General features: G+C 69.4%; 44 protein-coding genes and 1 pseudogene (1 of these 45 running past the window's edge). 24 read left to right on the top strand and 21 right to left on the bottom strand.

The features are described 5' to 3' along the window. Together C5B96_RS09165 and C5B96_RS09160 are read right to left on the bottom strand one after the other, a co-directional pair. Positions 1-644: the start of a hypothetical protein gene (locus C5B96_RS09165; RefSeq protein WP_146078135.1), read on the bottom strand. The gene continues 1,624 nt to the left of window position 1, outside the view; the window shows 644 of its 2,268 coding nt (coding positions 1-644); the start codon lies at positions 642-644; its stop codon lies beyond the left edge, outside the window. Continuing rightward, positions 637-1,479: a glycosyltransferase gene (locus C5B96_RS09160; RefSeq protein WP_104245062.1), complete on the bottom strand. Its 843-nt coding sequence runs from the start codon at positions 1,477-1,479 to the stop codon at positions 637-639. Before C5B96_RS09160 ends, C5B96_RS09165 begins: the two co-directional genes overlap by 8 nt. Before the next feature lie 128 nt (positions 1,480-1,607). On the opposite strand from C5B96_RS09160, the gene C5B96_RS17590 reads away from it, so the two are divergent. The 3 genes from C5B96_RS17590 to C5B96_RS09145 are packed head-to-tail and all read left to right on the top strand — an operon-like array spanning position 1,608 to position 6,320. Next, a complete protein-coding gene (locus C5B96_RS17590) occupies positions 1,608-2,234 on the top strand; it encodes a hypothetical protein (RefSeq protein WP_104245061.1) in 627 nt (208 codons plus the stop codon). Then, positions 2,231-4,417, top strand: a complete 2,187-nt coding sequence (locus C5B96_RS09150; RefSeq protein WP_104245060.1) for a carbohydrate binding domain-containing protein — start codon at positions 2,231-2,233, stop codon at positions 4,415-4,417. Before C5B96_RS17590 ends, C5B96_RS09150 begins: the two co-directional genes overlap by 4 nt. 1 nt (position 4,418) lies before the next feature. Beyond that, positions 4,419-6,320: a DUF3488 domain-containing protein gene (locus C5B96_RS09145; protein WP_104245059.1), complete on the top strand. Its 1,902-nt coding sequence runs from the start codon at positions 4,419-4,421 to the stop codon at positions 6,318-6,320. Here C5B96_RS09145 and C5B96_RS09140 read toward each other — a convergent pair. The 7 genes from C5B96_RS09140 to C5B96_RS09110 are packed head-to-tail and all read right to left on the bottom strand — an operon-like array spanning position 6,310 to position 15,084. Continuing rightward, entirely contained in the window at positions 6,310-7,770 is a 1,461-nt protein-coding gene (locus C5B96_RS09140) for a glycosyltransferase family 1 protein (protein WP_158507152.1), read from the bottom strand. The two genes, C5B96_RS09145 and C5B96_RS09140, sit on opposite strands and share 11 nt — an antisense overlap. Then, a complete protein-coding gene (locus C5B96_RS09135; RefSeq protein WP_104245057.1) occupies positions 7,767-9,524 on the bottom strand; it encodes a glycosyltransferase in 1,758 nt (585 codons plus the stop codon). Before C5B96_RS09135 ends, C5B96_RS09140 begins: the two co-directional genes overlap by 4 nt. 60 nt (positions 9,525-9,584) lie before the next feature. Then, on the bottom strand, positions 9,585-11,048 hold the full coding sequence (locus tag C5B96_RS09130; RefSeq protein WP_158507151.1) for a glycosyltransferase family 39 protein: 1,464 nt from the start codon (positions 11,046-11,048) through the stop codon (positions 9,585-9,587). Between the two features lie 41 nt (positions 11,049-11,089). Beyond that, positions 11,090-11,950, bottom strand: a complete 861-nt coding sequence (locus C5B96_RS09125; protein WP_199176606.1) for a glycosyltransferase family 2 protein — start codon at positions 11,948-11,950, stop codon at positions 11,090-11,092. Beyond that, complete coding sequence (locus C5B96_RS18020; RefSeq protein ID WP_104245055.1) at positions 11,947-13,116, bottom strand: glycosyltransferase family 1 protein; 1,170 nt, start codon at positions 13,114-13,116, stop codon at positions 11,947-11,949. The genes C5B96_RS09125 and C5B96_RS18020 overlap by 4 nt, the downstream gene beginning before the upstream one ends. Continuing rightward, positions 13,113-14,093 carry a GDP-mannose 4,6-dehydratase gene (locus C5B96_RS09115; protein ID WP_104245054.1) on the bottom strand — a complete coding sequence of 327 codons (981 nt, stop codon included), beginning with the start codon at positions 14,091-14,093 and terminating at the stop codon, positions 13,113-13,115. Before C5B96_RS09115 ends, C5B96_RS18020 begins: the two co-directional genes overlap by 4 nt. A gap of 4 nt (positions 14,094-14,097) precedes the next feature. Beyond that, on the bottom strand, positions 14,098-15,084 hold the full coding sequence (locus C5B96_RS09110) for a GDP-mannose 4,6-dehydratase (RefSeq protein ID WP_104245053.1): 987 nt from the start codon (positions 15,082-15,084) through the stop codon (positions 14,098-14,100). 75 nt (positions 15,085-15,159) lie between these two features. On the opposite strand from C5B96_RS09110, the gene C5B96_RS09105 reads away from it, so the two are divergent. From C5B96_RS09105 to C5B96_RS09080, 6 genes and pseudogenes are all read left to right on the top strand, one after another. Further along, positions 15,160-17,172: a glycosyltransferase gene (locus C5B96_RS09105; protein ID WP_104245052.1), complete on the top strand. Its 2,013-nt coding sequence runs from the start codon at positions 15,160-15,162 to the stop codon at positions 17,170-17,172. A 224-nt stretch (positions 17,173-17,396) separates the two neighbouring features. Beyond that, positions 17,397-19,139, top strand: a complete 1,743-nt coding sequence (locus tag C5B96_RS09100; RefSeq protein ID WP_104245051.1) for a DUF4012 domain-containing protein — start codon at positions 17,397-17,399, stop codon at positions 19,137-19,139. A gap of 51 nt (positions 19,140-19,190) precedes the next feature. After that, positions 19,191-19,808 carry a GtrA family protein gene (locus C5B96_RS09095; RefSeq protein WP_104245050.1) on the top strand — a complete coding sequence of 206 codons (618 nt, stop codon included), beginning with the start codon at positions 19,191-19,193 and terminating at the stop codon, positions 19,806-19,808. 19 nt (positions 19,809-19,827) lie between these two features. Then, positions 19,828-21,300, top strand: a complete 1,473-nt coding sequence (locus C5B96_RS09090) for a glycosyltransferase family 1 protein (RefSeq protein WP_104245049.1) — start codon at positions 19,828-19,830, stop codon at positions 21,298-21,300. Between the two features lie 55 nt (positions 21,301-21,355). Further along, positions 21,356-22,315: an ABC transporter permease gene (locus C5B96_RS09085; RefSeq protein ID WP_104245048.1), complete on the top strand. Its 960-nt coding sequence runs from the start codon at positions 21,356-21,358 to the stop codon at positions 22,313-22,315. Further along, positions 22,315-23,076 (top strand): annotated as a pseudogene (locus C5B96_RS09080) (ABC transporter ATP-binding protein); the annotation flags it as partial. The gene C5B96_RS09085 and the pseudogene C5B96_RS09080, both read left to right, overlap by 1 nt. 19 nt (positions 23,077-23,095) lie before the next feature. On the opposite strand, the gene C5B96_RS09075 reads toward C5B96_RS09080, so the two are convergent. From C5B96_RS09075 to C5B96_RS09065, 3 genes are all read right to left on the bottom strand, one after another. Beyond that, entirely contained in the window at positions 23,096-24,046 is a 951-nt protein-coding gene (locus C5B96_RS09075) for an FkbM family methyltransferase (RefSeq protein WP_158507150.1), read from the bottom strand. A gap of 37 nt (positions 24,047-24,083) precedes the next feature. After that, complete coding sequence (locus tag C5B96_RS09070) at positions 24,084-25,556, bottom strand: O-antigen ligase (RefSeq protein WP_104245045.1); 1,473 nt, start codon at positions 25,554-25,556, stop codon at positions 24,084-24,086. A gap of 88 nt (positions 25,557-25,644) precedes the next feature. After that, positions 25,645-26,823 (bottom strand): acyl-CoA dehydrogenase family protein, encoded by a 1,179-nt coding sequence (locus C5B96_RS09065; protein ID WP_104245074.1) that lies wholly within the window; start codon positions 26,821-26,823, stop codon positions 25,645-25,647. A 193-nt stretch (positions 26,824-27,016) separates the two neighbouring features. Between C5B96_RS09065 and manA the strand changes: the two genes are divergently transcribed. After that, on the top strand, positions 27,017-28,246 hold the full coding sequence (manA, locus tag C5B96_RS09060; protein WP_104245044.1) for a mannose-6-phosphate isomerase, class I: 1,230 nt from the start codon (positions 27,017-27,019) through the stop codon (positions 28,244-28,246). Here the strand turns inward: manA and C5B96_RS09055 are convergent. Continuing rightward, a complete protein-coding gene (locus C5B96_RS09055; RefSeq protein WP_104245043.1) occupies positions 28,243-29,229 on the bottom strand; it encodes a GlxA family transcriptional regulator in 987 nt (328 codons plus the stop codon). The two genes, manA and C5B96_RS09055, sit on opposite strands and share 4 nt — an antisense overlap. A 235-nt stretch (positions 29,230-29,464) precedes the next feature. On the opposite strand from C5B96_RS09055, the gene C5B96_RS09050 reads away from it, so the two are divergent. The 3 genes from C5B96_RS09050 to C5B96_RS09040 all read left to right on the top strand — a co-directional run bounded on the left by C5B96_RS09050 (position 29,465) and on the right by C5B96_RS09040 (position 34,540). Continuing rightward, the gene (locus tag C5B96_RS09050) at positions 29,465-29,848 is read left to right on the top strand and encodes a WhiB family transcriptional regulator (protein ID WP_104245042.1); all 384 of its coding nucleotides are present in this window, start codon (positions 29,465-29,467) and stop codon (positions 29,846-29,848) included. Positions 29,849-30,015: 167 nt separating this feature from the next. Continuing rightward, complete coding sequence (locus tag C5B96_RS09045; protein ID WP_104245041.1) at positions 30,016-33,123, top strand: glycosyltransferase family 2 protein; 3,108 nt, start codon at positions 30,016-30,018, stop codon at positions 33,121-33,123. Next, positions 33,113-34,540: a DUF5719 family protein gene (locus C5B96_RS09040; RefSeq protein ID WP_104245040.1), complete on the top strand. Its 1,428-nt coding sequence runs from the start codon at positions 33,113-33,115 to the stop codon at positions 34,538-34,540. The genes C5B96_RS09045 and C5B96_RS09040 overlap by 11 nt, the downstream gene beginning before the upstream one ends. A gap of 87 nt (positions 34,541-34,627) precedes the next feature. On the opposite strand, the gene C5B96_RS09035 is transcribed toward C5B96_RS09040, so the two are convergent. Continuing rightward, positions 34,628-35,068 carry a metallopeptidase family protein gene (locus C5B96_RS09035; protein ID WP_104245039.1) on the bottom strand — a complete coding sequence of 147 codons (441 nt, stop codon included), beginning with the start codon at positions 35,066-35,068 and terminating at the stop codon, positions 34,628-34,630. Between the two features lie 59 nt (positions 35,069-35,127). On the opposite strand from C5B96_RS09035, the gene C5B96_RS09030 reads away from it, so the two are divergent. Further along, the gene (locus C5B96_RS09030; RefSeq protein ID WP_104245038.1) at positions 35,128-35,337 is read left to right on the top strand and encodes a DUF3499 family protein; all 210 of its coding nucleotides are present in this window, start codon (positions 35,128-35,130) and stop codon (positions 35,335-35,337) included. Between the two features lie 52 nt (positions 35,338-35,389). Beyond that, complete coding sequence (gene ahcY / locus C5B96_RS09025) at positions 35,390-36,886, top strand: adenosylhomocysteinase (RefSeq protein ID WP_104245037.1); 1,497 nt, start codon at positions 35,390-35,392, stop codon at positions 36,884-36,886. A 424-nt stretch (positions 36,887-37,310) separates the two neighbouring features. Here ahcY and C5B96_RS17130 read toward each other — a convergent pair whose 3' ends face one another. Then, positions 37,311-38,885 carry a hypothetical protein gene (locus tag C5B96_RS17130; RefSeq protein WP_146078133.1) on the bottom strand — a complete coding sequence of 525 codons (1,575 nt, stop codon included), beginning with the start codon at positions 38,883-38,885 and terminating at the stop codon, positions 37,311-37,313. An 85-nt stretch (positions 38,886-38,970) separates the two neighbouring features. Next, complete coding sequence (locus C5B96_RS09010) at positions 38,971-39,834, bottom strand: RDD family protein (protein ID WP_104245034.1); 864 nt, start codon at positions 39,832-39,834, stop codon at positions 38,971-38,973. Positions 39,835-39,851: 17 nt separating this feature from the next. Here C5B96_RS09010 and C5B96_RS09005 point away from each other — a divergent pair, with 17 nt between their 5' ends. Further along, a complete protein-coding gene (locus C5B96_RS09005) occupies positions 39,852-40,847 on the top strand; it encodes a stage II sporulation protein M (RefSeq protein ID WP_104245033.1) in 996 nt (331 codons plus the stop codon). A gap of 81 nt (positions 40,848-40,928) precedes the next feature. Here the strand turns inward: C5B96_RS09005 and C5B96_RS09000 are convergent, their stop codons facing one another. From C5B96_RS09000 to C5B96_RS08980, 5 genes are all read right to left on the bottom strand, one after another. Continuing rightward, positions 40,929-42,236 (bottom strand): DUF58 domain-containing protein, encoded by a 1,308-nt coding sequence (locus C5B96_RS09000; RefSeq protein ID WP_104245032.1) that lies wholly within the window; start codon positions 42,234-42,236, stop codon positions 40,929-40,931. Between the two features lie 61 nt (positions 42,237-42,297). Further along, positions 42,298-43,284, bottom strand: coding sequence for a MoxR family ATPase (locus tag C5B96_RS08995; protein ID WP_104245031.1), 987 nt, complete (start codon positions 43,282-43,284; stop codon positions 42,298-42,300). Positions 43,285-43,369: 85 nt separating this feature from the next. Further along, the gene (locus tag C5B96_RS08990) at positions 43,370-44,800 is read right to left on the bottom strand and encodes a DUF4350 domain-containing protein (RefSeq protein WP_104245030.1); all 1,431 of its coding nucleotides are present in this window, start codon (positions 44,798-44,800) and stop codon (positions 43,370-43,372) included. Further along, positions 44,797-45,483: a DUF4129 domain-containing protein gene (locus C5B96_RS08985; protein ID WP_104245029.1), complete on the bottom strand. Its 687-nt coding sequence runs from the start codon at positions 45,481-45,483 to the stop codon at positions 44,797-44,799. The genes C5B96_RS08990 and C5B96_RS08985 overlap by 4 nt, the downstream gene beginning before the upstream one ends. Positions 45,484-45,498: 15 nt before the next feature. Beyond that, positions 45,499-46,818, bottom strand: coding sequence for a hypothetical protein (locus tag C5B96_RS08980; RefSeq protein WP_104245028.1), 1,320 nt, complete (start codon positions 46,816-46,818; stop codon positions 45,499-45,501). A gap of 271 nt (positions 46,819-47,089) precedes the next feature. Here C5B96_RS08980 and C5B96_RS08975 point away from each other — a divergent pair, with 271 nt between their 5' ends. From C5B96_RS08975 to secA, 8 genes are all read left to right on the top strand, one after another. Then, positions 47,090-48,208 carry a hypothetical protein gene (locus C5B96_RS08975; RefSeq protein WP_104245027.1) on the top strand — a complete coding sequence of 373 codons (1,119 nt, stop codon included), beginning with the start codon at positions 47,090-47,092 and terminating at the stop codon, positions 48,206-48,208. Positions 48,209-48,279: 71 nt separating this feature from the next. Beyond that, on the top strand, positions 48,280-48,888 hold the full coding sequence (locus C5B96_RS08970) for a hypothetical protein (protein WP_104245026.1): 609 nt from the start codon (positions 48,280-48,282) through the stop codon (positions 48,886-48,888). 77 nt (positions 48,889-48,965) lie between these two features. Next, entirely contained in the window at positions 48,966-49,652 is a 687-nt protein-coding gene (mtrA, locus tag C5B96_RS08965) for an MtrAB system response regulator MtrA (protein ID WP_104245025.1), read from the top strand. A 2-nt stretch (positions 49,653-49,654) separates the two neighbouring features. After that, the gene (gene mtrB, locus C5B96_RS08960) at positions 49,655-51,379 is read left to right on the top strand and encodes an MtrAB system histidine kinase MtrB (RefSeq protein ID WP_104245024.1); all 1,725 of its coding nucleotides are present in this window, start codon (positions 49,655-49,657) and stop codon (positions 51,377-51,379) included. Continuing rightward, the gene (locus C5B96_RS08955; RefSeq protein WP_104245023.1) at positions 51,376-53,073 is read left to right on the top strand and encodes a GerMN domain-containing protein; all 1,698 of its coding nucleotides are present in this window, start codon (positions 51,376-51,378) and stop codon (positions 53,071-53,073) included. Before mtrB ends, C5B96_RS08955 begins: the two co-directional genes overlap by 4 nt. Positions 53,074-53,177: 104 nt before the next feature. Beyond that, a complete protein-coding gene (locus tag C5B96_RS08950; RefSeq protein WP_104245022.1) occupies positions 53,178-53,930 on the top strand; it encodes a ComF family protein in 753 nt (250 codons plus the stop codon). A gap of 103 nt (positions 53,931-54,033) precedes the next feature. Then, positions 54,034-54,771 (top strand): ribosome hibernation-promoting factor, HPF/YfiA family, encoded by a 738-nt coding sequence (gene hpf, locus C5B96_RS08945; RefSeq protein WP_104245021.1) that lies wholly within the window; start codon positions 54,034-54,036, stop codon positions 54,769-54,771. Between the two features lie 139 nt (positions 54,772-54,910). Then, positions 54,911-57,671 (top strand): preprotein translocase subunit SecA (gene secA / locus C5B96_RS08940; RefSeq protein WP_104245073.1); only part of this gene is annotated, 2,761 nt, incomplete at its 3' end.

The raw sequence follows: 57,671 nt of genomic DNA, 5'->3' as shown, positions 1-57,671 counted from the left end.
GACGAGGTCGCCAGCAGGGCGACGGAGACCACGGCGAAGGCCCCACGGCCGGTCAGCACGCCGAGCCAGCGGTACCGGGAGGGCCGCGACATCCAGAGCCGTTCCCCCCTCAGCAGGAAGACCAGCAGGCCGAGACCGAGCGGTACGCAGTAGTACGACGCGAGGAAGAGGTGCGACTCCCCGCGGATGAAGTGGTACGGCGCCAGGGCATAGAGCACCGAGAGCGCGACCGCGATCGGCTGCCACATGCGGCAGACCCGGAAGAACCAGTACGCGGCGAGGGCGGCGAGGATGAAGCCGAGGAAGTAGTACAGGTTCAGCACGACGGGCCAGTGCCCCGAGAACAGGCCGAGCACCTTCGCCGCGATCATGTGCAGGTTGTCGGCGACCGGGAAGTCGTTGTAGTTCTGCCCGTGCGGTGCACCGAGGTTCGGGTTGTGCTCGTACCAGCCCTGCTCGAGCGTGGTCTTGAAGTGGTCGGCCGTCGCGAGAGCGTCGCCCGAGTACAGCCACGGCACGCCGATCTTCGCCCGGTCGAGGTCGAGGGCGAAGAAGGTGAACAGTGCCGTGACGCCCGCCGTGAGCAGATACCACGGGAGGGCCGACACTCTCAGCCAGCCGGTGAACGCGGCGCGCCTACTCATCGGTCGTGTTCATCCGCCGGCGCAGCCACAGGTAGGCGAAGCGCCGGATGCGTGCCATCAGCCAGGCGCGTGCGTTGCCGACGGTCACATCGGCGGCCGAGACGACCGAGGGATGCTCGGCCCGCAGCCAGCGGTGGAAGCCCGCCGCCTGGGCGGACTGCTCCTGAACGAGCCGCACGCTCCACTGCGAGTCGCTGATGCGGAACGCGGCCAGGGGCTCGGGAACCGCGCGGAAGTCGCCTTCGAGCAGTACCCGGGAGTAGGTCGTCTCGTCGATCAGGTAGGGGAACTGCGAGTCCCACAGGCCGACCTTCACCAGCGTGTCGCGCCGGAGGAGAACGCAGGCCGGCTCGCCGAAGATGTTGCTGCCGACGACGACCGTGCGTCGCACCGCCGTCGGACCGGGCACGGTGCCCGTGATGCCGGCCAGCCCCCTGCGGGGCACGACGACCACGCCGCGCGCGTCGACGATGTCTCTCGTCGACGCGACGAGAGTGACCTCCGGCGCGGCCTCGATCGCCGCGACCTGCACCTCCAGAGAGCGCGGGTACAGGATGTCGTCGCCGCACACCAGCTTGAGGTACGTGCCGCTCGCCGCCTCTGTCACCCGGTTCCAGTTGCGGAGGGCCCCGCCGCCGGACTCGGTGTCGAGCACCGTGATGCGCGCGTCGGAGGCGTAGCGCTCGATGATGGCCTTCGTGCCGTCTGTCGAGGAGTGATCGGCGATGATCAGCTCGAAGTCGGTGTACGTCTGCGCGAGGATCGACTCGATCGTGGCAGCGATGTAGTCCTCGTTGTTGTAGGCAGGGACGACGACGGAGACGGTGGGGGACATTGCAGACCAGCGTACGACAATCGGGCGCGCCCGGAGCCGAAGACGCGGCCGAGCGGTGAGTCGACCCCCTGAACGCGGCACAGGCGGTTACCCTCGACCGAGATCCACACGCCGAAGGAGACACCCCCTTGCGAGGCGCGAAACGAGAAGGGCCGACCGTCATCGACCAGACAGAACGACGCTCGAGATGGTGGATCTGGCTCATTGTCGCCGTCGTCGTGCTGGCGGCGCTCGGCGGAGCGGCCTGGTGGCTGATCGCCGGCTCCTCCGGCGCCTCGGCACCCGTGACGGCGAGCCCCACGACCACGGGTGCCATCACGCCGACGCCGACCAGAACGGCGACGGCCTCGCCCACCGCTCCTGGCACGCCGACGCCACCGCCGACGGCGACGCCGACCCCCGCACCGACCAGCACGCCCACGCCGACACCGACGCCCGAGCCCACCGTGCCGCCGATCGCGGGAGTGACCCCCTTCATCTCCTACGCCGGCTGGGATGTGCAGGCCGGCGGCATCTCGGTGAGCGCCTCGATCCCGGGCGTCGTCGAGAGCGACGGCATCTGCACGATCACCGCGACGGGCCCCGCGACCGTCTCCGCGCAGTTCCCGGCGAGCCCCTCAGCGACCACCACCGAGTGCGGCTCGAACTCGCTCCTCTCGCCCGAGCTCGTCTCGGGCAGCTACACCGTCACCGTCTCGTACTCGTCGGCTGAGTCCGCCGGATCCTCGATCGGCTCGGAGGTCGACGTTCCATGAGCGCCATGCGAAACACCGGAGCCCGCCCGCGCCTCCTCGGCCGCCCGGGTCGCCTCGGCCGTCTGCTCGCCTCGGTCGCGGCAGTGGTCGTCGTCACCGCCGGGCTGACAGCCGTCGGCCAGAGCATCCAGCCCCCGTCTGCCGAGGCGCTCAGCGGCTCGTCGTTCGATCCCGGCAACATCATCAGCGACGCCACCTTCTTCGACTCGACCACGCTCAGCGAGAGTGCGGTGCAGAGCTTTCTGACCGACCACGGGTCGAACTGCAGCGGCGCCGGTGGGTCGCCCTGCCTCAAGGACTTCACGGCGACCACCGCCTCGCGGGCGGCCACCGCCTATTGCTCGGCGTACACCGGCCGAAGCGGCGAGACGGCGGCGCAGATCATCGCGCGGGTCGGGGTGGCGTGCGACATCAACCCGCAGGTGCTGCTCGTCATGCTGCAGAAGGAGCAGGGCCTCGTCGACGCCCGCTCCACGACGGCCGGCCAGTACCGCTCGGCCCTCGGCTTCGGATGCCCGGACACGGCGGCCTGCGACTCGACCTACTACGGCTTCTTCAACCAGGTCTACTCGGCAGCCAGCCAGTTCCAGCGTTACACCAAGAACAGCACCTCGTGGAGCTACCAGCCGGGCCGGGTCAACAACATCCTCTACAACCCCAACGCCTCGTGCGGTTCGTCACCCGTGTTCATCCAGAACCAGGCGACGGCGAACCTCTACATCTACACGCCCTACCAGCCGAACGCTGCGGCTCTCGCGAACCTCGGTGGTGTGGGCGATGGATGCTCGGCCTACGGCAATCGCAACTTCTGGGTGTACTTCAGCAACTGGTTCGGCGACCCGACCGGCGGCGGGCTGCGCTCTCCCTCCTTCGAGGGCGGGTCTGCGGGCTGGGGAGCCGGCAACGGCACGGTCAACCAGGCCAGCTACCGCGACCCCTCCATCGCGCAGAACGGCTCGTGGTTCTTCGCGTCGAACACCGCCGTGCCCGGGCGCTCGATCGCGCAGGACGTGACGCGAACCGTCTCGGTCGGCGGCCAGGCCTCGGCGTCGATCTGGCTCCGGTCGGCGACCAGCGCAGCGGCCACCGGCCGGGTGGCGCTCTGGGGCCTCGGCGGGCAGACGGAGGGCGGGTCGACGGCCTACTCGGTGACGAACACGTGGCAGAAGGTGACGGTGAAGTTGCCGGTGCGGCAGTCGGCCCACCAGACCGTGCGCCTCGAGGTCTACATGGACACGACGTCGACGACGCTGTACTTCGACAACGCCACCCTCACCTTCGGCCAGGCGCCGCCCCTGAAGGAACTGCTCTCGACCCCGGGGTTCGAGAACACCCTGGGCGGCTGGGTGCCGGGCAACGGCCAGCTGAACCAGGCCATCTACAACGACCCGGCGGCCAGCCATTCCGGGTCGTGGTTCGGCGCGACCAACACCACGACACCGGGCCGCTCCCTCGCCCAGCAGGTGTCGGTGCCCGCGTCGTCGAGCGGCAGGTTCACGTTCTCGATCTGGGTGCGCTCGGCCTTCCCCGACCGGCCCTTCTCCGGGCGGCTCGCGCTCTGGGGGCTCGGTGGCGCTTCGCCCGTCGTGTCGTCGGCCGACTTCACGGCCTCGGGCTCGTGGACGCGGGTCTCAGTGACCACCGATGTGAGTTCGGGCTCGATCAGCTCCCTCAAGCCCGAGGTCTACCTGCTCTCGACCGACAACACGCTCTACCTCGACGACGGGTCGCTCAGCCGCAACATCCTGACCGCCGGTTCGTTCGAATCCGGCTCGTTCTCGGGCTGGGGCACCGGCAACGGCTCGATCAACACCGCCGTCTACAGCGCGGCGGGTTCGGGGGTGACACCGCAGAACGGGTCGTACTTCCTCGCCACCAACACCGGCACGGTCGGCAGTTCGCTGAGCCAGGATGTTCGGCGCCAGACCATCGTCGGCGACAGCTACACGGCGGAGGTGTGGCTGCGGTCGGCCGATCCGACGAAGACCTTCAGCGGCACGCTCGCGGTGTGGGGTCTCGGCGGCACCGTCGAGGTGAACACGACACCGTTCACCGTGCGGGGCGGCTGGACCCGTGTGGTCGCCACGCTTCCGTTGGCGCAGGAGCACTCCAGCCTGCGGTTCGAGATCTACGAGAACACCACAGGCAACACCCTGTGGGTCGACGGGGCGCAGCTGTACTGACATGAGCATCCATCTCCCCGCCCTTCCCCGCGGCATCGTCTCGAGTCGCCCCGCCCTCCGCCGTGGCGCCGCCGCACTCGCCGTTCTCGCCGCGGTGGGCCTGCACATCTGGCTGCAGTGGTCGTACCTGTTCGCGCAGGCCGACTTCGCCTGGAGCTCCTTTCGCAACTACTTCCCGGGCGACCAGCTCTCGTACATGTCGATGGTCACGAATGCGGCAGACGGCCGCCTCGCCGACGTCGAGCCGTTCACCAACACCGGCACCAACACCTACCCGCACCTCTACTACAACGTCATCGGCACGGTGGCCCGCCTGGTCGGCTTGAACCCGCTGCAGGCGTGGTCGATCGGCGGGTTCCTCGTGCAGGCGGTGCTCATCGCCGCCATCGCGACGGCGATCTACCTCGTCAGCCGGCGCTGGTGGTTGCCCGTGCTCGCCCCGGTTCCGTTCGTTCTCGGTACGTTCGCCAATGCGATCTCCGCCGGCGGCTGGTACACGAACATGGCGTCGCACGCTGTGCTCTGGGGGCCGTTCGGGGTGTTCTACACGCTGAACGGTGAGACGGTGGCGCTCTCGCTCGGCGCCAGCGGCATCCTGGTGGCGCTGGTCACCTTCCTCCGGGTTCGACGGCGTGGCGCGAGCGTGGCCTTCTACGCCCTGGCTGCAGCCCTGGTGGGGCTCACGGCGAACGTGCAGACCTACGGCTTTCTCGCCAGCGCCTACCTCGCGCTCTTCGCCGTGGCGGCCTTCGTGCTCTGCTCGCGCCTCCTCCTGCCCCGGCGGAGAGCCGTTCTGGTGGCGGTCTCCCTCGCGCTCATCGTGCTGGTGTTCGCCGTCGGGCCGACGATCGCCTCGACACTCGGGCCGCTGGCCACGCTCGCGTTCGGGGCCGTTCCGGCTCTGCCCGCGCTCGTGGTGCTCGTTCTGCGGTTCCGCCTGGGCGCGCTGCTGCCGCTCCTGGCGCTCGCGGCCACCGCCTCCCCGCAGATCATCGCGACCATGCTCGGCATCGTCTCGAAAGACCCTTTCCTCAGCTACCGGGTCGCCTCATCGGTCGATCTGGGTGTCGACGGGCGCGGCATCCTCGGGGCAGGGGCTGTTCTGCTGCCGCTGCTCGGAATTCTGCTGGCGGGCATCCATCGTCGCAACGCCCTCTGGGTCTCGTTCCCGCTGGCCGCCATCGCCGCCTGGGCGCTGACGTCGACGAACGACATCTGGGGCGCGAACCAGGAGCCGTACCGGTTCTGGCTCGACACGTTCTGCCTGGTCTCCTTCGTGACGGTGCCCGTCGCGACGATGGTCGCGGTGTCGTACCTCGCCAGGCGGAGGCGGGCAGTCGCCACCGCCACCGGCCCCGCCACCGCTGCCACCGCCCCCGCCGGCCCGGCGCGGCGCTCGGTCGTCTCGGTCGTCGCAGCCCTCGTCGTCGTGGCGGTCTGCGTGGTGGCGGCCGGCGTGTCGGCGATCGACTTCCACACCTTCCGCAATCTCGCCGGGCTGCACACGTTCATCGACTACAACACCCCGCGCTACCAGGCCATCGGCCAGCTCGGCCTCGAAGTGCCGAAGACCGGTGCCGGCCTCATCAACCCGGATGCCTGCATCGACGTCGAGGGCCTGAAGATCGTCTCCGACGGCGCCCCGGTCGCCACTTTCAACGAGGGCATGGCGTGGCCGACCGACTACGCAGAGGTCAGGGCGGTCAACCACGACCGCAAGAACGGTTTCCAGATCGCCTCGGATGCCGCCGCCGCCGACGTGAAGTGGGTCATCACCGACAGCTCCTGCACCCCGTTCGACTGGGGCACGTACTACGCCGACGAACTCTCCTTCGTCGACTCCCGCAGCTACCCGACAGCGACCGGCGACGCCACGGTCACCCTGTGGGCCTTCACGCCGTGAAGTACTGCCAGGTCTCGTCGGCGTACGACTCCCACGAGCGGTAGTCGTTGCCGGCCAGGTCGCGCTTCTTCTGCGCGAGAACGGCCGGGTCGGAGAGCACGCTGCGGAGGGCGGACTCGAGCGCTTCGTCGGAGTGCGGGTCGACACCGATCACGCCGCCGTAGTGCGCCGCGATCTCGGCCATGCTGCCGAGGTCGGAGGCGATGACCGGCGTGCCCGCCCGCAGGGACTCCACGATCGGCAGCCCGAAACCCTCGTGGAACGAGGTGAAGATCGACACGGTGGCGAGCCGGTAGCTTGCTCCGAGTGTGGCATCGGACGCACCGGAGAGAACGGTGAGCGGCCAGCCCTCGTCTTGCAGGTGCTGGCTCAGCTGGTCGAACGGGGCGCTGTTCCACGAGCCCGCGCCGATCATCAGCAGCCGGAACTCGGCTCCCTCGCTCCAGAGCACCCGGGCGGCCTGCAGCACGGAGAGGTGGTTCTTGCGGGGCTCGTGGCTGCCGACGACGAGCACGACGGGCAGGTCGCCGAGCTCGAGCTCTGCCGCGACGGCCGCGAGGTCGACGTCGGAGGGCGCCGCGGAGTCGCCACCGAGGAACACGGTGCGAACGTCGGGACCGACACGCCCCGATGAGGGCAGCATCTTCTTCCAGGCGATGAACTCGTCGGCCGTCGACCGCGAGATGGCCGCGACCTTGTCGGAGTAGGCGACCGCGTCGAGATAGAGCGGGAAGTGCGCGGCCATCGGCCCCGCCGCGGTCTCGCCCGAGGTCAGCGGAACGCAGTCGTAGCCGATGAACGCCAGCTTCGACCCCGCGAACTCGCCGAGCGCGAGAAAACGTTCGGCGCGCTCGGAGTCTGCAGAGAGCTCGGGAACGATCACCAGGCCGCCGTTCGGAATGACGACCCGCTCGCGCGCCGGGGCGAGCGACTCGACAGCGTCTTCGTCGCCGCCGCGCATCCGTGCCTCTTCGCGGGGGGTGAGCCGGCGGAGGCCCTTGCGGCTCTCGGTCCACGCGACGAGCACGACCTCGTGGTCGGCAGCCCACAGCCCGACGGTCTCGCGGACGACCCGCTGGATGCCCGACATGACCCGGGTGCTGCTGGTGTTGTGCACGTCGATCACGACAGCATCGGTCACGATCTCGACCTCGGAACTGAGCCCGAAGATGCTGGCGTCGGCACGGGCGCCGAGCCCGCGGATCGCTGCTGACGCTCCGTTCAGGGTGGCGTCGCGCTGGAAGGTGACGACCTCCTCCTCGGTGGGCAGTTCGCCTCTCAGAGTGCTCCAGATGAGCCAGAGGTCGGACCAGCGGCCGCCGTCGTCGATGGCCGACTGCAGGATGCCGGCGAGTTGGCTCTCCAGCTCTCCGGCGCCAGCACCGTCGGGAACGGAGGCGCCGAGGGCGCCCAGCAGCGGCTGCAGGGAGGAGGGTTCGGTGAGTTTCACGAGCGGGCTCCTGCCGGGGAGACGATGCTCCAGAGCGAGTCGGAGTAGGCCTCCCATGTACTGTCGTCACGGGACTCGATCTCGGCTTTCAGCCGGTCGAGCAGGGCGTCGTCGGTGAGGAGGGCGCGCATGCCGTCGGCCACCGAACGGTCGTCACGCGGGTCTGCCGTCACGCAGCCGCCGCCGGCCGCGATCTCGGCGGTGCTTCCGTACGACGTTGCCAGGGCGGGGGTGCCGACGGCGAGCGACTCGGCGATGGGCAGGCCGTAGCCCTCCTGCAGGGAGATGAAGACACTGAACCGGGCGCGGCGGTAGGCGGCGGCGAGCGCGTGCTCGTCGACGTCTCGACGGAGTTCGATCTGCCGGCCCTGGTCGCGGAGCGCCGCGACGGCGTCGGGGATGTCGGTGTAGAGCTTGTCTCCCCGGCCGCCGAGCAGCACGAGGGAGAACTCCAGCCCCTCCCGCCAGAGGATCTCGCTCGCGAAGATGACGGCGAGCTGGTTCTTGCGGGGCTCGTTGCTGCCGACCGAGAGCACGACAGGCAGTGACGGCTCGACGGGGGGTTCACCGTCGTCGGCGGGGATGTGTTCGATCGGCAGGTGCACGGTGGTCACGTCGAAGCCGGGGAGGCCCTGGGTGGCGAGTGCTTCGCTGAAGCCGACGAACTCCGAGGCGGTCGAGTTCGAGATGGCGACGATCTCGTCGATGTACTTGATGGTCGACAGGTACGAGACGAAGAGCCCACTGAGACCCCGGTGCACGAGGTGCCCGCTCGAGACGGGGATGGTGTCGTAGCCGATGGCCACGGTGCGGTTGCGCGAGAACCGCGTGAGTGCGGCCAGGGCATCCGTTCCACGGCCGACCGGAACCTCGGGGATGAAGAACGTCGTCTGCCACGGCACGACCAGTTCGGCGTCGGACTCGTCGGGCTCGGCTCTGTCGTCGCGATCGCGGTCGCGGTCGTCGTCGCCCTGCCAGTCGAGAACGCGCCCCTGCTCTTCGAGAGAGAGCGTGCGGAGGCCCGCTCCGTCGTCGGTGAGCGCCGCGAGCTGGAACTCCTCACGGCCCGCCCAGCGCGACACGGTCTGCCGGGTCACCCGCTGGATGCCGGAGTTGAAGCCGAACTTCGCGGTCTGGTCGGTGAAGACCACCGGCACGTCGGTCACCAGCCGCAGCGTGCGGAGCTGCGCGTGGTACCGGATCGTCCACACGGCACTGTGGTTGAGGATGCGCTGCGCGGCCGAGGCGCCCGTGACGCCGACCATGTCGCGGGCGAGGCCGAAGAGCATCTGCTGGTCGGGGAAGCAGCCGCTGACCGCGATGACCAGCAACCAGAGCTCTGCCTTGGCCCCGGAGGACTGCACCTGCTGCACCAGTTCGCTCAGCAGTCGTTCGAGGGGCAGGGCCGCCAGCTCCGCCGTGCCGACCGAGGGGAGCAGCGCGGGGGCGACGGCCCGCACACGCTGTTCGAGGGCGACGCGCGCCCGGTCTCCGTCGGAGCGGGTGCGGGGCTGCGGCGGAAAGCGCAGCCGGCGCTGCTTCAGCAGCGCCACCCGCTCCCGCGCACGAACGGCACGGATGGGCCGGGTCACCCGCCAGCTGAAGCTCGACTGCAGCTCCTGCGCCGTGGGCCCGTCGGGCTCGCCCGCCGAGTGCAGCCCCGCGATCCAGGCATCGACCTGGGGAGAGGCGAGGTAGTGGGCACCGCTGAGAACGGAGGGAGAAGGGGCACTGGCCTGGTCTGTGGTGCGCATGTCGCAGTCATCCTATTACAGCGCTTCGGGCTGTCACTGGACGCGCTGCGGCGCGCGGCTTCAGTACAGCGACCAGGGGTACGTCGACACATCGAACGAGGAAGGGAACGTGTAGATGGCGTATCCGCTCGTTACCTCTCGCGTGTGAGGTGGTAGGTCGCTCGCGACTTGCAGATGCTTGTCGTTGTCGTTGTTCTCGAGCACGACGACCGTGTGCACCGCGGCCTGTCGCGCCCGGTCCTGGTACGGCGGGTACCTGTCGTTGGTGAGCCCGGCCGCGGTCACCCGTTCGTCGGTCGCCGCCGTCAGGGAGTACGCGACCCAGTAGTCGGCGTAGACAGCGTCGACGTCACGGTCTTCGAGATGGCTCCCGAGCGATCGGATGTCGCCGACGATGTACCGGCTCTGCGTTCCGAACGAGAGGTTCGGGAACAGCCCCTCGACCTGGACGACGGTCAGAACAGCGGCGAGCACCATGGCCGTGATCCCGGCTGCCACCCGGTACCGGATGCGCGTGACCAGCCACGCCACGGCCACGGCGAGCGAGGGGAGCACGAAGACGGTGTAGCGGTAGTCGCTCGGACCGAGCGAGGTGCCCGCGCCCACCACGACGGTGACGGTCGCGATGACCGTTCCGCCGAGCAGCGCCGCGATCCACACGCTCCGCCGGAGCACAGCGAGCACGGCCAGGAGTACCAGGAGCGCGACGCAGACCACCGCGATCGCCAGCGAGGCCGTTCTGCTGCTCACGCTGAAGATGCTCGGCATCGTGCTGGTGAAGAGAGTGCCGAAGCTCCGGAGGCCGGGCCGCGACCCGTCATTCTTCGGCGCGAGGGCGTCGGTGGCTGAGAGGAAGACGATGATCCAGGGGAGGGCGCCGACGACAGCCGCCGCGATGCCCACGAAGACGCGGTACCACTGCCGGCGGCTCCGCACCAGCAGAATCAGCACCCCGGGAATGGCGAGGGCCGCGCCCATCGGCGACTGCCAGAACGCGAGCCCCGCGGCCAGCCCGACGAGCGCCCACTGCAGCAGCGGTCGCCGCGGCGAATCGCGGAGGGCGAGCGCCGTCGCGCCGAGGCCGAGGAACAGACTCGGCCCGTAGAAGCCGGGCTCGCTGATCGAGATGCGCAGCGTGTAGAACCCTGAGAACCAGTACAGGATGGCCGCGACATCCCCGACCACCCGGCTGAACGCCTTCGTGGCGATGTAACGCAGCACGAGAACCCCGCCGACGAAGAACAGGGTGGAGACGATCGAGAGCACCTCGATGTGTTCGCCGAAGAGCACCATGGCGCCGCCCGCGACGAGCTGCAGCAGCGTTCCGCCGTAGGTCTGGCCCCAGAAGAAGAAGGTGACGTCGCCCTCGGAGATGTGCTTCGCCACCAGGTAGACGATCGCGTTGTCGGAGTCGACGTAGAAGGCGGGGGTGAACAGCAGCAGCACACGCAGCACGACGCCCGCGGCGAGCAACGCCCAGAAGGCGATCGACAAGATGCGCCCGCTCCCGGTGCGTTCGTTCACAGTGCTCCCGTCCACAGTGCTCCCGTCCACAGCGCTCCCGTTCATGACGACCTCAGCGAACTCGCGGCGGCCCGTGCGGCCAGGCCCGCCCGCACGGCGACCCGCACCGGCAGCTGGTACCACCGGTGGTACCGCTTCGCGAGATAGAGATAGGCGCTGTGGTGGTGCGCCTGCAGCATCGCGGCGGAGTGGTCACGCGTGGAGGTTCCGCCCGCGTGGTGCACGCTCGCGCTCGGCACGTAGAGCACCTTCCAGCCGGCGAGGCCGAGGCGCTCGCCGAGGTCGACGTCTTCGAAGTACATGAAGAAACGGTCGTCGAAGCCACCGATCTGTTCGAAGGCGCTTCGCCTCACCAGCAGGCAGGCGCCGGAGAGCCAGCCGGACTGCAGCGGTTCCGAGCCCGGCGTCTTCGATCGGTCGGCTTTCAGGTAGCGCTTCGACCAGGGGTTCTCCGGCCACACCCGGTGCAGCACCGCGTGGCCCGCTCCCACGGTCAGGGAGGGCAGGTCGCGGGCAGAGGGGTAGATGGTGCCGTCGTCGTTCGTGATGCGCGGGCCGACGACACCGATGCGCTCGTCGGAGGTCGCGACCGCGAGCAGCTCGTCGATGCTGCCGGGCCCGAACTCCACGTCGGGGTTGGTGACGAGAATCCACTCGGTGGCCGGGTCGAGCTGCGACACGGCGTAGTTCACGGCACGGCCGTAGCCGAGGTTCGCGCCCGGGTCGAGGAGGGTTGCCGTGGGGAAGGGCTCGAGCACGGGCTGCAGATCATCCGTCGGCGCGTTGTTCACGACGAGCACCGGCGGGTTCTGGATGCTCGCGGCCGGCACAGAAGACAGGCAGGCGACCACATCGTGGCGCGAGAAGTAGCTCACCACCACCAGCGTCGTCGTGCTGCTCACAGTGTTCCTCTCTTCGGGCCGCTGCCCGCCAGGGCGAGTTCGTACGCTTCTCTGTGCCGGGCGGCGCAGGCCGCCCAGGTGAACTGCGCCGCGCGCTGCCGGCCGGCGGAGCCGAGCCGCGCACGCTCCGACGGGTCGTCGACCAGCGCGCTCAGAGCCTCGGCAATGCTAGCCGAGTCGATGTCGGTGTAGCTGACGGCGTCGCCGCCGACCTCGGGCAGTGAGAGGCGCCGGGTGGTGAGCACGCACGATCCGCACGCCATCGCCTCGAGCACCGGCAGCCCGAACCCCTCGCCGAGGCTCGGGTAGGCGGTGAGCACCGAACCGCCGAGAAGCGATCGGAGCTCATCGAGCGGCAGGTAGCCGAGCATTCGCACGTCGAAGCCCGCCGCGATGGCGCGGGCGACGGCGACGGGAGCACTCGCATCCCACCCGCTGCCGCCCGCGAGCAGCAGGGCCGGGCGTGCACCGAGGGGCCTCGCCCGCATCGCCTCGACGTAGCCCTCGACCAGCGCGGTCACGTTCTTGCGTGGCTCCACCGTGCCCAGGAAGGCGATCCAGCCGGCCGCCGGCCGGGGATCGAGGCCGTCGGCGAACCGCTCGATCTCCGCGGGCGTCGGCGGATGGAAGATCTCGGTGTCGTAGCCGAGCGGCGCCGCGACGACCTGCGCAGGGTCGGCGTGCGTCACCCGCAGGTATTCGTCGGCCGTCGTGCGGCTCGGGGTGACGACGGTCACGCCGAAGAGCTTCGCGGCCCGGATCCACGTGCGGAAGAAGACGCGCTTGACCCGCCCGTGCAGTTCGGGCGCGCTGAAGAAGGTGAGGTCGTGCACCGTCACCACCCGTCGACGGCGCGTGAACAGGGGAAAGGTGTAGTGCGGCGAGTGGATGACCGCGGCGCCCGCGCGCCGGGCGAGGCCGGGCAGCACGAGTTGCTCCCAGACGAGGCGACCGGATGCCCGGCCTCCCCACGGGGCGATCTCGAGCACCCGGGTGACCCCCGCCGCCTCGAACACCGCCCGGTCGCGGGGCTGGCACACCACGGCGAGCGGCACGCCGGAACGCACCAGCTCGACCACCACGTTCTCGACGTACCGGCCCACTCCGCCACGGTCGGCGGGAATGGCCGTCGCGTCGAAGAGCACGCGGAGGTGCTCCGGGCTCATCGGGCGAGCAGCTCGAGGTCGTGCTCCACCATCCGTGCGACGAGCGTCTCGAAGTCGACCGTCGGCTGCCAGCCGAGCTCGGTGCGCGCCTTCGTGGCGTCGCCGAGCTGTTCGGCCGGGTCCACTGGTCGAACGAAGGCGGGGTTCACGCTGACCAGAGACGACCAGTCGTCGATGCCGACACGGCCGAAAGCCGCGTCGAGGAAGTCGCCGATGGTGTGCGAGATGCCGGTCGCGACGATGAAGTCGCCGGCCTCGGGCGCCGAAGCGGCGAGGCGCATCGCGTTCACATAGTCGGGTGCCCAGCCCCAGTCGCGGCGGGCGTCGAGGTTGCCGAGCTCGAGGCCCTCCTGCAGGCCGGCGCTGATGCGTGCGACGCCCGCGGTGATCTTGCGGGTGACGAACGCCTCGGGGCGCCGCGGCGACTCGTGGTTGTAGAGGATGGTGTTCGAGGCGTGCAGCCCACGACCGCGGAAGACGCCCACCGACAGGTGCGCATAGGCCTTCGAGGCCCCGTAGGGCGACGACGGCCTGATCGCGGTGGTCTCGACCTGCGGGGTCTCGGCGACCTGCCCGAAGATCTCGGCGCTCGACGCGTGCACCAGGCGAACGGGATGCCCGTGCTCCTCCTGCAGGCGGTGGGCGGCGTCGAGCAGCCGCACGACGACCTGCCCGTTGACCGCCCCCGTCTGCACCGGGTCGTTCCACGACGCGGCGACCGACGAGATCGCGGCGAGGGAGTACAGCTCGTCGGGCTTCACCTCGCGAACGACCTGCTCCAGGGCATCCGGAGCCAGCAGGTCGACGCTGTGCAGCATCAACCGCTCCGGGGTGCCGAGCGAGCGGAGGTTCTCCTCCGTCGTGTTCCGAACCAGGCCGTGCACCTCGTAGCCGTCGGCGAGCAGCGACTCGGCGAGGTACGAGCCGTCCTGCCCGGAGATGCCGGTGATGAGGGCGACGGGTGCAGGGGTGGGCACGGTTCTAGAGTCCCGCGAGGGCTTTCTGCTCGATCACGTCGTTCTCGACCATCATCGTGACCAGCTGTTCGAACCCGACCTTCGGCTTCCACCCCAGCTTCGACTCGGCCTTGGCGCTCGAACCGATGAGCAGGTCGACCTCTGCGGGGCGCATGAACTCGGGGTTCTGCACGACGTACTTCTCCCAGTCGGTGATGCCGACCACGGCGAAGGCCTTCTCGAGCAGCTCCTTGATGGAATGCGTCTCGCCGGTGGAGATGACGTAGTCGTCGGCCTCCTCCTGCTGCAGCATGAGCCACATCGCCTCGACGTAGTCGCCGGCGAAGCCCCAGTCGCGGCGCGCGTCGAGGTTGCCGAGAACGATGTTCTCCTGCAGGCCGAGCGAGATGCGGGCGACGGCCTGCGAGACCTTGCGGGTGACGAACTCGGGGCCGCGGCGGGGCGACTCGTGGTTGAAGAGCACGCCGGAGGAGGCGTGCATGCCGTACGACTCGCGGTAGTTGATGGTCATGTAGTGGCCGTAGACCTTGGCGACACCGTAGGGCGAACGTGGCCAGAGCAGCGTGTCTTCGTCTTGCGGAACCTGCTGCACCTTGCCGAACATCTCGCTGGAGGACGCCTGGTAGAAGCGCACCTTGCGGGGCTCGTCGCCCGAGTAGAGGCGAACGGCCTCGAGGGCGTTCAGCACACCCTTCGCGGTGACCTCGGTCGTGAGGCTCGCGTTCTCCCACGAGTAGGCGACGAACGAGATGGCGCCGAGGTTGTAGAACTCGTCGGGCTTCGAGGCCTCGAGGGCGCGGATCAGGCTCGACAGGTCGGTGAGGTCACCCGTCAGGATCTTGACGCCCGGCAGGGTCGCCTCGACGAGAGCGCGCTTCGGGTTGTTCTGGCCGCGGATGAGGCCGTAGACCTCGTACCCCTTCGACAGGAGCAGTTCCCCGAGGTAGAGGCCGTCCTGGCCGGTGATTCCGGTGATGAGAGCGCGGGGCATATTTTCCTCGTTGTTCTGGTCGGGGGCTTCTGCGACAGCCCATGTTAGCGTCGCCGACTCATCGACTAGTATTCCATGGTGCACCCAGACCCCGAGGCAGGCAGGCCGCTGCAGAGCGTCAGATCGGTGCCCGTCGGCGCCCAGACGGCGGCTCTGGATGCACGGCTGCGCCAGATCGCGCCCCAGCTGGGTCTCGCCGATCTGCTCGCCGGCAGTGTCGCCACCTGGACCCATCCGGCCGGCGAACTCGCGTCGGCGATCGCCTCGGCCGTGCGTACCTCTCTTATCGAGCACGATGCCGACGCCGACGCGGCTGTCTGGCTCGCCATCGTCGGCTTTACCGCGACCTTCCCCACGCAGAGCGAGCACGCCTCCGTGCGCCGGGCGCTGTCGCTGACCGACCCGGCCGACACCTTCGCCGTGCTGGCGGCCCTGCTCGGGGCGCTCGCGCCGATCATCCGCCGGTCGACGGCCCCGGATGCCGTCATCGACGTCGTGGCAGACGCGGTGGTCATCGACGCCAACTTCAGCGGTCGCAGTGACCACAACACCGGCGTGCAGCGGGTGCTTCGGGAGACGGTGTCGCGCTGGAACCCCGACCACGCCCTCACGCTCGCCTGCTGGAACGACCACGGCACCGGAATGCGGCGGCTCGTCGGCCACGAGATCGACCGCGTTCTCGACTGGGCCGGCCATGCGGGCCTGTCGGCCACCGATCGGGCACGCCGCCACGACGCCTCGATGTCGAACCCCGACCACAAGCGGGCGCGCGAGGTGATCCTCGTTCCGGTGCGCTCGGTGATCGTGGAGATCGAGGTGTCGCAGCTCGAGACCTCAGCGGCGCTCGCCGCCGTGGCCGGCCTGTCGGGCAACCGGGTCGCGATCGTCGGGCACGACACCATCCCGATCGTCAGCGCACAGAGCCAGGACGCGGGGGAGATCGAACGCTTCGCGCGGTTCCTCACGGTGGTGAAGAACGCGAGCCGGGTCGCCGGGGTGAGCCGGTCGGCGGAGACCGAGTACAGCGGGTTCGTCGACGCGGTCTCCGCACAGGGCGTGGCCGGGCCGAGCGTCGTCGCCGTTCCGCTCGCGATGAACCCGCCGACCGCAGCCGAGCGGGCCGTCGCGCTCGCCGGAGCCTCCGCATCCGCATCCGGTGCTCCTTCTCCTGCTGCCCCTTCTTCTGTCGTCTCTTCTTCTCCTGTCGCCGGCGGCGCCGGTGACGACCTGCCCCTCGTGCTCGTCGTCGGCAGCCAGGAACCGCGCAAGAACCATAGCCCGATCGTGTTCGCCGCCGGCCGGCTGTGGGCCGACGGCGTGCGCTTCCGCCTGCGGTTCATCGGCGGCGGAACGGCCGTCGGCATCGCGCGGCTCGACAGGGAGCTGCGCGCCGTGGAGCAGCTCGGCCTGCCGGTGGAGGTTCTGCGCGACGCGAGCGACACCGTGCTGCTCGAGTCGTACCGCGAGGCCCGCTTCACCGTCTTCCCGTCGCTCCACGAGGGGTTCGGGCTGCCCGTCGCCGAGTCGCTCGCGCTCGGGGTGCCGGTCGTGACGTCGAACCACGGCAGCCTGCAGGAGATGGCCGAGGGCGGCGGGTGCCTCACGGTCGATCCGCGCGACGACGATGCCATCGCGAACGCCATGGAGCGGCTGCTCACCGATCCCGACCTCTACGACACCCTGAAGGCCGAGGCGCTGGCCCGGTCGTTCCGCACCTGGAACGACTACGCGGCCGACCTGTGGCAGCAGCTCGTCGAGCCGGTGCAGGCTCTCTTCGCGGCCGATCCAGCGGTCCCGGATGCCCGTGCCGCTGCCCCCGAACCGCGCCCTGCCGCGCCCGCCTTCGCCGACGGGGCCGCACCCGCCGACGCCTCGCCCGCCGCCCTGCAGCTGGCACTCGCCTCCTGGTACGGGGCCGTGCGCGCCGAGCGGGCGGCCCAGCTGGCCCGGGAGAACTCGCCTGCCGCGCAGGTTCGGAAGGTCGGTGCTCTCGGCAGATTCTTCATCGCACGCTCGAGGGAGATGGGTGTGCGACCCGCGACCCGGGCCGCATTCAGGATCGTGCGGCGCCGACTCGCTCGAAGCTGATTCCCCGGTTCGGGTTGCTACAGTGGTGCATTCGCGGGGGGAGCCGGTGCACTGCGCCCGGATCCGGCCCGACGACCTTCCCGCCGCCCGAGCACCAGGAGTGACCCATCAACGCATCTCTCGCGCCCTCCGCGCCGGGTGAGCGCCGCACCCGGCGCCGCCGGAAGTGGTCGACCCGCCGCCGCGTCGTCGCCATCGTTCTCGCCGCGCTGATCACGATCATCGTGGGCGTCGCGTGCGTCGTCGGCTGGGTCGCCTGGCAGGCCGTGCAGGCGAAGGATTCGCTCGAACGCGCTCAGGGCACCGTCACCGAGCTGCAGGCCAGCCTCACCTCGCTCGACTTCACGTCGCTCGACACCTCGGCCATCACCGCCTCCGCCGACTCCTTCGCCACCGACGTCAGTGATGCCCGCCAGCACGCGAACGATCCGCTCTTCAAGATCGCGGAGAAGGTGCCGATGGTCGGCCCGAACCTCACCGCGGTGCGCCAGCTCACCGACACGCTCGACCAGCTCAGCACCCAGGCGCTGCTTCCCGTGGTCGACTTCTCGAAGACGCTCACCCCCGACGCGATCAAGCCGGTCGACGGCAAGCTGAACGTGGAGATACTGCGGAACGGCGACACCACCCTGCAGAACGCTGACGCCGCGATCACCGCGACGACGGCGAGCCTCGCCGCCATCGACACCACCGACACGGTCGGCCAGATCGGTTCGGCGAAGACCACCCTCACCTCCGCGCTCGGCAAGGCACAGGCGCAGATCGCCAAGGTGCGCGGAACGCTGACGACGGTCGAGGGCATCGTGGGCATGAACGGCACCCGCCACTACCTGCTCGCATTCCTCAACAACGCCGAGACCACCGGGCTCGGCGGCGGCCCCGCATCCCTCTCGATGCTGACCGTCGACAACGGGTCCTTCGCCATCACCGACCAGGCGTCGAGCCAGAACTTTCCGCTCGACGACGGGCCGGCGCGCGCGCTCGACGCGAATGTGCTCGGCATCTACGGCCAGGGCGTCGCCTCGACTCTCAACTGGTCGACGAGCAGGCCCGACTTTCCGACGGCGGCCCTCACGATCAAGGCGTTCTGGGACAAGTACAAGGGTGGCGAAACGGTCGACGGGGTCATCTCCGTCGATCCGCTTGCACTCGCAGACATTCTGGCGGTCACCGGCCCGGTGAAGGTCGAGGCCACCGGAGACGTGATCACGGCCGACAACGCCGTCGCTCTGCTGCTGCACGACGTCTACCTCCGCTACCCGAAGAGCTTGATCGGAGCAGAGACCGACGAGTTCTTCGCTGAAGCGGCGAAGAGCATCTTCGCCGGTGTCACGACCACCTCTGCAAATCCGGCGCAGCTGCTCACGGCTATCCAGAAGAGCGTCGACAGCGGCAACCTGATGGCGTGGAGCGCCAATGCCGACGAGTCTGCCCTCTTGAAGGGCACGAAGCTCGAAGGCGTACTGCCGACCACGAATGAGCCCCAGACCCTGGTTGGTACGTTCTTCCGCGACGTCTCCGTGTCGAAGACCGACTACTACCTCGAGACGGGTGTCGCGTTGCAGACAGACGTGTGCGCCAACCCGAACAGTCCGACCTTCACCCAGACCGTCACTCTGCACTCGACGATCACGACCGATGAAGCGGAGTCTCTGCCCGATTACGTGGTCGGTCAGAACTTCCACGGCGCAAAGTTCAGCACAGAGGTCTACGGCTACGGCCCGGTTGGCGCCACGATCACGAATACGCAGGTCGGCGATTCGAGTGTAGGAGGATCGGCACGGCCCTCGTCTGAGGACCTCGGCCGCCCGGTCGGCCGCGCCATCGTCGACCTCGCCCCGGGGGAGACGACCACCGTGACCTTCACCTACACGGGCGCTGCCGGTACCTACGGCCCGCCGACGCTGCAGGGCACCCCGATGATCAACGCCACCCAGACCGCGATCGATGCACCCGGGTGCAAGTAACATGTGCAGAGCCGATCGACGACCTGCGAGAGAGAAGTGAGGGCTGCGTCTGTGTCTGAGCCCTCCTCGTCGACGGAACCCGCCTCGCCGCCCGTCGCTCCCGGAGGTCGCCTGACCCGGCTCATCCGCTCCTTCTGGGACAAGCTGCTGCGTTACGCCCTGAAGTTCGGCGTCGTGGGCGGCGTCGGCTTCGTCGTGGACTTCGCCGTCTTCAACGGGTTGCGCGTGGGCGGGCTCGGTGAGGCGCACCTGCTCTCCGGCCCGATCGGGGCGAAGGTCGCCGCGGTGGCCGTGGCCACCGTCGTGACCTGGTTCGGCAACCGCTACTGGACGTTCAGGGAGCACCGTCGCAAGAACTACGTTCGCGAGCTCCTCGAGTTCGCCGTGGTGGCCGTCTCCGGCCTGCTGATCAACCTGCTCTGCCTCTGGATCTCGCACTACGTTCTCGGCTTCACCTCTCTGCTCGCCGACAACATCTCCGGGCAGTTCATCGGAACCGCTCTCGCGACCCTCTTCCGCTTCCTTCTCTACCGCTACTGGGTCTTCGGCCACCACCGTTCGGGAACCGTCGTCGGTGCCGAGGAGCAGGCGGAGGCAGGGGCCGCCGCCATCTTCGAAGACGACGCGTTCGCGGCGGCAGACGCCCAGGCGAAGAAGCGCCGTTCGTGATGCAGCAGGGAGCTTCCGTATGAGCCTCACCGCACTGCTCGGCCGGCTCGACGTGTTGGCAGAGACGCTCGGAGTCGAGCCGACCATCACCGGGGTCGCGGGCTACCTCGACGTGATCGCACCCGCGGTCGGAACGCAGACCGACCTGCTCTGGCTCGCACACGCCGCCGTGAGCGGTGAGCTGCCGGAGCCCGAACCCTTCGAGCTGTTCCGACGGGCCGCGCGGCTCGAGGGCACGCGCCACGCGCTGGCCGACGTGGCCGTGCGCGCCGACCGTCGTCTCGCTCCGCACCGGGGTATCGGCATCCGCATCGTGACGAACGCCGTCGTGGTCGACGTGCACCACACGGCGCGCACCGAGCTGGCCACCGGCATCCAGCGCGTCGTCCGCGAGACGATCGTCGAATGGTCGAAGCACCACAGCATCGAGCTGCTCGGCTGGGACTCCCGGTACCTCGGTCTTCGCACGCTCAGCGCGGCCGAGCGACAGAATGCTCTGTACGGAACGATGCCGACCATCCCCCGGGAGAAGCACCCGGTACTGACGATCCCGTTCCGGTCGACCTACATCCTGCCTGAGCTGGCGATCGAGAACGACCGCACCGCGCGCATCCGGTGCCTCGCCGAGTTCTCGGGAAACCACACTGCCGTCATCGGCTTCGACTGCGTGCCGCTGACCTCCTCGGAGACCGTCGGCGAAGGGATGTCGGCCGCCTTCTCGAAGAACCTCGCGGCCATCGCGCACTTCGACCGGGTCTCGACCATCTCCCGGGCGGCGGCGACGGAATACCGCGGCTGGCGACGGATGCTCGGCGGTGCCGGCATCGCCGGGCCCGACATCGAGCCGCTGCTGCTTCCGAGTGTGGCCGAAGACGTGTCGCCGGCCGACTTCGAGCGCGCCCGGGCCGAGCTGCTGCGCGGTGACGCGCCCCTGGTGGTCTGCGTCGGCAGCCACGAACCGCGCAAGAACCATCTCGCCGTGCTGGCCGCCGCCGAACGTCTCTGGCGGGAGGGCGAGGAGTTCCAGCTCGTCTTCATCGGCGGCAATGGCTGGCACGGCGAGGAGTTCAAAGACGTGCTCGTGCGGCTGCAGAAGAACGGCCGACCGGTGCGTGCGATCTCCGCCATCTCGGATGCCCTGCTCTGGAGCGCCTACCGCCTCGCCAGGCTCACCGTCTTCCCCTCGCTGAACGAGGGTTTCGGTCTTCCGGTGGGCGAATCCCTCTCGGCGGGCACGCCCGTGGTGACCAGCGACTTCGGCAGTATGAAGGAGATCGCGGCCACCGGCGGCGCCGTGTTCGTCGACCCCCGCGACGACGACGACGTGTACAGGGGCATCCGCTCGCTGCTGCTCGACGACGACCTGCACGCCCGCCTCGTGGCGGAGGCTGCGGACCTGCCCGCCCGCGGGTGGAGCGAGTACGCTGAAGAACTCTGGACGACGTTCGTGGCATCCGCCGCGATTCCCGCCGGGTCAACGCCCAGTCGCTGACCCGTAGTATTTACCGGTGGGATGCGCCCGACATCCCGCCGTATCGAGGAGATGTATGGCGACTCAAGCCGAGGTGAGGGCTGCGCGGCTGGCCGAGCTGCCCTTCGAAACGTCGGTCAATGCCGGCCCCCGCAACGCCGGCAACAGACACGTCGGCGGCTTCTTCACCTCTGTGAAGGAGATCGTCTCCCACCGCGAACTGCTCGACCTGCTGATCCGTCGCGAACTGAAGTCCCGCTACAAGGACTCGTCTCTCGGCTTCGTGTGGAGCCTGATCAAGCCGCTCGTGCAGCTGCTGATCTACTACGTGTTCATCGGCCAGGTGCTGGGTGCTGCGCGCGGGGTTCCCGACTTCGCCATCTTCGTCTTCGCCGGTCTGACCCTCTGGGGCCTCTACAGCGAGACGATCGCCACCGGTACGGCGTCGATCGTGTCGAACGGCGGGCTGATCAAGAAGGTCTACCTGCCGCGCGAGATCTTCCCGCTGGCGGCCACCGGTTCTGCGGTCTTCAACTTCTTGGTGCAGATGGTCGTTCTGCTCGCGGCGATCCTGGTGCTCGGCCAGTTCCCGATCTCGCTGAACCTGCTGTACGTGCCCGCCGCCGTGGCCATCGTGCTCATCTGGGGTGTGGCGTTCGCCGTGCTGCTGTCGGCGCTGAACGTGTACCTCCGCGACATCCAGTACCTGGTCGAAGTGGTCATGCTGCTGCTGTTCTGGGCCTCGCCCATCGTGTACTCGTGGAGCTTCGTCGTCACCGCGGTCAAGCAGCACACCTGGTTGCTCGAGGTGTACCTGCTGAATCCGATCTCCCTCGGCATCCTCGCATTCCAGCGGGGGCTGTGGCAGGCCGGCAGCCAGACCCGCGTGATCGAGGGCAACACCGTGCAGCCCGTCGACTGGCCGGTCTACATGGACTACCGCCTCATCGGCGCCGCCATCGTCGGCCTCATCGTTCTGTTCATCGCCCAGCGCATCTTCTCCCGCCTGCAGGGCAACTTCGCCCAGGAGATCTGATGCCCGCACACACCGACCCCGCCCTGCTGGCCAAGGCCCCCACAGTGGTGCGCGCCAACGGCGTCTCGAAGCGTTTCGTGATCCGCAAGGAGAAGTCGCTGAAGGAGCGCGTCGTCAACTTCGGGCGCTCGCAGAAGCACAAAGACGACTTCTGGGCGCTTCGCGACGTGTCGTTCGACATCAAGGCCGGCTCGACCATCGGCCTCGTCGGGGCCAACGGATCGGGCAAGAGCACGCTGCTGAAGGTGCTCGGCGGCATCATCCAGCCGAACGACGGCACCGTCGAGCGGCGTGGGCGCCTGGCGGCCCTGCTCGAGCTCGGGGCCGGCTTCCACCCCGACCTCACCGGGCGGGAGAACGTCTACCTGAACAGCTCGATCCTCGGTCTCAGCCGCAAGCAGACCGACCAGTACTTCCAGTCGATCGTCGACTTCAGCGAGATCGAGGAGTTCATCGACACGCAGGTGAAGTTCTACTCCTCGGGCATGTACGTTCGGCTCGCCTTCGCGATCGCGGTGCACGTCGACCCCGACATCCTGTTGGTCGACGAGGTGCTGGCGGTCGGTGACGAGCCGTTCCAGGAGAAGTGCATGAACAAGATCCGGGAGTTCCAGTCGGAGGGGCGCACGATCATCCTCGTCAGCCACTCGGCCGGGCAGGTGGAAGACCTGTGCGACCGGGTCGTCGTGCTCTCGCACGGCAACGTCGTCTACGACGGCGAGACGGCCGGCGGCCTGCTGGCGCTGCGGGAGTCGTTCGAACACTGAGCCCGGTGCGGGGTCAGCTGCCGCCGTTGCGGAGCGAGCGCACGCCGCGGAGCGGTTTCGTGATGCGCCACGAGACGGTGCCCTGCAGATCGGCGACGAGCTGGCCCAGTTCAGCCTCGTGCGCCCGGCTCTCGGCCAGTTCGCGGGTGCGCGCCTCGAGGTCTGCGGCGACCTCTGCCAGGCGCTCCGAGGCGTGCCAGAGCCGCTCGGCCGTGTCGGCGAGCTCGGCCTTCGTCTCGGCGAGCTCCTCCTGTACCCGCAGCTGGCGCACGTTCACGTAGGCGTCGAGGATGCCGGCCGGGTACTCGAGGTCGGGCTTCAGCTCGGCCGAGCGCTCCGCCGCGACGTAGTAGCGCGACAGCCCGTCGAAGAAGCAGAACTCGTAGCCGGCCCCGTCGACGATGGAGTCCCAGCTGCCGTGCACCTGCCGGGTGCTCATGGGGGCGGTCGCCTCGATCACGAGAACCCAGGGCCGGAAGCGGGTGAAGTCGATGGACGCCAGCACCTGGGCCTCCGCGCCCTCGGTGTCGATGCTCAGGAAGTGCAGGTCGCGGTCGGCGAGGCCCGCCTGCTCGATCGCGTGGTTCAGCGAGATGACCGGAACCTCGATGTTCCGCACGACGAACCCCGACTCCTGGTGGTCGGCGCTGATGTCGTCGATCAGGGTCGAGAGGCCCGTGCCCTCGATGAGGTGCAGCTCCATCGTCTCGTCGGTGCTGTCGCTCGCCACGGCCTCGAACACCGTGTCACGTGGCCGTTGCTCGCGGAACTCTGCGGCGTAGGTGGGGTTCGGCTCCACGGCGATCCCCGACCACCCGGCGTCGTAGAACTTGCGGGTCACCGAGTCGTCGGTCGGGTCGTTGGCTCCGACGTCGAGGTACACGCCGTTCTCGATCTTCCCGAGCGCTCTCCAGAGCACAATGTCTTCACCGTTCTGGGCGAACGAGACGTTCACATCTGGCACTGGCACACCTCTCCCACGACGCCACCGCTCCGGGGCGTCATCCGACCTTATAGGGTGCGGCGGGCGCGGCCGGTGCGAGCGGCAGCGGGTCGAGCTTCAGCTTCGTGGCCAGCAGCACCAGCAGCAGGAAGTTCCCCTCCACCAGCAGTCGGCTCTCTGTCAGGCTCTGGATGACGAGCGCGGTCAGCAGCAGCAGTGGCAGAAGCGAGATGGCCCGGTAGGCGACGCGGCCCGGGACCGCCGCGCTGCCTGAGGCCGTGCCTGCGGCCCTGCCGGCAGCGGTGCCTGCGGCCCTGCCGGCGGCGGCGGGCGGATCGATCGCCATCCACCATGACCGCACGGCGGTGGCCGCGACCAGGCAGCCGAAGACGAACACGCCCACGAACCCGAGCTGCAGAAAGACGTCGATCCACGCGTTGTGGGCCTGCAGGTACGTCGTGCCGTCGATCACGATGAGGTTCCTGAACGGCTCCACCCACGGCGCCCAGTAGCTGATCCAGCCCCAGCCGAGCGCGGGATGCTGCCACGCCAGATCGACGACCGTGTTCCAGATGGCGAGACGGCCGGTGAGGTCGTCGCTCCGCCCGAGCAGCGGGAAGAACGTGTCGGCCAGCCGCACACTCACGATGGCGAGCACCACCATCCCGACGAGCCCGACCGGGTAGAGCCCCAACCGCTTCGTCACCGGGACACGCCGCATCAGCAGGGCGATCACCAGCACGAACGCCACGGCGATCGTCGCCATCAGCACGGTCGCCGAGCGGGTGAGGCCATGCTCGAGCAGGGCGACCCCGATCCAGACGGCGGAGGCGACCGGGCGCCGCACTCCCTCGGCCCACTCGATCGCGAACACGATGAGGGCGAGCAGCACGAGGAAGGCGAGCAGGTTGCGGTTGCCGACGATGCCCTCGATCGGGCCACCGGCGAAGAGCGAACCGGTGCTCCACTGGTAGTCGGCCGGAACACCCCTGCCGCCCGAGAACACCCAGACGGCCCCGACCGGGTGCCCGACGAACACGGCGACGAACAGTTCGAACAGGAGCGACAGCCCGAGCAGCCAGCGGAGGGCGGAGCCGAGGGCACGGAGGATGTCGAGCCAGCCGAGGGCCACCGCGAGGAACACCCCTGCCACGCTCGTGAGCAGTTGGGCGGTCACGCCGAGCGCGCTGGCGCCCGTGTACTGCGACCAGGCGAGGCTCGCGACACAGAGAACGAGAAAGGCGGCGAGCGGCTTCGACAACCGCGCCCACGACCAGCGCCCACCGTCGGCCCGACCGCTCTCACCGCCACGCACCGTGCGCGCGAGAACGAGGCCGCTGGCCGTCGAGAGGCCGACGACGAGCACGATGAACGCCGGCCAACCGAGGAGGCTCTGCCAGGCATCCGCCCCCAGCGCCGTCACGAGCACGAACCCGGCCAGGCGGATGCGCCCGGCACCGCGCGGGGCCGCGGCCGGCACTGCGACGGTGCGCTGCGGGGCGGTCTGCAGGGGGTCGAAGGGAGGCGTCATCAGGCCACAAGGCTAGGGGGCGCCCCGCTTCGAGAATCCTGAGAAACGGGCCGGAGTGGCCCGATCGTTATTTCCCGAGCGGCAATCGTTACACGAAGGCGGCGAACCCGGTGATCTTCCGCCCCACGATGAGCGTGTTCATCTCGCGCGTTCCCTCGTAGGAGTAGAGCGCCTCGGCGTCGGCGAAGTGCCGGGCCACGTCGTACTCGAGAACGATGCCGTTGCCGCCGAGCGCCTCGCGGCACCAGGCCACGGTCTCGCGCATGCGGGCGGTGGCGTAGGCCTTGGCGAGCGCGGAGTGCTCATCGCGCTGGGTGCCCTCGTCGAGCATCTTCGACACCTGCACGACCATGCCGAGGCTCGCGGTGATGTTGCCGAGGCTCTTCACCAGCAGGTCCTGGATGAGCTGGTGCGAAGCGATCGGCTTGCCGAACTGCACGCGCTGCTTCGTGTAGCGAACGGCCGCGTCGTACGCGCCGATCGAGTTGCCGACGGCCGCCCAGGCGACCTCGGCCCGCGTGAGGCGCAGCACCGCCGCCGTGTCGCGGAAGCTGTTGCCGTTCTGCAGGCGCATCGCCTCGGGCACGCGCACGTTCTCGAGGGTGATGTCGGCGTTCTGAACGATTCGGAGCGCCTGCTTGCCCTCGATCTTCGTGGCCGTGTAGCCGGGGGTGTCGGTCTTCACGATGAAGCCCTTCACCTGGCCGTCCTCGGCCGACTTCGCCCAGATGATGGTGATGTCGCTGAAGGTCGCGTTGCCGATCCAGCGCTTCGACCCGTTCAGGATCCAGTCGTCGCCGTCGCGGGTCGCGACCGTGCGGAGGCCCTGCGCCGAGTCCGACCCCGAGTCGGGTTCGGTCAGGCCGAAGGCCCCCGTGACCTCACCCGTCGCCATCTTCGGCAGCCACTCCGCGCGCTGTTCTGCCGAACCGGCCACGCTGATCGACCCCATCGCGAGGCCGTTGTGCACGCCCACGTGGGTGGCGACCGACGCGTCGATGCGGGCGAGTTCGAGGGCGACGAAACCGCGGAAGACGGCGGAGTTCTCGAAGGTGCTCGTCTCCTTCCACGCGAACTCGTAGAGACCGAGCTCGGCGAGCCGCTTGATGATCTGGTGCGGGAACTCGGCTCGCTCCCACAGGTCGTTCACGATCGGTTTGACCTCGGCCTCGAGGTACTCCCGAAGGGCTGCAAGCCTCTCCTTCTCCTCGCTGCTCAGAAGCTCGGAGTATCCGAAGAAGTCGGCGGAGAGGGGCTCGAAAGTCATCGTCTGGTCATCCATTCATGTTCGACAGGCGCACAGCACGGCGGCGTGAAATGCGCGGCAAGCCTACGACCCTGACCGACGGCCCCCAACCCAGTTGGTAGTTTGGTGCACGATCGTGCGAATGAGGGTTCGACCCGTTGTAGAACGATCATAAGCTGCCACCGCCCGCTGGGCCCGTCGATAGGTCACGCCCATGTTCGTCCCGATCTCCAACACCCCCCGCGACTACGCCTGGGGGTCGAACGGCGCGATCAGTGCCCTGCTCGGCACCGAGCCCACGGGTCGCCCCGAGGCGGAACTGTGGCTGGGCGCACACCCCGCCTCGCCGAGCGTGATCGACGACCCGGCGCTCGTGGGCGGCGCCCCCGACCTCGCGGCCTGGATCGCTGACGACGGGGGAGCATCCGGGGCCCACGGCCAGCTGCCCTACCTGCTGAAGATCCTCGCGGCGGGCGGCCCCCTCTCCCTGCAGGCCCACCCGACCCTGCAGCTGGCCCGGGAGGGGTTCGCGCGGGAGAACGCCCAAGGCCTCGCGATCGACGCCCCGAACCGCAACTACAAAGACGCGCTGCACAAGCCCGAGGTCGTCTATGCGCTGAGCGACACCTTCGAGGCTCTCTGCGGCTTTCGTCCGCTCGGCGAGATCCGTGCGATCGTTGCCCGGTTGCAGGCTCTAAATGCCGCAGCCGCCGCCCCCGACGGCGGCCCTCTCGCGGCCCTGGCCGAGCACCTGGTCGGAGACACCACCGAAGCACTCGAGAACGCCGTGGCCTGGCTGCTCTCGGGCAGCGCGGAGGTGACGGCGCTCGTGGCGCGGGTGACCGACCTCTCCGCCGCAGCAGAACTCGAGGCGGGCCTCCACGCCGTCGCGTTCGCCACCGTGCGCGACCTCGCGCTCGACTACCCGGGCGACCCCGGCGTCGTGATCTCGCTGCTGCTGAACCGGGTGACGCTGCAGCGGGGCGAGGCGCTCTTCCTGCCGGCCGGCAACATCCACGCCTACCTCGAGGGCCTCGGCGTCGAGCTGATGGCGGCCTCCGACAACGTGCTGCGCGGGGGGCTGACACCGAAGTACATCGACGTGCCCGAACTGCTGAAGGTGCTGCGCTTCGAGTCGCTGCCCGTGCCCTACCTCGAGCCCGGTCATCCGTCGGCCGGCATCGAAGAGTTCCAGCCCGACATCACCGACTTCGTGCTGGTGCGTGTGGTCGTCGGCGACCGGGTCGAGGATGCCCGGTACCTGCCCCTCGGGCCCGCGATCGTGATCGCCACCGCCGGGAGCGTGACCGTCTCGTCGCCGTCGACCGGCAGGCGGGTCGAGGTGCCGCGGGGCGGTTCGTTCTACATCACGCCCGAGGAGGGCGAGCTGGTCTTCAGCGGTGCCGGCGAGCTGTTCCTCGCGGCGCCCGGCGCCCGGCTCTAGCGGGTGCTCCCGGCCTCCAGCGGCCGGGCCGACTGCGCCAGCTGGCCGAAGGTGCGGCGGTAGGCCGCGGGGGTCGTCTGCAGCACCTTCACGAAGTGGTGCCGCATGACTGCAGCCGACCCGAAACCGGTGTCGGCGGCGATCTGCTCCAGCCCGAGGTCGCTCTCCTCCAGCAGGGCCTGCGCCCGCAGCAGTCGCTGCCTGTTCAGCCACGCCGCCGGGGTCGTGCCGAGGTCGGCGCGGAACCGTCGTGCGAAGGTGCGCGGAGACATCAGGGCCCGCCTGGCCAGCTCGTCGACCGGCAGTTCGAGGTCGAGGTGGTCGATCATCCACTCCGTCACAGCCGCGAACGAGTCGCTCTGCACCGTCGGCACAGGGGCGGCGATGTACTGCGACTGGCCGCCTGCGCGCTGCGGGGGAACCACCATGCGCCGGGCGACGATGTTCGCTGCCGCTGCTCCGAGTTCGGTGCGCACCAGATGCAGGCAGGCGTCGATACCGGCTGCGGTACCCGCGCTGGTGATCACCCGGCGGTCTTCGACGAACAACACGTCGGGGTCGACCACGGTGAGGGGGTTCTCGGCCGCCAGCCGGTCGGCGTGCATCCAGTGCGTGGTGGCGGCCCTGCCCTCGAGGATGCCGGCGGCGGCGAGCACGAACGCCCCGCTGCAGACGCTCAGGATCCAGGCACCCCGCGCCTCGGCCTCTCGCAGCACCCGGGCCACCTCCGGGTGCAGGGGGTCGTCGATCGCGTGCGCCGGAACCGCGATCAGGTCGGCGTCGGCCGCTGCCTCCAGGCCCTCGGTGATGAGCATGTCGTAGCCGATACTGGTCGGCACGGGGCCGGGTTCGGCCGTGATGATGTGAAAGTCGAACGCCGGGCCGCCCGAGTCGGTGCGGTCGATGCCGAACACCTCGCAGACGACTCCGAACTCGAAAGGGGCGACGTTCGGCAGGGCCAGGAGCACGACTTTTCGCAGCATGGTGGCAGTTTATCGACAGCCGGGCACATTGCGCCGCGAGGATCCTCTCGCCGCAGGGGTCGTCTCGCCGTCGCCCGAAGTGGGGGAGAACACGCTGGGCGCGTCGAACCTTTAATGCCCAGTTGAGGGTTTACCATCCGCGACTTGACGTGGAGGAACTACACCGGTGTAATTATGGCTAGGGGTTTTCGGCAAGGCTCGGCAGGTCGGAGTCTGTCAGAAAGGAGAGCGTGATATGTCGCAAGCAGAGTTCCGCTCAGAACGCACCGGTTCCGTGGGGGTATCGGGTGCTGCGCAGTTCGCGTCTCTGAGGCGCCCGAGTGGCGTGCCCGACGACTGGTTCGTCGACCCCGTCTCGCTCGGTGTGCCCGGGGTGCGCCCGGTCGATGCCGACGACAATCCGCTCGCCTGGCAGTCCGACTCGCTGTGCGCGCAGACCGACCCCGAGGCGTTCTTCCCTGAGAAGGGCGGGTCGACCCGCGATGCGAAGCGCATCTGCCAGACCTGCGAGGTCAAGGCCCAGTGCCTCGACTACGCGCTGCAGAACGACGAGCGTTTCGGTATCTGGGGTGGGCTCTCCGAGCGCGAGCGCCGCAAGCTCCGCAAGCAGGCCGGCTAGTCGGTCTGCCCGCTCGGTCGGTCTGCCCGCTCGGTCGGCCCGCGGGCTGATCGTTCCCTCGTGGGCTCACAGCCAATGAGCAGAACCCGTACAGGCTCGGGCGCGTTTTTCGAGGCGCGCCGGGGCGGTCTCGGCTCTGACGGCCATCCATCCTTACTGTTCTAGGGATGCAAGCCCGAGTCACAGCCATTCTGGTCGCCCACAACGGAGGCGACAGGCTTCCGCGCACCCTCGAAGCGCTGAAAGCCCAGACGCGCCAGCCCGATTCGCTCGTGGTGGTCGACGTCGCTTCGACCGACGACTCGGCTGCCCGGCTCACCGAGATGCAGCCGAACGGTTTTCTCTCGTCGTCGACCCGCCTCTCCTTCGGCTCCGCCGTCTCGCACGCCCTCGGCGTGGTCAGCCCGCCCCAGTCCGAAGACGAATGGCTCTGGCTGCTGGCCCACGACAGTGCCCCCGAGCCGGATGCCCTGGCCGCCCTCCTGGCCGCGGTCGAGGTCAACCCGTCCGTGGCCGCTGCGGGGCCGAAGCAGATGGAGTGGGAGACCCCGTCGTTCATCGCCGGTTTCGGCGAGTCCGTCACCCGCTTCGGCGCGAGCGTGCAACTCGTGGAGCGAGAACTCGACCAGGCCCAGCACGACCGCATGAGCGACGTGCTCGGCGTCGGAGCGGCCGGCCTTCTGGTGCGCCACACGGTCTGGAACGAGCTCGGCGGGTTCGATCCGGGCCTCCCCACCGCCGACAACGCGCTCGACTTCTCGATCCGCGTGCGCCTGGCCGGTCACCGTGTCATCGCGGTGCCCGCCGCCCGCGTCGCCACCAGCGGCGACGGGTACACCGGCCCCGGCACCTCGGTGAAGGGCGGGGAACGGCGACGGCGCCAATCGACGCGCCGGGCGGCCCAGCTGCACCGCCGGCTCGTCTATGCACCCGCATTCGCTGTCGTCTTCCACTGGCTGAGCCTCGTTCCGCTGGCGGTGCTCCGCACGTTCTTCCAGGTGCTCCGCAAACAGCCGGGCGCTGTGGCGGGGGAGTACGGCGCGGCGTTCCGCACCGCCTTCAGCGGGCGGGTCGGCGAGGCCCGGCGGCGCATCCGAACCACCCGGAAGGTCGGCTGGGGCGCCATCGCACCGCTCCGCGTTCCGGGCGCCGAAGTTCGCCGGCGGAACGCGCTCGTGCGGGAGCTCGCCCTCTCGCGAGCCCGCGGAGCGCGCGGCGTTCGTGAGGAGCTCAACTTCTTCTCCGGCGGCGGCGCCGCGATCGTGGTGGCCGCTGCCGTCGTCAGTGCGGTGCTGTTCTTCCCGCTGGTGCGCTCGCAGGCCCTGCTCGGTGGTTCCCTGCTCCCGCTCTCGGGCACGCCCGGCGGTCTCTGGGCGAACGTCGGCTACGGCTGGCGTGATCTCGGGCTCGGCTTCGTCGGGGCATCCGACCCCTTCGCCTACCTGCTCGCCCTCTTCGGGTCGATCACGTTCTGGTCGCCGTCGATCGCGATCGTCGTGCTCTACCTGATCGCGCTGCCCCTGGCCGCCCTCGCCGCCTGGCTCTGCGCGGCAAAGCTCACGACGCGTGCCGGCCTCCGGGTGTTCGCCGCGATCCTCTGGACGATCGCGCCGCCGTTCCTGTCGTCGATGGATGCCGGGCAGCTCGGTGCCATCATCGCCCACCTGCTGCTGCCGTGGCTGCTCCTCGCCGCCCTCTCCGCTGCGCGCTCGTGGTCGGCCTCGGCCATCGCCTCCCTCGTCTTCGCTGCGCTCACCGCCGCGGCTCCCTCGCTCTGGCCCGCGCTTCTCGTGCTCTGGCTCGGAGCGGTCGTCTTCTCCCGTCGCGCGCTGGCCCGGTACATCGGCATCCCGATCCCGGCCGTCGTGCTCGCCGCACCGCTGGCGTACGCCCAGTTCGTGCGTGGCACCCCGCTCGCGTTCTTCGCCGACCCGGGGCTCCCGAACGCCCACGGGCCGGTCAGCCTCGTCGACCTGCTGCTCGGACTCCCCGAATCGGGCATCGGCGGCTGGTCGCGCATCGGCCAGACGGTCGGCATCGACGCGTCGAGTGTCGAGCTGATCGCCGGCCTGCTGCTGGTTCCGCTCGGTCTCATCGCCCTGGTCGCGCTGTTCCTGCCGCGTTCGGGTCGCGCCGCTGTCGCCGCCCTGATCGCCGTTCTCGGCTTCGCCACCGCCTTCGCGTCGACGTTGATCACGGTCTCGTCAGCCGGGTCGGCCGCCGTCTCGATCTGGCCCGCCTCCGGCCAGAGCCTCTACTGGCTCGGCATCGTGGGCGCCGCGACCGTCGGGCTGTCGACCTTCACGCGGCTGGCCAGCATCCCGGCCCTCGTCGCCACCCTGGCGATCGCTGTGCTGGCCGTACCGGTCGCCACGTCGACCCTCTTCGGAACGAGTGACGTGCGCTCCTCGTCGGGCGATGTGCTCCCCGCCTTCGTCGCGGCAGAGGCCGCCGGAAATCCGCGCGTCGGAACGCTCGTGATCACCCCTCTCTCCAACGGGTCTCTCGCCGCCTCCGTCGTGCACGGCACGGGCAGCACGCTCGACCAGCAGTCGACGCTCGACGCGACGACCTCGGGCGCGAGTGCCTCAGAGACCGAGCTCGCCGGCCTGGTCGGCAACCTCGCCTCACGCAGTGGCATCGACGCCAGCGTCGACCTCGCCCAGCTCGGTGTCGAGTTCATCGTGCTGGCCCCGCCGGCTACTCAGGCGTCGACTCCGGATGCCGCGGCCGTCGTCGCCCGCGCCGCGAGCTCGTTCGACGCCAACGCCTCCCTGACTCCCATCGGCCAGACCTTCGCCGGGGAACTGTGGCAGATCACGGGCTCCGAAGGCTTCTCGGCGCTCCCCGAACCCAGCCCCACCAACACCGGCACGTCACTCGGCCTGCTCATCCTGATCGTGCAGGCCATCGTGTTCGGGCTCGTGCTGCTGCTCGCCCTGCCCGCCGGTCGTCTCGAGGCCCACGGGCCGCGGGCCGCGACGGCGGTGGACGAGGTGCCCGAGCCGGTCTTCGTCGACGAGGAGGAGCTCGAGCGACTGCGCGAACGCCAAGAGCGCGAAGCGCGCGAGGAGCGCGAGCAGCGCGACGGTGCAGACGAGCGCGACGGTGCCGACGCTCCCGAGGCCGAGGCTCTCGGTTCGGCCGAGCCCGATGCCGGGCAGCGCGACCGCGCCGACGAACTCGTGACAGCGTCGGCCGGGCAGAACGTCGGTGCCCCGGCCCCCGCCGCATCCACCCCCCGCACCGACCCGGAGGTGAACCGTGGCGAGTAAGTCGTCGATCGCCCGCACCGGGCTCCGCATCGCGACGAGCGTCGTCGTGCTCGCTGCCGGAGTGGCCGCCGTCACAGCCGCCGCCAGCGTTCCGTGGCCCTCGCTGAGTACCGGGGTTCCCACCGTCACCGTGACTCCCGACGCCAGCGACCAGACCCGGGTCTGCCCCGGAACCTTCGTGACGGTGCCGAGCGACGCCTCCTCCTCGTCGAAGCTCACCTCGATCGGTGGCAGCTTCGCCGTCGTGACCGGCGCTTCGCCCGACGGAACCGACGTGCGTGTCGGCGAACTCGCCACCCCCGACGCAACAGGCGCCGACGAGAAGCCCACCACGCTGACCGCGACCGGTGCGAACGGCGTGCTCATCGCGGGTAGCCAGACCCAGCAGTTCGCGGGCTCCGACCTCGTCGGCCTCGCCTCGGCGGCCTGCGCGGAGCCGACCGCCGAGAGTTGGATCGCCGCCGGTTCCACCACCACGGGGCGCACTAGCACCATCGTGCTGAGCAATCCGACCGAGGTCTCGGCGAGCGTCACCCTGGCCATCTTCAGCGAAGCCGGCCCGGTGACCGCGCCGGGCGCCTCGGGCATCATCGTTCCCGCCAACTCGCAGAAGTCGCTCACGCTCGCCGGCCTGGCGCCCGATGCGGTCTCGCCGGTCATCCACGTGACCGCCACCGGCGGCCAGGTGCTCGCGAGCCTCGAACAGAGCGTCGTGCGGAGCCTCGACCCGGGAGGCGCCGACATCGCCGGCCCCACGGATGCCCCGGCGACGACCCACACGATCGCCGGCGTGCAGATCGTCAGCACCAGCGCGATCGCCGAGCGCGCCGTCGATGCCGCGTCGAGTGACCTGCCCGCCGCCCTCCGCGTGTACGTGCCCGGAACCGCCGGGGCCGCCGTCTCGGTGACGCTGAAGAGCGAGACGCTCGGTGTGCCCGACGTCACCGCCAGCTACAGCGCCGTCGGCGGAGTCGTCACAGACTTTCCGTTCCCCTCCCTGCCCGACGACACCTACAGCGTCACCGTGACCAGCGATCAGCCCGTGGTCGTGGGTGCGCGCACAGCGGTGGTGAGCGGCGGCACCGACTTCGCGTGGTCGTCGGCCAGCCCGGCCATCAGCGGAACGTTCCTGTTCGCTACGGCCGTGGGCCCCAATCCGAAACTCATGCTCGCCAACTCGCAGTCGGCAGACGCGGCGATCACGCTCACTTCGGGCAGCGGCCAGCCGGTGACGGCGACCGTCGCGGGCAACTCGGCCACCGGCATCCCGCTCGCGGCGGCGACCGTCTACACGGTCACGACCAGCGCGCCGGTCATGGCGGGGGTCGGCTACCTCGGCGACGGCCTGGTGTCGGCGTTCAGCATCAGTCCGCCGAGCCCGCTGGCGTCGCCGGTCACGGTGTACCCGGGCGGGTAGCCGCGCGACCGGGTGCCTCGGGGGCGGTGCCTAGCGGCCGGGTGGCTGGTGGCCGGGTGTCTGGCGGCCGGGGGCCCTGCGGCCGGGTCAGAAGTGGCGGAACCGGTCGGGCGCCAGGTCCCACGGGTCTTTGCCGAGCAGTTCGGCGACCGCGCGGAAGACGCAGCTCTCGATCGCCATGCGCTTGTGCAGCTCGTCGTCCATGTGCAGCTTCGTCATGCGCTGGATCGGCAGCCGGAACAGGATGATGCGCCGCCCGATCACGCTCCAGCGGGCGACGGGAGCACCCTCTGCGGGCATCCCGAGCGGAATCGCGCCGATCTCGAACCGCACATCTGCCAGCTCCTCGGGCCAGACGCCCTTCAGATAGTCGGCGGTCGACGCCACCGTCATCTCGAACAGGTCGATGCGGGTGCGGAGCGGCGGAAGGTGCGGGCCGGTGACAGACGATCGCAGGCTTCGACCGTGACGATTGCGGAACCGTGTCGAGGAGGTCTTCGCTGAACCGGAGCGCCGTGAACGTGGCATGGGTCAAGCTTACGGCGCGGCACCGGGGGCGCGGCCCGATCCGGCTTACCCTGAAAGGGATGAACATCAGAACCTGCTCGCGGGTGGCGTGCGAGAGCGAGCCCGTCTCGACCCTCACGTACGTCTACGCCGACTCGATGGCCGTGCTCGGACCCCTCAGCATGGAGCACGAGCCGGGCAGCTACGACCTCTGCGCCCGCCACACCCAGTCGATGTCGGCCCCGCGGGGCTGGCAGGTCGTGCGGTACGTCTCCGTGGGCAACGGCTGAGACTTCCTCCTCTCCTCCCGGCGCGCGCACCGGCAGGGGCGATAATGGAGGCATGACTTCTGCACCCCCCGTTGCCGCCCCGACCGCCACCTCGCTGCCCTTCAAGGTGCGTGACCTGTCGCTCGCCGAAGCGGGGCGCCACCAGATCCGGCTCGCCGAGAACGAGATGCCCGGGCTGATGGCACTGCGGGCCGAGTTCGCCGAGTCGCAGCCGCTCGCGGGTGCTCGCATCATGGGCTCGCTGCACATGACGGTGCAGACCGCTGTGCTGATCGAGACGCTGGTCGACCTCGGCGCTCAGGTGCGCTGGGTGAGCTGCAACATCTTCTCGACGCAGGATGAAGCGGCGGCAGCCATCGTCGTCGGCCGCACGGGCACGCCGTCGGCGCCGGCGGGCGTTCCCGTCTTCGCCTGGAAGGGTGAGACCCTCGAAGAGTACTGGTGGTGCACGGAGCAGGCCTTCGACTGGAGCGCCGAGGCTGCAGCGGCCGACGCGGACTTCACCGGCCCGAACATGATCCTCGACGACGGCGGTGACGCCACCCTCCTGGTGCACAAGGGCCGCGAGTTCGAGCTCGCCGGTGCGGTGCCCGCTGCGACATCCTCCGACACGTACGAGTACACGGTCATCCTCGACCTGCTGCGTCGCTCGCTGGCGGCCTCCTCCGACCGCTGGACCCGCATCGCGGCCGACATCCGCGGGGTCTCCGAAGAGACCACCACCGGCGTGCACCGTCTCTACGAGCTCGCCGCGGCCGGCCAGCTGCTCTTCCCGGCCATCAACGTCAATGACTCCGTCACCAAGAGCAAGTTCGACAACAAGTACGGCATCCGCCACTCCCTGCCCGACGGGCTGAACCGCGCCACCGACGTGCTGATCGGCGGCAAGGTCGTCTTCGTCGTCGGCTACGGCGACGTCGGCAAGGGTGCGGCAGAAGCGCTCAAGGGCCAGGGCGCCCGCGTGATCGTCAGCGAGATCGACCCCATCAACGCCCTGCAGGCCGCGATGGACGGCTTCCAGGTCGCCCGCATCGAATCCGTGCTCGACCAGGTCGACATCTTCGTCACCACCACCGGCAACCAGCACGTCATCACCGTCGACCACATCCTCGGAATGAAGCACCTCGCGATCGTCTCGAACGTCGGCCACTTCGACGACGAGATCGACATTGCCGGCCTCGAGCGCGTCGCCGGTGCCGAGAAGGTCGAGATCAAGCCTCAGGTGCACGAGTGGCGCCTCCCCACCGGCCGCTCGGTTCTCGTGCTCTCAGAGGGTCGCCTGATGAATCTCGGGAACGCCACCGGCCACCCCAGCTTCGTGATGAGCAACTCCTTCACGAACCAGGTGCTCGCGCAGATCGAGCTCTACGGCAGCCCGGAGAACTACCCCGTCGGCGTCTACGTGCTCCCCAAGATCCTCGACGAGAAAGTGGCCCGCCTGCACCTCGCCGCCCTCGGTGTCGAGCTCACCGAGCTCACCCCCGCCCAGGCCGCCTACATCGGCGTCCCCGTCGCCGGCCCCTACAAGGTCGACCACTACCGCTACTGACCGCCGCGTCGGCGGCTGCGTCCCCGCCGGCGGCTGCGCCGCCCGGCCCCGGCGGCGGTTGCGCCGGCCCGTCCCGCGCGATTGCCGCCGCGTCCCGCGTGGTTGCGCCAGCCGCTTGCGCCGCCCGCCCTGCGGTGGTGGTGGTGGCGGCTGCGCCGCCCGCCCCGCCTTCCTGGCGGCACCGCGCGGCCCCGGCGCCACAAGGGCGGCACCACCGCGTGGCCCCGGCGGCCCCACCCCGTCCCGGTTCCGGAGAAAGCCCGTCAGCGGGGCGTAACCGCGGAGCGGGGCGCCAAAGCCGTGCCAGGGCGTACCAACGGTCGGCACATCCTCAATTGCGTTGTGAGAACGGTTGACCCAGCCGACATGCAAAAAGAGCCGGGCCCGTCGTTCTGACGGGCCCGGCGCTTTCTTCTCGCTGTGGCTACGAGCGCGTCCGTTTCGCTCGCGCGCGGCGCTCCATCACCGCTGCCGCACCGACCGCAAGAAGCAGCAGCCCAGCCACGCCAATCGGCGCGACGCCGTCGAGGCTCTGGCCGGTGTGTGCCAACCCGCCGGTGCCTGTTCCGCCGCCAGAGCTTCTGCCGCTTCCACCCGATCCGCCGACACCTGCACCCCCGGTGCCGCCTCCGGTACCGGCACCCGTACCAGTGCCGCCCCCGTTGCCTCCGGTGCCAGGGGTGCCCGTGCCCGTCGGCGTCGGGGTCGATGTGGTGGTCGAAGTCGGAGTGGGGGTCGGTGTCGGGGTGGGCGCAGCATTGACCTCGATGGTCACGTTCTGAACCGCCGAAGGCGCCACACCGTTGAGAACCTCGAGCCGGAAGGTGATCGGGCCGACCGCAGTGGGCGTGCCACTTACTACACCGCTGGCGGCGTCAAGCCGGAACGCAGCGCCGAGACCGAAGGTGCTGTTAAATTGCGGAGACGGACGGCCTGTAGCGGTAAATGTGAAACTGTAGGGCACGCCGACGGTGGCCGCGGGTGGCGAGCCGGATGTGATCACGGGCGCGCTCGGCGCTATCGCCCCGATTCGACTGACGAAGGTGGATGTACGGTGGCCGACGTACACGTAACGGTCGGCTAACTGCGTGTCGATGGCCAGTGCTGTCGGGACCGAGCCGACGCCGGGAGAGGTCGTGAAGACGGGTGTACCTTCCCTTGTGCCGTCAAAGTGCACTAGCGCGTCAGGCGTGCGCGTTGCCACATAGACCTCGCCGGTCGCAGCATCGGCTAGAACGGCACTCGGGGTGCCTGTCACTGCTATCGAAACAAGGGTTGGCGTCACCTCGTTGGCGCTGAAACGAAGGAGCCTTCCGTTGCCGCCGTCGACAACATAAACGGTACGCGCATTAGTATCCACCGATATGCCACCGGCATTTGTAACCCCGAAGATCGTCGTCGGTACGGGCGCGGCCGCCGCGCCGTCGAAGCGAGCAACAGTGCTCGTGCTGCTGCTGGCAACGAAGACGATGTGCGAAGACGTGTCGACAGCGATGCCCAGGGGAGCAGCCCCGACCGCGATGGTCGTGATCGTAGGGGTTGCATCGTCGCCGATGAAACTCGACACGTTCGCAGATCCGTTGTTGACGACGAACACCCGGTGCAAGATGGGGTCGACTGCCACCGAGTTCGGAGCTGAGCCGACAGTGAGCGTGCGAAGCACAACCGGGGTCGCAGCGCCGAGGTCGACGACCGCGACCTTGTCAGCCGCAGGCAGCGTCACGAAGGCGAGCTGCAGGCCCGAGTCGACGGCGATACCGCCCGCCTCCTCTCCAGTGTTGAGCGACATCTTGGTGGGGCCCGCTTCCGAGCCGTCGAAGATCATGACGCTTCTCAAGCCGGCGTTCGCGACGATCACCCGGTGGTTGCTCTCGTTGACCGCGACTGAGATTGGCGCGGAGCCCGTCATCACGTCTGTAGCGGCCTGCGCCGAGAGCGGGGACACGAGGGTGACGAGAGCGAAGGCGCCGACGGCGGCGACACCGCTGAGAACAGACATGAGTTTTCTTCGAGACTGAGGCATGCCGGTACTCTAGCGCCCGAAAGCAGAGTCGAGCAAGTCTCTGCTTCAGGGTGAGGGTGCTTCAGCGCTCCGGGAAGCCGTGTGGGAGGCCCGACAGGGCGGGGCCGAGGCGGGCCAGCCGTAAGGCTTCCAGGGCGAGGGCGCGCGCCTCGCGCTCCCGGCGGAGGGCCGCGATGCCGAGCAACAGCAGCTCGGGGTGCACCGGCGGAACGGGCGACACGAACGGAGCCGCCTCGGCTGCCAGCTGCGCCGCGTGGCGGGCACGGGCATCCGGAACCATGCGAGGCGCCTCCGCCAGGAACTGCGCGATGCGCCGCGAGAGCCGGTCGGGCAGGCGCGCCACGTCTGCCACGGAAGCCCACTCGGCGAGAGCGGCGGGCAGCGGCTGCGCCGACGACACCAGCCGCGGCACCCGCTCGTGCTGGCTGTAGGTTCCCGCGAGCAGGTCGCCGAGGCGCTTGGCGCGCGGGTTCAGCAGCGCGACGAGGATCGCGAGCCCGCCGAACGTCGCGTAGAGCTCGAGCACGGCCGTCAACGAGCGGATCAGCGCATGGCGCAGCGAGATCGATCCGCCGTCGTCGCGCACGATCCGCGCGCCGATTGCCAGCTTTCCGAGCGATCGACCGTGCGTCAGCGTCTCCACGGCGGTCGGCACGATCACAATGCAGAACACCACGCTCGACAGGATGATCGCCTGCGAGATCGCAGGGTCGGCCCCGGTCGCGCTCTGCCAGAGTCCGACGAGAACCACGGCGAGCAGAATCAGCAGCACCGACGCGAGGATGTCGATCATGGTGCCGGCCGCGCGCAGGATGAAGTTCGCCGGCCGCACGTCGAGCGCGACGGCCTCGCCGGTGACCAGCAGCTCGTCGCTGTACTCCAGCGAGTGCGGCTGCGATGCCGGGCTGAGAAGTGGCGCTGCCATGGCTATCATCTAAGCAGATGGACCTCGACGCCTACACTGCCGCCCATCGAGCCGACTGGGATCGCCTCGATGACCTCGGGCGACGCCGCAACTTCTCGGGGGCCGAGGCCGACGAGCTGATCGAGCGGTACCAGTCCGGAGCCAGTGAGCTCTCGGCGATCACGACGGCTGCAGGATCGACGGTTGCGGGGGACCGCCTCTCGGTGTCGCTCTCCCGCGCGCGGCTCCGTTTCACCGGTTCGAGCGGCAATGTGCTTCGGCAGCTGCCGACGTTCTTCGCCTTACAGTTGCCCGCTGCGCTCTACCGGCTGCGGTGGATCGTGCTGGTCGTCGCCCTCGCGACCGTCGTGGTGAGCGCGCTCTACGCGAGCTGGGCGCTCAACGACCCGCGCGTTCTGGCGAACTTCGGCAGCGACGCCGACCTGCAGAAGGTGGCGGAGCAGGACTTCGTCGGCTACTACTCCGAGAACCCGTCTGCATCGTTCACGGGCCAGGTCTGGACCAACAATGCGTGGCTGGCGGCCCAGTGCGTTGCATTCGGCATCGTCGGCGTCTACGTTCCCTACCTTCTGCTGCAGAACGCGCTGAACCTCGGGGTGAACGCGGCGGTGCTGTTCCACTTCGGGCACGCCGACGTGTTCTTCCAGTACATTCTGCCGCACGGGATGCTCGAACTCACGGCGATCTTCGTGGCCGCGGCGGCGGGCCTCCGTATCTTCTGGTCGTGGATCGCGCCCGGCGCCCGAACCCGCGGCCAGGCGCTCGCCGAAGACGGACGCGCCCTCTTCACGGTCGCGATCGGGCTCGTCTTCGTGCTGCTCGTCTCCGGGGTCATCGAGGGTTTCGTGACGCCGTCGCCGCTGCCGTGGCCGGTGAAGCTCGGCATCGGCGCGGTCGCGCTGGGGGCGTTCGTGTTCTACATGGTGTGGGTCGGCGGCCGCGCCTACCGCGCGGGCGAGACGGGCGACCTCGACGAGTTCGACGCCGGCGCCCGGCGCCTCATCGCGGCCTGACGGGCGCGGCCGCGGGGCGCGCCCGTCGCCCCGGCCACACCGCGCCCGCCCGCGCCGGGGACGGGCGCCTGGGCTGTGCGGCTACAGCCGCCCGGCGGCCTTCAGCGCGAGGTAGCGGTCCGCGACCGCGGGCGGCAGCTCCGCCGGCGACCCCGTCACCACCTCCGCGCCCTGCTGGCGCGCGGCCGCCGCCACGCGGGCGACGTCGAGCAGCGCCCGCTCGGCCGCCGCGGCCGTGTAGGTCTGCTCACGATCATCCCGCTGCCCCACCGCGGCGAACGTCGCCGGATCGGTCACCGACGCCACCAGAACCGTGTGCCGCTGGGTCAGTTGCGGCAGCACCGCGAGCAGCGTGCGCGACGACCCCGGCGTCTCGAGGGAGGTCAGCAGCACGACGAGCGCCCGCTGGTTCGTCACCGTGCGCACCTCGGCGGGCACGGCCGACCAGTCCGTCTCGAGCAACTCCGGGTCGACGGGGGCCAGCACATCCACCATGCGGGAGAGCAGCTCGGGGCCGGTCGCGCCCTGCACCCGCGCGCGCACCCGCCGGTCGTAGGCGATCAGATCGACGCGGTCGCCGGCCCGGCTCGCGAGGGCGGCGAGCAGCAGCGCCGACTCGAAGGCGGTGTCGAGCCGTGGCTCGTTGTCGATGCGCGCCGCGCTCGTGCGCCCGGTGTCGATGACGATGACCACGCGGCGATCCCGCTCGGGCCGCCAGGTGCGCACCACCACCTCCTCGCGCCGGGCGGTCGCGCGCCAGTCGATCGACCGTACGTCGTCGCCGCGCACGTACTCCCTCAGGCTGTCGAACTCGGTGCCCTGGCCGCGGATCATCACGCTCGTACGCCCGTCGAACTCCCGCAGGCGGGCCAGTCGCGAGGGCAGGTGCCGCCGGGAGTTGAAGGGGGGCAGCACGCGAATGCGCCCCGGCGCGACGAGGCTCACCTGCCTCGCCCAGAGCCCCAGCGGCCCGAAGCTCCGGATGCCCGCCTGCTCGACCCGGCGTTCACCGCGCCTGAACGGGCGGAGCTCGACGCTCACCAGCCGCCGTTCCCCGGCGGGCATCCGTAGCGCGAACCGGGTCTCGACGGCCCCCGCGGCGGGCTGCCACGCATCGCGCACCGTGCCGCGGAGCGCCCGCCGCCCTGTATTGGTGAGATAGAGGTCGCTGCGGGCCGGCTGCCCGAGCCGCACCCGCAACGGCAGGTCGCGCTCGACCAGCACGCCCCTCGGCGACGCGGCCAGCAGCAGGTCGAGCACCCCGAGCAGCAGAACCAGCACGAGCCACCCGCCGAGCGCCTCGAAGGCGAGCCCGTACGCCTGGCCAAGCAGCACGATGGGCACGGCTCCGAGCGCGACCAGCAGCACGAACCGCCCCGACACCGCCATCAGCGTCGCCGTTCCGCTGTCGACATCGCCGAGCGCAGCGCCCGGCCAGCGCCACCCGTCATCAGATCGGTACCTGCACCTGCGACAGGATGCCGCGCAGGATCGAATCCACCGACACGCCCTCGAGCTCCGCCTCCGGCCGCAGCTGGATGCGGTGCCGCAGCACCGGCAGCACCATCGCCTGCACGTGGTCCGGGGTGATCGAGGCGAATCCGTTCAGCCAGGCCCACGCCTTCGCCGAGGCGAGCAACGCGGTGCTGCCGCGCGGGCTCACTCCGAGCTTCACCGACGGGCTCTGCCGCGTGGCACGGGCGAGGTCCACCGCGTAGGCCAGAACATCCGGAGCCGCCCCCACGGCCCGCACGGCCGCCTGCGCCTGGTGCAGCTGTGCGGCGCCGAGCACGGCGGTCACCCCGGCCGCTCCGAGGTCGCGCGGGTTGAACCCCGCCGCGTGCCGCGCGAGCACGGCGATCTCGACGTCACGCTCGGGGATGTCGAGGGTCAGCTTCAGCAGAAAGCGGTCGAGCTGCGCCTCGGGCAGCATGTACGTGCCCTCGTACTCGATGGGGTTCATCGTCGCCGCGACCAGGAACGGGTCGGGCAGCGGGCGCGAGAGCCCGTCGACGCTGACCTGGCGTTCCTCCATCGCTTCGAGCAGCGCCGACTGCGTCTTCGGGGGAGTGCGGTTGATCTCATCGGCGAGCAGGATGTTCGTGAACACCGGCCCGTCACGGAACTGGAATTCCCCCGACCGCCCGTCGTAGACGAGCGAGCCGGTCACGTCGCCCGGCATCAGGTCGGGCGTGAACTGCACGCGCTTCGTGTCGAGGCTGAGCGCCGAGGCCAGCGACCGCACGAGCAGCGTCTTCGCGACGCCGGGCACGCCCTCCAGCAGCACGTGCCCGCGTGCGAGCAGGGCGATCAGCAGGCCGGTGACGGCGCCGTCCTGCCCGACGACGGCCTTGCCGACTTCGGTGCGCACGCGCGAGAGGGCGAGCCGCAACTCGTCGTCGGATGCCCGGGGTGCCTCAGGGGAGATGTCGCTCATGCTCGGCTTTCTGTGTCGGGGTTCTGCGGGTCGAGAAGGGGGTGAGCGGGATGCTCGCACCGCCGTGTCGCGGAGCACATCGGTTTCACGGCGATCCGCCGGGGCTCGCGCGGCCGACCGCGACCTGCACCCGCCGCTCGAGCGCGGCGAGCTGCTGCGACAGCGCGAGGAGTTCGGCCTCCGACGAGGGCAGCCGGTTCACGATCACGTCGGCGACCTCCACGGCGGGAACGCCGGTGCGTGCCGAGACCGCCGCGATGATCTCGGGCAACCCCGCCGAGCGCGGCAACCCCAGCAGGCCCGACATTCTGGTCACGCTGCCGATGCGCAGAGCATCCAGAGCCCGCGTTCGCGCGTTCGAGCGCGCATACAGGCGCGCCCGACCGGCGACCGTCTCACTGCCGCGAACGATCACGGGCAGGTTCTCGACGACGACCGGGCCGAGTCGCCGCCCCCGCCAGACCGCTGCCGCGAGAAAGACGACGACGAGCAGCAGCAAAAGCGGGGTGACCCAGCCGGGCGTCAGCGTCGCGAGGCTCGGCGGCCCGGTCGCCGTGACGTCGGATTCCGACGGCGTGTACCAGACGAGCTCGTCGCTCTGGCCGAGCAGGCCGAGCGCGAGGGCGGCATTGCCCGCCTCGATCACGTGCTCATTCGTCAGGACATCGGATGCCCCCACCACCGTCACGACGGAACCCGCGGTCTCGGCCTGCACGAGTGAGTAGCCGCCGTCGCCGGTCTCGAAGCACTCGGTGGTGGTGGTACTGCCGTCGGTGTCGGTGTCGGTGTCGCTGCCGTTGCCCGTGTCGCTTTCCCCGGACGCCCCCGAGGCGCGATAGGCCGTCCCCGAGGTGGTGATCGTTCCCGCGCGTTCGGCGCTCGGTACCGCGCAACCCGCCTCGACGACGCTGCTGTTCTCGACCTGGCCGGTGACCGAGATGCTCGGCGCCAGGGCATCGAGAGTGAAGATGTCGGGCTGAACGAGCACCAGGTGACCGCCGAGCCGGGCGAGATCGTCGGTGCGGTCGATCGGTAGGAAGCCGTTCGGGTCGAAGACGAGCACGGTCGGTTCGGCGGTGCCCGGGGGAGCGCCGGTGCCGCTGCTGCCTGAGCCGCTGTCGCTGGCGCTGCCACCCGCGCCACCACCCGCCCGCGCGACCTCCCGCACGGCCTCGTCGAGCGACCCGACCGCTGTCACGGTGACGCCCTGCCCGCGCAGCACCTCCGCCACCGCCTTTGCCCCACCGGGTGCCGCGCTGGTGATCGACAGTTCGCCCGCGCCCGCGCCGCCGGCCCCACGGATCAGCAGCAGCACGAGGCTCGCGAGTACGACGAACACGCCCGCGCCCACCCAGAACGACCACCGCCGAAAGAACGCCCGCACCGTCGGCGTGGCCGCAGGTGTCGCCCCCGTGGCTGACGCCGTCGCTGGCAGTGTCGATGCCGCTGTAGCCGCTTTCGCCGGTGCCCCCGCGGGCGAACCCGCCGCAGGTTTCGACGTCAGCCCGGCGTTCATCGTGTGCCCGCCTTCGCCGGGGCGCCGCCGCCCACGGCCGCCCGCCGCACCGGGGGCGCATCGCGGAGCGCTGCCTCGAGCGCTGTGAGCTCGTCGTACTGCTCGCGCGTTCCCGGCGCCCCCAGGTAGCGCACCTCGTCGAACACCCGCGCCGCCGAACCGAGCCGCGTCGCCTCGGCCGGGTACGACCCGCCCGCGCGAACGGCGAACTCCTGCGCCGTGGTGCCCGGATCAATGCTGACCACCGTGCGCTCGGCCTGCCTCCGTGCCAGCGCGCGGTACAGCTCCTCGATCGCCGTGCGGAAGTCGCCGGCCCGTGCCGCGGCCGCCGCGGACCGGCGGAGTTCCGCAGAGCTCCGCCGATCATCCGTACCGAAGAGCGCATCGAGCGTCGCCACGGCGGACCGGTTGCGACGCGGTCGCCCGAAGACGATGAACGCAATCACCACGAGAGCGACGAGCACGATCACGGCCAGCAGCGGCAGCAGGCCGCCGAAGTTGCCTCCCGACGGAAGCACGAGACTGCCGAGCCAGTTCTGCACCGCCTCCGCAGCGCGGTCGAGCCAGGTCGGCTTCGCGGCCTGGTATTCGGGCTTGCTCAGCTCGTCGAGCAGCAGCTGCCGGGCATCCGGAGCCGGCGGATCGACAGGAACGTCACCGAGCGCGTGGAGGAGGATGAGCATGTCGCCGCGCCGGCCTCACACTCGCGATTCGGGCTGCATCGGCTCGCCGGCCTGCGACGTGCCCGCGGCGCCGGCCGCACCGGCGGCACCGGCGGCCGTGGCGACCCGGAACGGATCGTCGTCGGGCTTCGTGCGCCCGGCCTCGCGCGCCTCGACGAACCGGATCAGCTCGAGATCGAGGCCCTCCTTGCGGATGCGCAGGTCGACGTAGATGACCGAGACCGTCGCCGCCTGCACCACCGCACTGATCGCGCCGAACACCAGCTGGATCACCCCGATCAGCAGGTAGAGGCCGCCGATCAGCACCCATTCGGAAGAGAAACCAGAGCTGTCGGTGCCGTTCGGTGCGAGCACCCCGACGCCCAGGCCGAAGATGAGGCTGATCGGCTGAACGACCACCTGCGACGCCGTGTAGACGATGACGGAGACGAGCCACTCGGTGCCGAGCGTCTTCCAGAACGAGCGGTCGGTGAGTCGCCAGGAGCGCACGATGGCCTGTCGCACGCCGGCCCGTTCGAGCACGATCACGCAGGGAACGAGCGAGAGTTTCGTCGTCAGCCAGGCGGCCAGAACCGCGAGCCCCAGGAAGGACACGATGCCGACGATCACCGCGAACACGGTCGCGACCCCGCCGAGCATCGCCAGCAGAACGATCACGCCGACCACGACGGCCAGCACGACGACGATGACCGCCGCCTGCAGCAGCGTCCACAGAGCGAGCGGCCAGATGCGCCGCCCGGCCGCGCGCCACAGCTCGCCCATGCGCCGCCTCTCGCCGAGGATCTCGCGTGACACTTCGATGACGAGGATGCTCTGCAGCAGCGCCCCGGTGACGAGTGCGACCGCGATCGGCACCAGCGTGCTCAGCAACACGATCGCCGTGGCGCCCGCGCTGACCGCGTCGTAATCCTCGGCCGACGCGGAATCGACCCGGCTGAATGCCAGCAGCGCGGCGCCGCCCACCACGAGCGCCGTCACGATGCCGATGGCGAACTGGATGATCAGAGCGCTGCCGAGTGTCGGCCCCGTGTTCCGGCGCAGCACCTGGAACGGTGCCCCCAGCAGGGTGCCGAACCCGAGCGGTCGAAGCGGCACGAGCCCCGGCTTGATCGGCGGCACCCACGGCGCCTGCCCCGCCCCCGCCGCGCCCGGCGCCGGCGCGTACCCCGGCGGCGGCGCGTACCCGGGCGGCGGCGCGTACGCGTACTCCCCGTATCGCGGCGCCTGGACCGGCGGCACAGCCGCCACCTGCGCGGCCTCGAACGGCGGCACAGCCGCCTGCTGCACAGGCTCGACAGGCGGCACGGCCGCCTGCTGCTCGTGGTTGTCGGTCACCGGTCTTCCCTCATTCCGTCGCACCATCTACGTACCCGGCCAGCGACTGCCACCGGATTCGACGTGCCCCCCGCCCTGCCTCTGGCAGTTCCACGCGCTCCATGCTCGCACACCCCGCCGACACCCACCTGGCGGCGTCCACCGGGAAGCTGTACCAATTCGGTCAAAAAACGACATTCGATCAGCATTTGTTGATTAAAACTCATTCTCTCGTTACCGTGAGGATTCCTGCCTTGCAATTGCTTGGCAGATTTCCCAGAGAAAGCACCTCATGTCGAAATATTCTTCGGCGACAACGTCGCCTTCGGGCAGCCCCCGCGCTGCCCGGCACCTTCGGAAGGCCACGCTGGTCGGCGGCGGCCTCACCGGTCTGTTCCTCCTCGCCGCCTGCTCTCCGTCGGCTGCGTCGTCCGATGGCATTGCCAGTCAGAACGCCGCTGCCCTCAGCGCCACACGCGCCGGGTCCGTCACCGGCACGATCACAAGTTCGGACCCCGCCGACCCGATCGCAGCCGGTGGAGTCGCCGCCGTTCTCTACGATGCGACCGCTGACACGCAGCTCTACACGGCTCCGGTCGACGGCTCGGGCTCCTACGCCCTCACCGGCGTCGCACCGGGCACGTACACCCTGTTCTTCTCGGGCGGGGGCCAGCATGCCGACGAGTGGTTCGACAACCTGCCGACGTCTGCTGGGGCCAAGCCGGTCGTCGTCTCATCGGGGAAAGCGAAGTCGATCCCCGACGTCGAACTCCTCGCCACACCGATGGCACCCACACATCCCGTGGGCACCGGAAGCATCAGCGGTGCCGTTTTCGGAGTAGCCCGGCCTGGTGAAGAGGATCTCGGGATGCTTCCCGACGTCGAGGTGCGGGCCTTCGGCTCAGGTGAACTGCCGTACTCGACACAGACTGATCAGGACGGACGATTCGTGCTGGGAGGCCTGCCTGACGGGGAGTACAAACTTCATTTCATTCCACCAGCCGACTCGTTCGAGCTTGTGGACGAGTGGTACTCCGACAAGCCGAATGAGGCATATTCTCAGTCGGTCCTCGTAGCCGGGGGCAGGGATTCGAGCGTCAAGTGGACAGACCTGCGAGCGGACCCGAATCATCACCTTTACGACTCGATCGACACCTTCTCAGTGAAGGGTGATGTTCGTGTCGGCGCGACGGTGTCCGGCGAGGTCGGAAAAATCGTACCGGCCCCGTACGTGGTCTCGTATCAGTGGACTCGAGACGACGGAAAGAGTCTGACAGCCATAGGTCCCGATGGGCGGTACACGATCGCGCCGGATGATCTCGGCCACAAGATCTTCTGGTCCTATGACGTCTACACCCCCGGGTTTGTTCGGCTTACGCAGAAGATAGAGGTCGGAACCGTCGTGCGGTGACGTGAAGCATCCCGAAGCGGTGCCCTGCAGCGACGAAAGCTCAGGACCCCGGCAAGACCCTCACCGTTGCGGTGACCGGAACGCGGGCCGGTTACACGACCGCCACCACCGAGAGCGCGCCGACGGCCGCGGTCACGGCGGGCACCCTCACCACGGCGACGCCGACGATCACCGGCACGGCGCGGGTCGGCCAGACGCTCACGGCCAACCCCGGTGCCTGGGCGCCCGCGCCGGTCACGCTCCGCTACCAGTGGCTGGCCGGCGGTGTCGCGATCAGCGGCGCGACGGCAGCGACCTACGTTCCCGCGTCGGCCGACACCGGCAAGACGATCAAGGTCAGGGTGACCGGCAGCAAGACCGGCTTCGCCTCGACCTACGTGACCAGCGCGGCTTCTGCGGTGGTGCAGGGTGTGCTGAGCACAGCCGTGCCGACCATCACCGGTACCGCGAAGGTCGGCCAGGTCGTCACCGCGAACCCCGGCACTTGGGGCCCCGCGCCCGTCACGTTCACCTACCAGTGGTACCGCGACGGCGCGGCGATCACAGGATCCACCGCGGCGACGCGCACGGTGCACGCCAACGACGTCGGCAAGAAGCTGACGGTGCGGGTCACCGGCGCCAAGTCGGGCTACGCGTCGACGTCGACGACCTCGGCGCCGACCGCCACGGTCGTCCCATAGAGCGCCGCAGCGGTGTGGATGCCCGGAGAGACGCTCACGCAGCCCTCTCCGGGCACCGCTCCACTATCCTGATCAGCATGGATGCTCGCATACTGGTGGTCGATGACGATCCCGCGCTCGCAGAGATGATCGGCATCGTGCTGCGCGCCGAGGGCTTCGAGCCGATCTTCTGCGCCGACGGCTCCGAGGCCTTCGCCGCCTTCCAGGAGTCGAAGCCCGAACTGGTTCTGCTCGACCTGATGCTGCCCGGGCTCGACGGCATCGAGGTGTGCGCCGAGATCCGCGCCGAGTCGGGCATCCCGATCATCATGCTGACCGCGAAATCCGACACGATGGATGTCGTCAAGGGGCTCGAATCGGGCGCCGACGACTACATCGTGAAACCCTTCAACCCGAAGGAGCTGGTCGCGCGCATCCGCACCCGCCTACGGCAGAAGCCCGTCGCCCCTGCGACCGGCGGGCTGCTGCGGATCGGCGACCTCGAGCTCGACATCGAGGGCCACGAAGTGCGGAGAGGCACGGGCCGCATCAACCTCACGCCCCTCGAGTTCGACCTGCTCCACGCGCTCTCGTCGAAACCGCAGCAGGTCTTCACCCGCGAGATGCTGCTGGAACAGGTCTGGGGCTACCACTACAAGGCCGACACCCGCCTCGTGAACGTGCACGTGCAGCGCCTGCGCGCGAAGGTCGAGGAAGACCCCGACAACCCGCGCATCGTCATGACCGTGCGGGGTGTCGGGTACCGGGCCGGCGCCGTCGTCTGAACATGAGCGTGAGCACGGGCACCGGCACCGGCGCGGTGCAGGGCGTCGGCACCCGAACCGGTGCGACGCCCACGCCCCTCGCCGCAAAGCAGGGGCGGAGCCACATCGGCCCCTTCATCGCCCGGGAGTGGCGCGCCTGGCCGCGCCAGCTGCAGAGCTGGTGGCGCCGGTCGCTGCAGTTCCGCACCATCGTCATCACCATCGCACTGACGACCGTCGCCCTGCTGGGCGCCGGTATCTACACCTCGGTCAGCATCGGCAACGACCTCTTCCACTCGCGGCTCGACCAGGTGCTCGCCGACTCGAACCAGGCGGCGAACGCGGCGCAGACCATCTTCGACGCCTCCGACTCCACGACGGAGACGTCGGTCAGCACCCTGCTCAACTCGGCGCAGTCGAAGATCACCTCCTCGTCGTCCTCCCGGCTCATCGCCATCTACGCCGCCCCGGGGAACGACCAGGGCACCACGTCGTTCCTGCCCTTCGCGAGCCCGGCGCTCACCGCGAAGGGACTGATCTCCGACCAGCTGAAGAGCGACGTCACGGCTGGCGCGGGCACCCTCAACCAGTACTGGCAGTCGGTCGCCCTTCCGAACGGTACGGGTGGAACAGACGCCGGCATCATCGTCGGCACTCCGCTCACGATTCCGAGCGCGGGCCAGTACCAGCTGTATCTCGGCTACAACCTGGCAGACGCCAGCCAGACGCTGAGCTTCGTGCAGCAGACGCTGTGGGTGGCGGGCCTGTTGCTGACGCTCCTGATCGCCGTCGTGGCCTGGGTCATCGTGCGCCTCGTCATCGAGCCCATCCGGGTGACAGCCGAGACGAGTGAAAAGCTGGCGGCCGGGATGCTCGAGGTGCGCATCCCTGACAAGGGAGACGACATCATCTCCACGCTGGCCCGCTCGTTCAACGGCATGGCCGACAGCATGCAGGGGCAGATCACCCAGCTGGCCGAGCTCTCGCAGCTGCAGCAACGGTTCGTGTCGGATGTCTCGCACGAGCTCCGCACGCCCCTCACCACGATCCGCCTGGCCGGCGACATGCTCTACGACCAGCGCGACACGTTCGAGCCCGCGATCGGCCGGACGGCCGAGCTGCTGCACACCCAGACAGTGCGGTTCGAACTGCTCCTCAACGACCTCCTGGAGATCAGCCGCTTCGACGCCGGGTCCGCCGACCTCAACGTCGAGTCCACGAACCTGGTGCGACTGACCGAAGACGCCGTCGACCAGATGCAGCCGCTGGCCGCCTCCGCCGGTTCGGAGATCCGCGTCTTCGCGCCCGGCGGGTATGTCGAGGTGGAGATCGACGCGAGCCGCATCCGCCGCATCCTGACCAACCTGCTCGGCAACGCGATCGAGCACGGCGAGGGCCGGCCGATCGTGGTCTCGGTCGACAGCAACGTGTCCTCGATCGCCGTTGCGGTGCGCGACTATGGGATCGGGATGAGCGCGGTCGAGAGTGAGCGCGTGTTCGAGCGCTTCTGGCGCGCCGATCCCTCCCGCAAGCGCACGATCGGCGGCACGGGCCTCGGCCTCGCGATCTCGCTCGAAGACGCAGCGCTCCACCGCGGGCTGCTCGAAGTGTGGTCGGAGACGGGGGCGGGCAGCTGCTTCCGCCTCACGCTGCCGCGGGTGTTCGGGCACTCGGCGGGTACCTCTCCTCTGCCGCTGCCTCCGGATGACGCGGGGTCAGGCATCCTGCAGGCGGGAGCCGGGCAGTGAGCCGGCGCACGGGGCTGGGCCCGCTCGGCCGGCGCACGCGGCTGGCCGCGCTCGCCGCAGTCGTCGCAGCGACGGTCATCGCGCTGGCCGGATGCACGGGCATCCCCGACACCGGCAGCGTGCACTCGCAGCCGGCCAGTTCGGCGCCCGACGACATCGACGTCATCCTGCTGCCGCCGGGGCCGGTGCCCGACGCCAACCAGACGCAGATTCTGAACGGCTTCCTGCAAGCGGCCGCCAGCCCGCAGAACGACTACGCGGTCGCCCGGAGCTTTCTCTCGAAGGGTTTCGACAAGCAGTGGGACCCGAATGCCGGCGTGCTCATCGATGCCGGCCAGCTGAGTTTCACGACGGTCTCCGACACGGCCATGAGCGTGAGCGTCACGCCACAGGCCGAGGTCGACGCGTCGGGGGAGTACGTCGAGAACGATTCGACGGCAGCGGTGACGATTCCCTTCCAGTTCACGCAGGAAGACGGGCAGTGGCGCATCAACATGGCCAATCCCGGCATCATTCTCGAACAGTTGCGGTTCAACCAGGTCTTCGCCTCTCACTCGCTCTACTTCTTCGACCCGAGCTACACCTATCTGGTTCCGGATGTGCGCTGGTTCCCGAAAGACGAGACGACGAGCACGCGCGTGGTGAAGGCGCTGCTCGCGGGGCCGACGGCGTGGCTCGGGCAGGGGGCAGTCGTCACGGCGTTCCCCGACGGCACGGAGACCACCGCGGTGGTGGTCGACTCCGGAACGGCGAGCGTGCCGCTGTCGAGCCAGGTGCTCTCGCAGCCGACGCAGGCGTTGCAGCGTATGCAGGCGCAACTCGATGCGACGCTCTCGTCGGTGACCTCCGTCGCGGCGGTCGCTGTCACGGTCGACCAGAACCCCGTCGCCATCCCGGCCGGTGCGACGCCCGATTTCGCCCCGCGCGTCGATTCGCGGGCCCTTGTCGACCAGGCGGGCGCATTCGGGTACCTCACGAGCAACGCGCTGGTGCCGATCCCGTCGGTCAGTGACAAGGTGCAGGCGCTCGCGCCGCTGTCGGTCACGTCGTCGGCTCGGGTTCTGGCGGTCGGCACAGCAGAAGGGGTCTACGTGGTGCAGACCGGCGACAATGCGCCCGTGCTGATCGACAGTCGCGCCGGTCTGCTGCCGCCGACCCTCGACCCGTCGGGTTTCGTCTGGACGGTGCCGGCGGGCGCGCCCTCGGCCGTGCAGGCGTACGGCAGCGACGGAACGGTGCACCCTGTGGCCGTCAACTGGGACGGCGGCACGGGCATCGTGTCGATGGATGTCTCCCGCGACGGTACGCGGGTGCTGGCCCTGACGGTGAACGACGGGATGCCGCGGCTCGTCGTGGCGGCGGTCATCCGTGATGCGAACGGCGCTCCGGAGCGGCTCGGTGACCCGGTGACGCTGGCATCCGGCCCGGGAACGCCGCTCGACGCGACCTGGGTCGACGCTTCGAATATCGCGTCGCTCACGGTGACGGCGGGCGGCGACGACCGCGTGATCGTGCAGGAGATCGGTGGGATGAGCAGCCCGCTGGCCGTTCCGACGAACGGTGCGACGCTGGCCGGGTCGAACGATGTGACGGGGCTGTGGCTGCTGACATCGGCTGGCGAACTGCAACAGCAGCGGGGGAGCGGCTGGCAGACTACAGCGAAGTCCGTCGCGTTCCTGGCGACGCAGACGTAGGGCTGGGCCGCGGCCTCTCCTTCACAGCAGGCGGTGCGGGTCGGTTCTCCACAGATCGCGTTCGCGACGGCGGCGGGCGGGATGCGCTGCGGCAGAGTCGGCGCATGACATCTGCTGCTCTCGCCTCCGCGCTCGCCGTTCTGCTGCCCACCGATTGCGTCGGTTGCGGAGTACGCGACAGGGCGCTCTGCGACGGCTGCCGTCGGGCGCTCGAGCCACCCGGCCCGCCGCTCCGGCTCTCGATCGAGCGGGGGGCGGATGCTCCGCTCGCCGTCTGGGCGTCCCGGCCGTACGGCGGGGTCATCGCTTCGGCGCTGTCGGCGCTGAAGGAATGCGGGCGCACCGACGTCGCTCCCGCCCTCGGCCGCACCCTCGCGGCGGCGCTGTCGGCTGCCCGGTCGGCCGCCTCTGCCGCACTTCCCGCCGAAGCCTCGCTCGAGATCGTTCCCGCTCCCTCATCCGCTTCGGCGTTCCGCGCTCGCGGCTACCATCCGGTGCGACTGCTGCTGCGTTCGGCGCAGTGTGAGCATCGACCGCGCGACCGACTGAGGGTCGAATCGGCGCTGCGGGTCGGGCGAGCGACAGTGGACCAGGCCGGCCTCGATGTGCGCGCCCGGCGAGCCAATCTCAGCGGATCCCTGCGAGTTCGGAGAAAGTTCTCAGGTGCCCTGGATGGCCGGTTCTTCCTGCTCGTCGATGACGTCGTGACGACCGGTTCGACGCTGATCGAATGCCGCAGGGCCCTCGAACATGCCGGAGCGACGGTGGTCGGCGCCGTGACCTTGGCATTCACTCCCCGGCATACCGGAACGTCTGCGGTGCGTCTCTCAGCTGAACGGGAGGGGCAGATGGGGTGAACGGATGACACGACCCGGCGGGAAGACTACGGTGGGTGAAAAGGCGCGGAAGAACTCGCTTTGGTCCCAAGGCGGCGCGTCTTTTTGAGACCAGGAGAATGCCATGGAGATCAACATCACGGGCCGCAACCTAGGGATCACCGATCGATTTCGGAGTTACGCCACCGAGAAGGCCGACAAGGTCTCGCTTCTCGCCGATCGTGCTCTCGTTCTCGAAGTCAAGGTCTGCCGCCACAACTCCGCGAACACCTCTTCGGGTGACGACCGCGTCGAGCTCACGCTGATCGGGCCCGGTCCGGTCGTGCGGGCCGAGAGCGCGGGCAGCGACAAGTACGTCGCCTTCGACCTCGCGATCGCCAAGCTGCTCGAGCGCATCCGACGGGCCAAGGACCGCAAGAAGGTGCACCGCGGGCAGCATCGCCCGGTGTCACTCCGCGAGGCGTCGAGCACCGACTTCAACCTCATCGACCTCCGGCCCGCAGAGGCGGAGGTGCTCGAGCAGGTCTCGACCGGCGCCGTGCAGACGCAGGGTGCCGACGCCTCCGCGGCAGGGTCGGGCTCGGCTCCGGATGACCGTGCCGACGACGACTCGACCGACGAGGCCTGGTCGCCCGTCGTCATCCGCAAGAAGGTCTTCGCTGCAGCACCCATGACCGTCGACGACGCGCTCTACCTGATGGAACTGGTCGGGCACGACTTCTACCTCTTCATCGACGCCGAGACCTCCCGGCCGAGCGTCGTGTACCGCCGGAAGGGCTGGGACTACGGCGTCATCGGGCTCGATGACAGCGCGACCCCGCTCCTGGCCGACGTGCGAGAGGGCGAGCGGGTGCTGTCGTAGAGACCCGGTTCCGCTTCCACAGGGGGCGTGGTGCTTCGGCGCTGCGCCCCCAGCGCACGTCAAGACGACAAACAGGTTCGACAACTAGTATTGCTATGATCACCGGCTGGATAATGGCTGGTTCGGTAGGAGATTCAACGTGGCTTCAGTTCTGGAAAAGGTCCTTCGTGTCGGCGAGGGCCGGGTGCTTCGGCGCCTCGAAAACTACGCGAAGGCGATCAACGCTCTCGAAGAGGACTTCACGCACCTCACCGACGACGAGCTGAAAGACGAGACTCCGCGCCTCCGCGAACGATTCGAAGACGGGGAGAGTCTCGACCACCTGCTGCCCGAGGCCTTCGCCGCCGTGCGCGAGGCCTCCCGCCGCACACTGGGCCTCCGTCACTTCGACGTGCAGCTCATGGGTGGTGCAGCCCTTCACCTCGGCAACATCGCCGAGATGAAGACGGGCGAGGGCAAGACGCTCGTCGCCACCCTGCCCGCCTACCTCAACGCCATCGCCGGCAAGGGCGTGCACATCGTCACGGTGAACGACTACCTTGCCAACTACCAGAGCGAACTGATGGGCCGCGTGTTCCGCGCCCTCGGCATGACGACGGGCGTCATCCTCTCGGGCCAGACCCCGCCCGAGCGCCGTGAACAGTACGCCGCCGACATCACCTACGGCACGAACAACGAATTCGGCTTCGACTACCTGCGCGACAACATGGCGTGGCAGGCCGCCGACATGGTGCAGCGGGGCCACAACTTCGCCATCGTCGACGAGGTCGACAGCATCCTGATCGACGAAGCGCGCACGCCGCTCATCATCTCCGGGCCCGCGTCGGGCGAGGCCAACCGGTGGTTCACGGAGTTCGCCTCTGTGGCCACCCGCCTCACCCCGGGCGAGGACTACGAGGTCGACGAGAAGAAGCGCACCGTCGGCATTCTCGAACCCGGCATCGAGAAGGTCGAGGACTACCTCGGCATCGACAACCTCTACGAGTCCGCGAACACGCCGCTCATCTCGTTCCTGAACAACTCGCTGAAGGCGTCGGCGCTGTTCAAGAAAGACAAGGACTACGTCGTCATGAACGGCGAGGTTCTGATCGTCGACGAGCACACCGGCCGCATCCTCGCCGGCCGTCGGTACAACGAGGGCATCCACCAGGCCATCGAGGCCAAGGAGGGTGTGGTCGTCAAGGCCGAGAACCAGACGCTCGCCACGGTGACCCTGCAGAACTACTTCCGCCTCTACGACAAGCTCGCCGGCATGACCGGTACCGCCGAGACCGAGGCGGCCGAGTTCATGAGCACCTACAAGCTCGGCGTGGTCGCCATCCCGACCAACCGTCCGATGCAGCGCAAAGACCAGTCCGACCTCGTCTACAAGAACGAGCAGTCGAAGTTCGAGCAGGTCGTCGAAGACATCGTCGAGCGCCACGCCACCGGGCAGCCGGTGCTGGTCGGAACGACCAGCGTCGAGAAGAGCGAGTACCTCTCCCGGCTGCTGGCGAAGAAGGGTGTTCGCCACGAGGTGCTGAACGCGAAGAACCACGCCCGTGAGGCCGCCATCATCGCGCAGGCCGGTCGACTCGGCGCCGTGACCGTCGCCACCAACATGGCCGGTCGAGGCACAGACATCATGCTCGGTGGCAACACCGAGTTCCTCGCCGTGACGGAGATGAACACGCGTGGGCTCAGCCCCGTCGACACCCCTGAGGAGTACGAGGCTGCGTGGGACGAGGTGTTCGCCGAAGTGAAGGCGGGCGTCGAAGAGGAGGCCGAGAAGGTCGTCGAGGCCGGCGGCCTCTACGTGCTCGGCACCGAGCGCCACGAGTCGCGGCGCATCGACAACCAGCTCCGAGGCCGCAGCGGTCGCCAGGGCGACCCCGGTGAGAGCCGCTTCTACCTCTCCCTGACAGACGACCTCATGCGCCTGTTCAACGCCGGCGCCGCAGAGAGCCTGATGGGCCGCGGCAACGTGCCCGACGACCTCGCGATCGAGTCGAAGGTCGTCTCCCGTGCCATCCGCAGCGCCCAGTCGCAGGTCGAGGGCCGCAACGCCGAGATCCGCAAGAACGTGCTGAAGTACGACGACGTTCTGAACCGGCAGCGCGAGGCGATCTACAGCGACCGCCGCCACATCCTCGAAGGCGACGACCTGCACGAGCGCGCCCAGAAGTTCCTGAAAGACGTCGTCGAAGACGTGCTCGAGACCCATGCGGGCGAGGGCAACGGAGACGACTGGGACTTCGACGCGATGTGGACGGAACTGAAGACGCTCTACCCGGTCTCGATCTCGATCGACGAGGTCGTCGCCGAGGCGGGCAGCCGTGGAAAGATCAGCCGCGACTTCGTCGCCCGCGAAATTCTCTCCGACGCCCAGATCGCGTACCAGAACCGTGAGGCCACCCTCGGCGAGGCTGCCATGCGCGAGCTCGAACGCCGCGTCGTGCTCACCGTGATCGACCGCCGCTGGCGCGACCACCTCTACGAGATGGACTACCTCAAAGACGGCATCGGCCTGCGCGCCATGGCGCAGCGCGACCCGCTCGTCGAGTACCAGCGCGAAGGTTTCGCCCTGTTCCAGCAGATGATGGGCCAGATCCGCGAAGAGGCCGTCGGCTTCCTCTTCAACCTCGAGGTCGAGGTCAACACCCCGGCGGGCTCTGTGGATGCGCCGAGCGTGCAGGCCAAGGGCCTCGAGAGCGGCAACGCCTCCGTCGAGCAGCTGAGCTACACCGCACCGAGCGACTCGGGCGGGGTCGAGGTGCGCAACGAGCGCGGCCAGCTGGAGCAGGCGGCCACCGCCCGCGCCCAGCGCGCCCAGGCCGAGGCCAACCCGGGTGCCGCTCCCGCCGCTGCCCCACCCGTGCCCCCGGCTGCGAAGAACGCCCAGCGCGGCCAGGCGTCCCCGC

The sequence above is a fragment of the Subtercola sp. Z020 genome, assembly GCF_002931235.1.
Classification (GTDB): domain Bacteria; phylum Actinomycetota; class Actinomycetes; order Actinomycetales; family Microbacteriaceae; genus Subtercola.
Note: the sequence above shows the minus strand (reverse complement) of the source record. Positions and strands in the feature narration are given on the sequence as shown.

Coding starts and splice junctions, on each gene's coding strand:
- C5B96_RS09160 (WP_104245062.1), bottom strand. CDS start 1,479: ATGTCCCCCACCGTCTCCGTCGTCGTCCCTGCCTACAACAACGAGGAC.
- C5B96_RS09150 (WP_104245060.1), top strand. CDS start 2,231: ATGAGCGCCATGCGAAACACCGGAGCCCGCCCGCGCCTCCTCGGCCGC.
- C5B96_RS09145 (WP_104245059.1), top strand. CDS start 4,419: ATGAGCATCCATCTCCCCGCCCTTCCCCGCGGCATCGTCTCGAGTCGC.
- C5B96_RS09135 (WP_104245057.1), bottom strand. CDS start 9,524: ATGCGCACCACAGACCAGGCCAGTGCCCCTTCTCCCTCCGTTCTCAGC.
- C5B96_RS18020 (WP_104245055.1), bottom strand. CDS start 13,116: ATGAGCCCGGAGCACCTCCGCGTGCTCTTCGACGCGACGGCCATTCCC.
- C5B96_RS09110 (WP_104245053.1), bottom strand. CDS start 15,084: ATGCCCCGCGCTCTCATCACCGGAATCACCGGCCAGGACGGCCTCTAC.
- C5B96_RS09105 (WP_104245052.1), top strand. CDS start 15,160: ATGGTGCACCCAGACCCCGAGGCAGGCAGGCCGCTGCAGAGCGTCAGA.
- C5B96_RS09090 (WP_104245049.1), top strand. CDS start 19,828: ATGAGCCTCACCGCACTGCTCGGCCGGCTCGACGTGTTGGCAGAGACG.
- C5B96_RS09085 (WP_104245048.1), top strand. CDS start 21,356: ATGGCGACTCAAGCCGAGGTGAGGGCTGCGCGGCTGGCCGAGCTGCCC.
- C5B96_RS09070 (WP_104245045.1), bottom strand. CDS start 25,556: ATGACGCCTCCCTTCGACCCCCTGCAGACCGCCCCGCAGCGCACCGTC.
- C5B96_RS09065 (WP_104245074.1), bottom strand. CDS start 26,823: ATGACTTTCGAGCCCCTCTCCGCCGACTTCTTCGGATACTCCGAGCTT.
- manA (WP_104245044.1), top strand. CDS start 27,017: ATGTTCGTCCCGATCTCCAACACCCCCCGCGACTACGCCTGGGGGTCG.
- C5B96_RS09055 (WP_104245043.1), bottom strand. CDS start 29,229: ATGCTGCGAAAAGTCGTGCTCCTGGCCCTGCCGAACGTCGCCCCTTTC.
- C5B96_RS09050 (WP_104245042.1), top strand. CDS start 29,465: ATGTCGCAAGCAGAGTTCCGCTCAGAACGCACCGGTTCCGTGGGGGTA.
- C5B96_RS09045 (WP_104245041.1), top strand. CDS start 30,016: ATGCAAGCCCGAGTCACAGCCATTCTGGTCGCCCACAACGGAGGCGAC.
- C5B96_RS09035 (WP_104245039.1), bottom strand. CDS start 35,068: ATGCCACGTTCACGGCGCTCCGGTTCAGCGAAGACCTCCTCGACACGG.
- C5B96_RS09030 (WP_104245038.1), top strand. CDS start 35,128: ATGAACATCAGAACCTGCTCGCGGGTGGCGTGCGAGAGCGAGCCCGTC.
- ahcY (WP_104245037.1), top strand. CDS start 35,390: ATGACTTCTGCACCCCCCGTTGCCGCCCCGACCGCCACCTCGCTGCCC.
- C5B96_RS17130 (WP_146078133.1), bottom strand. CDS start 38,885: ATGTCTGTTCTCAGCGGTGTCGCCGCCGTCGGCGCCTTCGCTCTCGTC.
- C5B96_RS09010 (WP_104245034.1), bottom strand. CDS start 39,834: ATGGCAGCGCCACTTCTCAGCCCGGCATCGCAGCCGCACTCGCTGGAG.
- C5B96_RS09005 (WP_104245033.1), top strand. CDS start 39,852: ATGGACCTCGACGCCTACACTGCCGCCCATCGAGCCGACTGGGATCGC.
- C5B96_RS09000 (WP_104245032.1), bottom strand. CDS start 42,236: ATGGCGGTGTCGGGGCGGTTCGTGCTGCTGGTCGCGCTCGGAGCCGTG.
- C5B96_RS08995 (WP_104245031.1), bottom strand. CDS start 43,284: ATGAGCGACATCTCCCCTGAGGCACCCCGGGCATCCGACGACGAGTTG.
- C5B96_RS08990 (WP_104245030.1), bottom strand. CDS start 44,800: ATGAACGCCGGGCTGACGTCGAAACCTGCGGCGGGTTCGCCCGCGGGG.
- C5B96_RS08985 (WP_104245029.1), bottom strand. CDS start 45,483: ATGCTCATCCTCCTCCACGCGCTCGGTGACGTTCCTGTCGATCCGCCG.
- C5B96_RS08975 (WP_104245027.1), top strand. CDS start 47,090: ATGTCGAAATATTCTTCGGCGACAACGTCGCCTTCGGGCAGCCCCCGC.
- mtrA (WP_104245025.1), top strand. CDS start 48,966: ATGGATGCTCGCATACTGGTGGTCGATGACGATCCCGCGCTCGCAGAG.
- mtrB (WP_104245024.1), top strand. CDS start 49,655: ATGAGCGTGAGCACGGGCACCGGCACCGGCGCGGTGCAGGGCGTCGGC.
- C5B96_RS08950 (WP_104245022.1), top strand. CDS start 53,178: ATGACATCTGCTGCTCTCGCCTCCGCGCTCGCCGTTCTGCTGCCCACC.
- hpf (WP_104245021.1), top strand. CDS start 54,034: ATGGAGATCAACATCACGGGCCGCAACCTAGGGATCACCGATCGATTT.